This window comes from Mesorhizobium sp. M1423 (assembly GCF_040317575.1).
GTDB lineage: Bacteria > Pseudomonadota > Alphaproteobacteria > Rhizobiales > Rhizobiaceae > Mesorhizobium.
In genome coordinates this window covers 1-43,454 of the sequence record NZ_JAMYKU010000041.1, presented here as the reverse complement: position 1 = coordinate 43,454, position 43,454 = coordinate 1, and the positions used below count along the sequence as shown (strand labels likewise).

Below are 43,454 nucleotides of genomic sequence, written 5' to 3'. Positions count from 1 at the left end.
TCTTACTCCTCACCTTCTGGAAATTCCGCGGGGCGGCGGCGGCCCCCCCCCCGCCACGGCCCCCCCACCCTAGCTGCCCGCCGGCCGCGGCCGGCGGCGGGCCCGCCCCCCCCCCCCCCGCTACGGGTCACTCGGCGGCGACGTTGAAGGCGTCCTCGATCGCGTCAGGCTGAGCGGGTTTCGTGTCCAGCTCGGAAACGTCCGCCGATCTGGCATCTGCTGCCTCGTCCTGCCGCTCAACCAACATCGCAGGTTGCTCGGTGCGCAAGACCGCAGGCAGCCATCCGGTTCCGGCGAGCAACTGCTCGGCGGCTTCCGCCATTGGCTGCTTCTTCAGGTCCGACAGCCTGTCTGTTACTTTGTTCTTGGAGGCGGACTTGATTGCCCGCCTGGCCAGGCGCCTTTACCCCAAAGCCACCGCCCAATGGGTGCCGGCCATTACTCGTCTTCCAGATTACGCGGCGATCCCGTCTGATCTCGACCACGCGCTGGAAGCGGATGGCCTCCAGTTCCAGGCCGACCGAATGGAACAGTTCGGCGTTCATCGACTCCTTGCGTCGCATTTCTCACAGCGGACCTTCGCCCGAACCTGGTCAATGGTGACGTTGCCGATGACCTCCCGCAGTGCCCCTCAGACGCCGACCGCCGAACGTCCTGCATGAGTTACCGCGGCGTACGCATCCACTTGTGCGCCTGCTAACAACGTCCAAGGTGAGGCCTTCGGACAATTGTCGTATCTCAACGAACGAATCGGATCTGTTCCATTGCGAGCAGCGGTGCGAACGAACCGCCTGCCCACACGCTTTCCTCTTCGCCAGCCAAAGGATCCACGACTGCGAGCTTGCCGAAACTGATGCCGCTGCGCGCCTCGATGCTGCGGATGGAAACCTGTGTCGCGGTGCCGAGTTGTGGTGATGTGAAAGCTCCGAACACAAACTCCTCTTCCGGCTGCAGACTTTGCTGCTGGTCCATCTCGTAGCCGGTCGCACACAGTTTGCCGGTCTCATCGTGGATGAAGGCGATAACCTTCCAGAAGGCCAGCGGAATGCGGACGCCATACATCTCCGGATCGGCCTCTGCGAAATAGGCGCCGGTGAAGACGGAAATCTTCATCGCATCTTCACGGGCATGCTGTAGTGCATAGTCCTCAAGCGCCAGCCATATCGGGGCGTTGAAGGCCTGCATCTGCGGCGTCACGTTGGTGACGTGCATGGAATCCTCATTGCCGCGCTTGGCGACGTCTGGCGTGCCCCAACCCGGATCCTCCCGCCGCGTCATATGCCCTCGGCTGAACTTTGGCGGGTTGCCGTAGCATTCCTTCATGATCTGCTGGTCCATGGGAATTCGGGGGTCCCATTTCCAGGCGACGCGTACGCTTTTCTTCGACTGGTTGCCGTTGATGTTGCAGGCGCTGAGAAAGCACATGCGGCGGCTGCGGCTCATGATGACCGAGTAGTGTTCATACCGAAGCTCGGTCTTGGAAACACCACCCTCCTGGAAGTCGAGAATGTCGTCGGCGTCGCGTATCACTGCGGGCATGTCGACGCTGAATTCCTCGCCCAGGAAAGCAAGGTCGTAGCCGCCTCGATTGCGATAATCGGCAGCGACCGCCTCCGTGCCGTCGTCAATCATATCCGAGCCGTCGGCTCCGCTGTCCATCACCCTGCCTCGCGCCGACCCTGGCGCCATCGGACCGCCGCGATCGAGCTCCACCGATATGCGTAGCGTCAACGGGATCGTCAAGCTGTTGCCGCTGACGCCTTGACGGATGACGGTCGAGGGTCTGCTCTGCCGCGTCGAGGCCGGGCGCGGATCACGAGAAGGCGTTTCCGTTCGGCGCGGGACACGGCCAGCCCGCACGTCTTCGAGCAGTTTCTTCACCACATCGGCGCGCACGGCGTAGTTCGTGGCAAGGAAGCTGCCGCTGAAATGCAGTCCGACGGCATGTCCTTTATCGAGATCGAAGACCAGCGATCCGGAATTGCCGCCGAGTGTCGTGCAATTGTGCCAGATGCGCGTCGGCTCCACCCGGGTCACGCCACCAGGCGCAAGCCGCTTCTTGTTGTAGACCTTCCCGTAAATGCGCTCCATCAGCTCCGGCTCGGGTATGCGGCTGTCATAGGCAGGGTAGCCGATGGTCGCGACATTTTCGGTCTGCGTGATGTCCGTCGCCAGATCGATCGGGCTTGCAAGTTTAGCCCTTCCAGAGATGATCTCGATCTCGAAGAAGGCTACGTCGTGGCCCGACGCATCCTCGATGTGGAGCGGCTTGACGAGCTTGAAGAGCAGTTGGTCGGGATTGTCGATCTCCTCGAGAAAATCAGTGTTCGCTTCTATAGGTGCGCTCGCCCCCGGCTTGAAGGTGAAGCCGGCGCCCTTCCGCTCCGCGAACTCCCGGGCCACATGGCGATTGGTGACGAGCACATTCTCGGCGACCAGCCATCCGGTGCCCACCCAGTCGAGCTGTCCGCCCACGAGATTGACCCGCCCGACGGCGCGGATAGCCTTGTCGAGCAGCGGCTTGGCCTTCTTCAGCCGCGTCTCCCAGATCTCACTGTCGGCCTTGTCGATGAAAATGAGCTTGGTCGCGTTGTTCTGGATGGCCAGCACCGGCCTCTCACGCCGCATGACGATGCTCTCCAACTCGACGGCTTGGTCGAGGGCCTCGGGTGATTGCATCATCTCCAAAGCCTCATTCTCGACTCCGAGATCGGCACTCTCTACGCGAAGCTCCGAATCGCCCGCCCTCACTGACATGTTGAAGCGGCGCAACCGCGCCAACTGGTCTTGAAGCTTACCCACTGCATCCTCCCCTCTATGACGCGACGTCGTCTGGCGGCGCTATGTCGGCATGGCTGCCGTGCCTGCTGCTTTCCTGCTGGCCCAGAGGTCGGCGGGTTCACGGAAATTCAGGACGGGCCGGTCGAAATTCGCATTGCTCGCGGTTCGGTAGAGTCGATCGAGAACTGCGCCTATCTTTTCGCTTTCAGCCCGGTCGAAATGCCTTCCGGCAGCGGCGTTGCGGTATCCGCTCAGGCGATCGAGAGCAAAACGCAGCCCCGGCGTGAACATCGGCAGACCGCGCAGCGGTAATTCGTAGAGAAGGTCGAGCGCGCCACGATGGTCGCCCCGGCGCGCCAGCACCTCGGCCCTGATGCACAGCCCGTCCGCCAGCCAGGGCGTGTCGCGACACAGCGTTTCAGTCCAGCGGTCCAGCCAGTTGCCGCCGGACGTGCTCTCGCTCTCGCGCCCGTCAGGTGGTCCCACCAGCATCATGATGTAGGCGCCGACGGTAGCGGCGATGGGAAATTCATGCTTGTCGGAAAGCAAGTCTCTCGCTCTGCGCCAATAGTCGGAAATCAGCGAAAGCTGCTCGAGCTGGCGGCCTTCCAGATAGCGGATGAACAGATCGGCGTCCGGGTCCTGCAGCTTCACCGCAAAATTGCCCGGCGCCGCCGAAGAGAAGGAAATCTGCGCCATTTCGGAAGCCGAAACAGGGGCCGCCACATAAGAATAGCGGGCATCGTCATCGTTGACCCGCACGAAACCGGGTCCGAGGCTGCCGGGAATCGTGACCCATCCTGAGAGATCGGGAACGAGTTTCTGTCTCTCCGCTAAAGTCTGCCCGTCAAAGTCGATCGATATCAGCGATAGTTCCCCTGGCGCGGATTCCATCACGCTTTCAAGGCCCATGCTTCCCAGGACGTTGGCGTCAGCTTTGAAACGCGAGGAAACTGCTCGTGCTGAAACGCTGTCGTCCGCCTCGGTGACCCGCAGAGAGCCAACCCTGGCTTGCGAAAGCACGACTTCGGCATTTTCGCCCGACGCCGGCATCTGAAACACTGTCTCAAGGAACGTGCCATCGGGGAGCAGCGCCCTGGCGGCATAGACGCCCGGCGCGAGATCGATGCCCCCTGCAGGCTGGCTGAGCGTCGTCTCGCCGACGATTGCAAGATCCTGATCCAGGATCGAGACCCTGGCGTCGGAGATGCCTAGGCTCGCGGGCACGGACAGGGTCAGTTTGCCGCTCATCTCACCCTCGCGCCCCGTCGCCCGCTGGGGGGGCTGCCAGTGGGCTTGCAGCCATGCTTATCGACCAGTTCCGCCTCTCCTGGTTGATGACCTGCGTATCGGTGATCTCTGCAAACCCGGCCGCGGCCTTGGCCGTCAACTGGTATATTCCCGCTTGCGAGGTCACCGCATAGGGATGATCCGCCGCGGAGGGCGGAATATCCTTCCGGAAGCCGCCGCCCATCCGCTCCAGCGCGAGCCCGGTGACGCCGATCGCCGCATCGGGGCGAATGACCAGCCGGAATTCGACCTCCGGCGGCGATGTCAGCCAGCGCAGCGTCACCTTCTTGAAAATCGTCCCAGTCGCTGGCGCATATTGGCCGGTTTTCTTCTCCAGGAAATGGTTGTCGAGCGCCGTGTTGAGGGTGAAGCTGGTGACTGGCCAGCGCCGCTGCGGATCGTTCATATCCAGGTTCTCGGCCCCATTCTCCAGAGACTTGATCAGCGCCTCGCAGAAATCAGTCTTCTTGCCGGCGATCGCCATCGCGATGGAGCCGGGATAAGAAGCCATGAACATCGGCGTCGCCCGGTCGTCGACGCCCGGCAGTGGGTCCCACACCGTACCGGGCGGGCTCGCCAGGCCGGGGTAGTCCATGACGGTCTCGCGGCAGGCATCGACGAAATAGAACTGGGTCCTGGCGATGTTCGGCCGATTGGCGGACGGCGCCATGCCGAGCACGAAATTGGCGGCGACCTCGCATGAGCGCTGCAACACGCCGCCGGCTGCCGGATCGGTGAAATCGGCAAGCGTGATCAACGGCCTGCCGAGGCGCTCAAGACCATGCCCGGAATAATAGAAAAAGGTCATGCTTTTGGGGTCGGCAGCCGCCTCATCCCGCCAGGATTTCGCCTCCGTGACGAAATGCGCCCAGTCGGCCGCCTCGATCGTCGTGCGCGTCAGCTTCATGCCTGCGCCGAGATCGATTGGCGTAAGTTTCGGCTTTTCCTTCGCGGAAGGCGACATCACCAAGCGTATGGTTGCCAGTGGACGGGCCAGCGAATCTGCATTGGCGACCAGCCAGCGGCAAATCTCCCAGACGCTGAGCGCCGGTGAGGCCAACCGCTGCAGGTTGAATTTCTCGGGATCAGGCGGCTCGGTTGCCTTGGGCAGGTGCTTGTACTCGCTCACCCCCACAAGGAAGGCATGCGTCTGGGGTTGGCCTGCAAACTTGGCCCGGCGATCGAATACAAGGGTCATTTAGCCGTATATCTTCTTGATCGTCGCCCGGTCTCTAGGGCTCAATCCCTGGCGCTGGCCAACGGTACCGGCGTGGCCGGAGAGCAGCTCGATGGTTGGCTTGCCGTCCGTCGAGAAGGCGGTAAGCGGATAGTGCATGATGGAGTCGAGGTCGTAATCCTCGACATCGACGCCGTCGTTAATGTGCTGCGTGAAATTATGCTCCATGCCGGCCTGTATCCGGTCAAATCGGATGCGGATATGCGCGTCGCGATCGATACGGCTCTGTTCATGCCAGAGGCCGAGTGCATGACCAATCTCATGGATTGCGTTGCCGGTGCTGCATTCCGGCCCGAGCACCAATTCCTGGCGTCCTCCGAGCATCCCGACCGCCGAACGGCAGCCGGAGCCGAGAACGAAGGCCACAAAGTTCTTGTGCTTGGGGTTTCCCGCCTCCCGCTGCTGGAACTTGATCGAAGTTTTGGCAGACCAATGAGCCATCGCATCATGGACGCGCTCAGGCTTGGGAAGCGTTGCCGCGATCTCGAAGATCATGATGCCCCCAGGCCAGCGGAACTGCTTGCCTTTGATGGCCGATCCAAGCGCCCCGGCCTTCTGACGCAGCAGTCCTGGGGATTGCTGCACAGCCGCGAGATTGGCTGCCGCCTCTTCGGCGCTGCCCAAGACAATGCAGCCTTCGACCACAGCCTGGCCGTCGACTACAGTATATTGGACGGGCCGCACTTTCTTGCCGACCCACACAAATGTGGTCTCCACGGTTTTGCCGGCTCCGAGTTCACCGTCTTCCGCCATGATCCCCTCCTGTTAGTCCCGATCGAAATGATGAAGTCGCAGCCGTTGCGGCGTTTTTGACCCAAGTCGCCAAGGGTAACTCAGCACAGTGCCGAACGATGCGTGATCCGCGCCGGCCGGGAGGTACCCGGCGCGCGCCGACAGCGTGTATTGCCGCCGCGTTTCGACTGCCTCGGCGGGAACCGAGAGTAAAAACGCAACTGGCTGCGTCGAGCCGGGCTCCAGCCGGCAGTGCGTCTCGGCCATCACGATCGAGGGCGCGTCGAGCATGGTTGTGTCCTCAAGCCGGACACGAATATCCACGGGGCAATCGGGCGGCCCCTCGGCGAAATCGATTGTCCCATTGATTTCGGGGATGATACTCACCGGCTGCTCCGTTATCCCTGCAGCGGAATCCGTGCGGGGCACAACCCGCGAAAAATCCACTCCCGCACACCTGCAGCAAAATAGTTCGAGGTTGATTTGTTCGCGAGACAGTCTAACGCTCCAAATGCTGCGGTGGGGTCTATCGCAGCAAAGCTTTGAAGATAGCGACATACAGCGTAAAACGTCTCCCTATCCAAAGCGTAGTATTCGTCATAGCGAACGAGTCTCTGCTGCGCCCTATCGCGCCGCCCTCTCTGATAATAAGCTTCTATTAGAATAAATCAGATTATGCCTCGGATGTGCAAAGTTATCAAGTCAATAAAGCAGCCCCCTAGACTCAGATTATTCCGAGACTTTTTTCTGACAAAATATGTCCCAGGATATCCGCAGAAACAGCCTCCCATCGTGCACGCACCTCCGCCACCTGAACTGCTGCGATATAGCCAGCCCGTAGCTAGACTCCGTTGGCGATTCTTGATCGGTCCATCTGGCGATGTGACAATTGGTATTCGCCGGTCACTGTCGCGCAAAAACCGGTGAAGGCCTTTACGTTGTCTCGGGACTTCTCGGCTCTTGGACCGCTCCCGTTGTAGCGGCGGCTGGCGTCCCACAGGCCGCCGCCTGAGGCCACCAGCTTGTCGCTTCGGTGACGAAGCTGTCATCGTGATTGAGGTCCTGGTCTCTGGCGAGTTTCTCGATCGCGCTCTTCACCAGCGCGGCGTCCCTGTCCGAGAGAGACCTGCGCTCAGCAATGAATCGGCTTCCGATCCCCGCGCGATCGTCGATTCCAGCCCCTCTTCAACCCCAGCGCCGGACAGTGGCCGAATCTGCAACAGATAACGCTCTAATTTTCCCTTTGGTGCTGGGCCCATAGCCCCCCTCTTTGCCTGACGCGTCAATTGCCGCTGGCCAAGCCCATCTGCAAACCGGCCCCATCAGGCAAGGCCGGAGCGTTTCAATTATGCCTGACACAATTTCAGGCCTGCAGTACATTGCGGGTTGACGAAAGGCGTAAGCTTGCGAGATTTACGAGACAACATACAAACGATAAATCAGACATATGCGAATCGCAACGCGACGAGTAAAACTGAAAAGAGCCTCGTATTTACACAAAAGGCTTATGATTTCACGGCCTTAGTTCAGAAATCGACCGGTAAAACATTTTCCGATAACATCAGTTGCAAATTTCAATTGCCGGATGCAAAGTAGATGGGAATGGATGTATGCCCGTTGAAAGCGCCATTCTATGAGGGACAACTTCTTCGCATGAAAGCTTACCTGACAGCGCGAATGCTGTGGGGGTTTCATCGGTGCAGGTCGGATGTGCGCGGGTAGCGTGCGGCGGTCCTCTCGCTTCGATCGCGGAGCCACCGGCGTGCATACCATTGGGAACGTCCAGGTGCACCTCGGTCTGTTGCGGCTGACCAAGGAGTCTGCTGCACCCCTGCGCGGGATGAGCGCGCGAAAGATTGCGGACACCGGTCCGGCTGCGGAAAAGGTTCGCTTGGCGCCGGCCGAGCATAACAAGGCAACCAGGAGGAATGAACAGATGGCGCATTGTCCTTTTGCAACATGGAAACCGATAAGTGGCCCTTCCGGCACCAATCTCGGCGGGCCGTTCAAGATCGTTCATCACACCACCGAAGGAAGCACCGCACAGGGCGCTTTCGACGCCTTCCGAGCCCATGGTTCGGATCCGCATTTCACCGTCGATGCGACCAAGATCTATCAGCACATAGACACAAACGAAGCCGCACGGGCGCTGAAGAATCTCGCGGGAGGCGTACAGACCAATCGCGACTCCGCAGTGCAGATCGAGGTCGTTGGCTTCGCGCACAGGCCAAAGACACGCGCGACGCTCGAAAATGTCCGCAGGCTCTGCCGCTGGATCGAAAGCACGCATAGCATTCCCACAACCTGGCCGAATGGCCCGCCGAAGCCGGCGGTGAATGGCAAGGATCCGGGCGGCCACAACCGCAACGCGGCCAATTGGGACATGAAGGGCGGCCACTACGGCCACAGCAATGTTCCGGAAAACACGCATTGGGACCCTGGTTACACCAAGACGGAAGTCGACTTCCTGATGCTCGACAACACCGAGGGCCTGGAGAGCACCGAATTCAACGCGATCATCCTCGAGGATCCTGGCCTGAAGAACGACCATTCGCGCATGCCGGACCACGCCGACCCCGAAGGCGTCTCGCTGGAAATGCCAGGCAAGGCAAAATCGGCGGCGAAAAGGAAGCCGGCGCCGCACAAGAAGACCGCGGATACCGGCGGCAAAACCGTCGCGGCGAAGCCCGCGAAATCGGCAGCCGCGAGAGGGGGGAAGCTGGAGACGGTCTCCGCGAAGACACAAAAATCCGGCCCGAAAAAGAGTGCGCCACCTCGCGGCAAGAAGAAATAGGACCTGCTGTTCAGGGCGTGTCTCGGGAACTGGCACGGACAGAGGCACTATCCTTGCTGCGCCGCAGGCGTCGGACGCGGGCCAAGAATTGGTCGCCGCGCGAGGAAGTTCTCGCTTAAGCTTGCGAAGCGTTCGCAAATCGACATATTGCCGATCACTGTGCTGGTTTCTTCGCCCGCGCAAAGTTGCCGAACAAGAACGTTTCGTTTACAAATAACCAACACGACCTTGGGCTACAATAGCGGCAGGTGGCGAATGGGCCTGCTGTCTGGGCGGAGATGGGGAGGCACCGTGGCGGCGCTCGAATCTGCTGTCGGGCTCTCGGCGGCATTTGTGCCGCCGGGCAATCCAAACCGGACGCGCGCCGGGCACAAGCCCTGTGCAACCAAGTCCGCCAAGGACGATCCCGGCCTGCCTGTTTGCGTCGGGCCTGCCTGTATTACGCTTGTCGGGTTTCATGGCTAGGACCGACTTTTCATCCAACCCGGAAGCGACCGCCAAACTGGCTCGGCGGTTCGACGATCTCGAGAATTGGACCTGTGCGATAGACACCGGACTCGGCGCGCGTGGTACCGGCGTGCTTGTCGGCCCGGACTTGGTGCTGACCAACTGTCACGTCATTAAAAGCCTACTGACTGGGCCAAGTGGCATCATCGCCCGCTGCCGGTTCGATTTCCGGGAGAACCGGGACACAGGGACGATCAACGACGGCCGCTGGGTCGGCTTTGCCGACAAATGGTGCGTGGAGGAAAGCCCGCCGAGCGCTGCCGACATAGAAGGCTTGAAGACCGGCTTCAAGTTCGACGAGGTGGACTACGCCATTGTCAGGCTGGCGGAAAGGATCGGCGAGCAGCCGGTTGAAATTCCCGGATCGGCGACCGGCACGGCGCCGAGAGGCTGGCTGCCCCTGTCGGATACCGCCGAATTGCCGAAACCAGGTGCCACCATTCAAGTCTTCCAGCATCCGATGCAGACTCCCGATAAGGCGAACGGCAAGCAGGAGGTGATGCCACTACAATGGGCCGACGGCACAGTCATCGAATATCTAGACGAAGGCGTGCGCATGCGGCACACGGTCACCACCTACAAGGGGTCGTCGGGCGCGCCTGTTTTCGATTCCAAATTCCGGCTCGTCGCGCTGCACAACTCCGGCGACAGGATGCTGGACATTGCCGGTCGCGGCCAATGGAACCAGGCAATCCCTATCGCGGCGATCGTCAGTCATCTTCGCGGTCGCGGTCATTCGGGGCTGATTAGCGATGCGCCGCCACGATGGCAGGCCAAGGTAGGCGTCGACGCCAGGCCCGGTATCCAGGAGGCGAGCGAGAACGCGATCATCCAGCGGCTCTGGGCCGCCTCCATCCTGATGGACCGCGACAAGGTGGAAGACCGGATCATCGGGGTTCGCAAGAAGCAGGTCGACAACCGCGGCATGGTGCATGTGCTCGCGTGCCGCCAGGTGGACAGACACCAGAATTTTCTCAAGCGCCTGTCCGTCGTGACCGTGGACGACTACGAGGCGAAGTGGAAGCGCAGCCTCGCCTTGCTTGGGTCAGGCTCGAGCCAGCCGGCGGGCCGGCCGGCGTTTCTCGAGTGGCAGGCCGATCTCAAGGAGACGGTCGCTTTCGATTTCATTGCCGGCAACCTACGCGAGATCGCCCAGCAGCAACGACGCACCATCGTTACAGCCACCGTCGATGTCGGCCTTGTCAAGATCGACCGCGAACGGCGGATGGTGAAGGCGGTCGCAGCCCTTTGCAAGGAGATTTCCGATGCGGACAGTTTGCAGGTTTTTGTCGTCTACAATGATCCTTCCGACACGTTCACCGAAAGGCGAAAACAGCTCGGCTCACTTTGGAAGTTGGACGAACGCCCGCCGGGTTGTGGGGTCTGCGTCTCGCTCGAGGATGTCCGTTGCGATGAGCTTGGTGCCTGGTGCGAAGCGCTGCAGGATGCATGGAAGCTGCCGGGCGGCAGGATGACTTCACTCGTGGAGCGGGTTTTTGCGAATTCACTCAAGATGCCGATCCTCAACATCGAGAACGGCATCGCGCCGGAGCTGCGGAAAATGATCAGCGCACGAATCTGACTCGGAGAGCAAACGCCATGTGGTTCAACACCTTCTCTCAGGCAACCGGCAACGACAAGATCTACGAGAACGGCCGTGAGATTCCCGACAAGGGCCGCAACTACATTTTCACCGGTGATTTGCCCGCGGCCATTGATGTCGCAATCGGCCTCGGTCGGCCGCTGCTGGTATCCGGCGACCCCGGTTGCGGCAAGACGGAACTCGGCTACGCCATCGCCCGCAAGCTGTCGATCGGCCGGGTGCACTTCTTCTCGACCAAGTCGAATTCCGAGGCCCGCGACCTGTTCTACACCTATGACGCGATCGGACGTTTTCGTGAGGCGCAGGCCCAATCAGGCCCGGCCGCCAAGCCTGCGGACGCGGCCGACTACATCGAGTTCCAGGCGCTGGGACGCGCCATTCTCGACGCCCACCGGCCAGAGGAGGTCAGCCACCTCATGCGTGGCCGGCGCGCCTATTCCCATCCAGGTGCTCCGCAGCGTTCGGTGGTCATCATCGACGAGATCGACAAGGCCTCGCGCGATTTTCCGAACGATTTGTTGCGCGAGATCGAGGACCTTGCTTTCCGGGTGCCGGAAATGTCGCGCGACAATGCCGGGCAGACCAAGCCGGCGACGGCGCGTGGCGCCGGCAAATCGGCCGAACCGGAAACGCCCGGCCGCGTGCCGCCGGCGCTGCGCCCGATTATCGTGGTAACGTCCAACGAGGAGCGTCAATTGCCCGACGCCTTCCTGCGACGTTGCGTCTTCCACGAGATCGCATTCCCGTCCGACGACGAACTGCGCCTGATCATGGCCAGTGGCCTCGGCAAGCGGTTTCCAATTTCGGGAGGAGGCGAGTTCGATCTGCCCGTTGCCGAACGCAACATACTGGTATCCCTGCTCAGCGAATTTCGTGCCATACCACCCGACAAACGCCCCGGCGTCTCGGAAATGATCGATGCCGCGACGCTGCTCGCCTATCCCTTGGCGGAGCCGCCGCCGCGGCTCGCCGATCGACTGCGCGCCACGGTGGGGGCGCTGGCCAAGCTCAAGAATGATCGCACTGTGCTCGCCGACCTAGTTGAACAAACGGTGGCGCAGCCCCGCTGAGGCCCGCACGACGTGGATCCGCAACCTTATCGCTTCGTTCCCTCGGCCGACCGGCTGGAGAGGCTTTTCAGCCTCTACGAGCAGGCGCGCCGCGCGGAGGGCAGCGGCACCACACTGCATCGCGTTTCACCGGGTCAGCGCGTCGATGCGGTCGTGGTCATGCTCGGCCTCAACGCCTCATCCGGCTGGCGGCGGAACGGCGACGAGAACGCCGAAGACCTTTGGCTGCGCTATCTGACCCCGGTCCTGGCGGAAACGCGCGAGTCCGCAGCGGCGCTGGCGGCGGCTGTTGCCGAATGCCTGCCGGGCACGTTCGATCCGCCAATCAACCAAACAACAATTATTGAGGAGAAAACGACCGTCGTAACGACGACCGACGAGCTGGGGACGCAAATCACGTCGTCGCGATGGCGCCGGAGGATCGCGATCTGGCTCGAAGATGCGCGCAATGTCCTGCTCGACCGGCGCGTCATCGCAATGCTTGCGGTTGTCGTGGCTACTGCCGTGGCGGCGGCGGTGTATTTCTATTGGCCAACGCGTCCTGAACAGGTTGTTGCCACCACACTGCCGGCCATAACAGGTAACAACGGCCAGGGCACCGGCTCCGGAAACGGGTCGAATGCGGGCCCGGGTGCGGACAATTCCGACCAGGCTGGCGACGACTACCGGGCCGCGCTGGCGCTGACGCTCGGCGCCATCCAGCAGAATGACGGCGCAATCACACCGCGGCTACTCGCTCGGATCTATGCCGGCGAATCCGACATGCTGTCGGAGCCCGCGATCTTCCTGTCTGCCATGCTGAGGGAATGGCCATTGCCGCCCGATGCCGCAATCCCCCGCGACGGCGCCGGGCGCTGGGCGCTGCTGCGCTATGCCGCCACGTTTGTCGCCGTGGAGCGGAAGACGCGCCCCCTCTATCAAGCGCCACCACTGGATAGCGGGACGGTCGGCGGCACCCGTCTGCAGCAGGCGTTGGATTCGTTTGCGGTCGGCGAACAGGTCGCATTGTCTCAGCAGCCTGCGGCCGACCGCTGGCCGGACTGGCTGCGCTGGCTCGCCTTCTTGCCGCTCTTGCCCGCACTCGTCTGGTCGACCGCCACCTTTGTATCGGCGACCAAGGCAAGTCTCGTCAACGCAGGCAGGCAGAACCGTGGCGCTCCGGCGTTTCTGCCGGTCGACAGCATGGCCGAGCAGACGGCGTTGCCGCCCGAGCGGCGAGTGGCGCGGCAGATTTCGTGGAGGGAACCAGTCCCCGGCCGCCGCCTGGATTCGGAACGCAGCATCCGCGCCACCCTGGCGCACGGTGGCTATCTGACGCCGGTCGCCCGGCTCTGCCGGCAGAGCGCTGACTACGTCTTTCTCGTGCGGCGCCAGCACCGCAATGACCACGAACGCGACCGTGCCAGCCGGCTGATCGATGCGCTGGTGCGTGGCGGCGTGCCGCTCGACATCTATGACTACGATCCCGATCCGCGCTGGTTGTCCCCGCGCTCCGCGCGCCCGCACGCCACACGGGCCGCCCCCGCCGCCACGGAAAAACGCTCGGCAACGCCGACGCTGGACCTGCGCGGCCTGCGCGAACTGCACCCCGACGCGAGGCTGGTGCTCGTCACCGACGGCACGGAGCTTATCGATTATTTCACCCAGCGTCCGCTGCCCTTCGTCGCCGGAGAGCTTGCCACCTGGCCGAAGCGCATGCTGCTGACGCCGGTGCCCATGGGAGAGTGGGGCGAGCGCGAAATGAACCTTGCCGATGCCCTGGGCGCGGTAGTCGGTCGGGCGACGGTGGAAGGATTTCGCGATCTCGTTAAGGTATTTGGCGACCGGCCTCGCAGCATGCCGCTTCCCGAAAAGATCATGTGCGCGAGCGCCTACGTTGACACGACGGCGCGCCCCGCACGTTTGCTGGCGCCGTTTAACGAAGCCAGCCTGATGACGACTCCCGATTTGAATGCATTTTTTAAGCCATTTATGATCAGCGGTTATGCCGACGTGGTTGACGAGGCTGGCCTGGTGCCGCGTCCCGTGCCGGCCGTTTCCGGTCATGAAGATCTCATCAAGCGTCTTGTCGCGTGGCTTTCCGCCAGCACGAACCTGCTTGGCGGTTACGACAGCTTCGCGGGCCGGCCGCAACCGCTGCGCTTCGATGACCCTTCCCTGACCTCCGACGCGGAGCCTCCCGCCGAGCAACGCGACGCCGTAATTGCCGCGCTGCGCGCCTGGCTCGGGCCCAGGGGCTTCCAGTGGCTGGCAGCCTGTGCCTTCTACCCGCAACTGCGCTTTGCCATAACCCTGTATCTCGGGCTGAAAATCACCATTCAGCGCGGGCCGATCGCGCAGCCTCTCTATGACGAGACGCTGCTTGCCCAGCTGACATTGCTGCCCTGGTTCCGAACTGGACACATGCCGCCATGGCTTCGCAGATCCCTTGCCGCCGTCTTGCCGGAGGCTGCGAGCAACCGGGCGCGGGCCGCGGTCAGCACGATGCTTGGCGAACAGGCCACGGTCGAGCGGACCGACCTGACGATCTGGCGCCTCGACAATCGCGGCCTCGACATTCCGCCGGACGAGGTGATGGCCGACCTGATGATGCGTGACATCGACGATGCCATCACCCCGAGCGTGTCCGGCAAGGCGTTCAAGGAACTGTTCGGCAAACACATCAACAAGGCGCTGCTGCTGCGGGTTGGGTTGCTTGCCGGCACGGCGCTGTGGTGTGCCGGGGCAGCCTATTTCTGGCCGGCGCCGGGCGCGTCGCCGCATCCGAACGGCGCCTGGTTCGCTCTTTCGACCTACTGTGCCGCCACGACTGTTTTGCCGTTGCTGCGGCTTGTTCTTCGCGCTTTCCTGCAGCGGAAGGCACGAGTCTGATGGAACGCGGACAGGCTAGGTCGCGGCGGGACGAAATGAATGGCGATGTCCGCGAAGGTATAAAACATCCTCTATCGCATCGGAACGAAGGAAAGACGGGGAGCCACCATGGTATCTAGCGCCGATCCGTCATCCAACTTGGAACAAGCTCGAAAGTTGGTTTCGCGCGTTCTTCAGGACACGGGGGACTGGACCTGCTCTATAGATACAGGTCTTGGCGTGCTCGGTACTGGTTTGCTCGTCGGCCCTGACCTTGTGCTGACCAGCTATACGGTTGTCGAACGCTTGCTGATCTCGGCGGACAGCGTCAGCGCCCGCTGTCGGTTCGATTTCCACACTCACCCTGTTCTCAAGGTCAATCAGGGTCGGTGGGTCAGCTTCGCTGCTGACTGGTGCGTGGAAAAAAGCTCTCCCAGCGTTGCCGACAGGCAAGGCGCCGAGACTGGGTTCAAGGATTCGGAGGTGGATTATGCAATCATCAGACTGGCTGAAAGGGTAGGAGAACAGCCGGTTTATCTGGTGGAAAACTCCACCGCTAAATCGCCGCCGAGAGGCTGGCTGCCGATACCGAAAAGTGGTGTCCTGCCTAAAGTGGGAACGACGGTATGCATTACTCAATATACAGTTCAATCGCAAATCGAACCAATGAGCAACATACAGGAGGTAATGCCGCAGAGTTCCACAAGCGCGACTGTCATCGAATATCTGAATGGCGATCTTCGTATGCGGCACACGGGCACCGCGTCCGACGGATCGTTTGGGGCTCCAATCTTCGATTCCGAAATGCAACTCGTGGCGATACATAGTTCCAGCAGCAGGACTGTGGACATTGCCCGTCACGGCGAATGGAACCTGGCCATCCCTATCACGGCGATCGTTCGGCATCTTCGAGCCCGCGGTGAGGAAAGCCTAATCGACATTGAACCGCCACGGAATCCGACCGGTAAGCGACCGGCCACCAAGGATACGTTTTCGACCGTTGCTGCGATCAAGAGCACGGCAGCAATGCCGCTTCCCGAGAGGCTTTGGGAAGTAATTTCACACTGGGCTGCTGCCGCCAAGGCCGGCGGCCGGCTGGGGCGACAGGCGCGCTCGCTTTTGCCAACCCGTGATGACGGCCTTGCAACACCCGACGCGCTCAAACTTCTCGCCGCTTTGGCCTTCATCATCGTTCCCGGCGCGCTCGCCCATCTGGTCCATGAATACGTGGCCGGCGCCCACCGGGCTTTCGACGAGCAGATGGTGACCGCGGACGGCGCCGTCGATGCCGTCACCGCGCTGGTCTGGTCACATGACCGGGACGGTCCCCTTTTCGTCGGAACACAATCCGGCAGGTTCGTGCGCATTGGCAGGGGTGAAAATCTGGCCGAGGCGCTGGAACCCGACTTCGCGGGACAACCCGGTTCGGGTCCGGTCGTCGGCATCGAGGCTTCATCCGCCGGCCAGCCGCTGCCGCTCATGCGCGACGCGGGTTTTGCCGGAGAAACCAACGGACCGAGGCTTGTCCTGGGTGGCGTCCAGACATTCCGAGGCCTTTTTGCGGCGACGTCCGATCGCGGCGGCACGATCATTACTGCTGGCCCGAAGCTGGACGAGCCCAACGCAAGCTTCAACCTGCCGTCTAACTTGCCGTCCAACCTTCCGTCATCAGATCTGCCTGCATCAACGGTTGAGCAATGGCGATATCAGCCCGGCGGCAAGACGGCGACGAAGATCGGCGAGATTTCCGGCCTTGAAGACGTGCGTGCGTTCGCCGCACTGCCCGGTACGTCCTTCGTCGTCGCCGGCGACGGCGCCGGCAATGTCTTCGTCATCGACGCTTCGCAGCAGGTCTCAAGCGCCAGGCCGGATCAGTATCTCTTCAAGCTCGGCAACCATGAGGCCGCGGTTGCCCAGATCGCCGTCGCGGCGGGACCTACGGGCGTTGGCGCGGTGTTCGTCACCTATGCCGAGGACGGGACCGTCAAGGCCTGGTTCAGCGGCTCGACCATCGAACCGGCGCACGATGCAAAGCAGGCCGCTCAGGCCGTGAGCGCTTTTCAGTGCTGCACGCCCATCGACATTGTCTATCCGGGGGAGCTTTGGGCTGAAGCCGGAAGTTCCCCTGGTTGGAGCAAATTGCTCGCCATGGACGACGACGGGTTTCATGTCGCCGGGCTCGATATCGAAGGCCGGCTTGCCGTGCTCGACCGCCAGACAGACACTATGGTCCGATCGTCAAAGCCGGCGGGCGACCTGACCGCCACCTTTCGTCCCGGGCACGCCGAACTGCTCGTCATCGAGATTGGCGGGAGCTTGCCTGCGGCCCGGCTGTATTCGCTGAACGATCTCGACAGCCCAATCGATACGATCTCCACCGGCCAGAGCCCCGGCAACATGATCGCCTTCGATCGAACCGGAGAAACCGTGGCGATTGCCTACAACGACAACCAGTTGGCGAAATCACGTATTGGATCAAGCGACAATTTCTGGATAACGAACTCGCTCGAACCGATATCGGTGCTTGCCTTCAGCCCGGACGGTTCGCTCATAGCGGTGGGCTTTTCGTCGGGCAGGGTCGAACTGCGCAACGCTGCGAATGCCGATCTGCTTGCCTCCATCCAAATCTTGAGCGTTGATAATAGTAAAGTTCAAAAATTATTCTTTTCTGATGACGGCAAACGCCTTCTTGTTAAGTACTCAGGGGAAGTCTTTGCCGTATACTCGATTAGACATCAGCGTGAATTGGAAAATGTTGATTTAGGCAGATGGGGAGAAGTACCCATCGTTACTTCTCGCACTGGGGAGCGTATTTTCGCATGGATGGAGAACTCAGTGTTACTTGTAAACCGATGGACAGCTAGGGATGTCGATCAAATCATCAATATATCTTCAGAGAATATCACAGGGTTTGCGGTCAACGGGACTGGCGATATCGCGGTTGCCTTCATGGCCGACAATACTCTATCCTTTTGGCAGCGCCAGCTAAGTTCCGGGATCGAACTGAGATCTGTCCAGAACCTGACGATACCAACACCCACCGCCGACGGACTGAAGCTTTCCGCCGACGGCTCGACGCTGCTGTTGCGCGAGCCGGATGGCGCGCTGCACATCGCCTCGCTGGTGCATAACAAGGAGATTGCGGTCCTGCCCTTCATGCGTCCTTTCCCGACGGATCTGAAGGTCGCGGACGCCGAGCTTGGCAGCGACGGCGCGGCCGTCTTCGCCACGCTGCCGAACGGCGATCTGGAAGTGCTGGCCCTTGGCTGGAACCAGACGCCGGTCCCCGATCCGCCAGTCGGTGCCGACGACCAGCCGACGCTGCCGTTAAGCGTCAGCAGCGACGCCGAAGTGACCGGCACCACGATCCTCCCCGGTCATGGCGCCATGGTCGACCATCTGTCCGTTTCGCCCGACGGCGCCTATGTCGCCTCGGCCAGCAGCGACGGGCGGCTGAGGATCACCGATCTGGCGCGGGCGCATCGCATCGCAGCACTGCCGCTGGCAGCGCTCCGCGCCGGCCCGGCGCCGTCGGCGATGCAGCTGGAAACACTGTTCGACAGTCCCTACGCCTTTATCGAGGAAACGCTGATCGCCAGGATACAGCGCGGCCTTCGCGCCAGCGGCAACACTGATATTCAACCCGACGGTATTCTCGGCGTCCGCACGCAGGCCGCGATCCGCGAATTCCAGGCTTCGAACGGACTGACGCAGAGCGGCCAGCCCGATCGGGCGCTGTATTCCAAGATGAAGGAAATGAGCCTCTTTGCTGCTAGCTTGGTAGCATGCATCGGAGAACCCCCTGACAACTGTCCCGTGAAGCCCGACGCATTCTACAATTGCGGAACCCCATTGGACGCAGTTGTCGGCCAAACTGAATGCATAAAGCGAGGATACTCTGGGACACAGGAGCTCATAAAGCGAATGGACACAGTAGGAGGAAAATGTGGATTCCTTATTGCAGACGTTACATGCAAATAGCAGCTTGCAACGACTTGACGAAAGTCGTTGTCGCCTGAACATCGAATTCGAAACCCTCTCCCGTAACTAAGAAAGCGAGCCGGTCTCCGACTAGACACAAGTAGATTTACATTAAGGCTTTCCCGGCAGCGCGATGTTGCCGATCGCCATGCGTGTCGCAGCACCGGCCAGCAGTGCGCCGACCACATCCGCAACGCTGCCCCAGGTCTGGTTTTGCGTCCACAGAACCAGCACGCCGGTCGCCGCGATGCCCGCCAGAACCGCAAGATTGGTGAGCATGTTCCAGCTCTTGCGCACCGCGCGCAGTTCGTGGGCTGAGGCGCCGATCGCCGGCTGGAACACGTCCGGACCAAAGATGAACTTCAGCTCGGTTTCCTGCGGCAGCACGCTTTTCGGCGCCTGCGCGACCCCTTCCAGCTCGACGTCTGCGGCAGACTTGCGGGATGCCGGCGCAACCTGCTGCCATAGGCCAATGGCCTTCGCCAGTTGGTCGCCGCCTCCGGCGTTGCGCGCAGCCAGCAGCTGCTCGCCGAGCGCATCGAGACTTTGCCTGGCGGCGGCATTGCGGGCAGCGGGGCCGGCAAGCGCTGCCTTGAGCGCGGCGTCGGACTTGTCGAGCAAGGCGCCGACGAGGGCGCCGGCCTTGTCGGCGAGGGCGGCTGCTGCCGTGTCCAGCTTGGCAGCTCGCTGCGTGCATTCGGCGGTGGCGCCGCTCGCGCCGGTCAGGCGCTTGAATGCGCCCTCCCTTTCCGTCTGCGCCTTGCGCCATTCCACGGCGATAGCGGCATGGTCGGCGCCGAGGATGGCGACCGCGCCTTGGGTGCGCGCAATTTCGGCATCGAGCCGCCGCGCGGCCGCGACCAGTTGCGGAAACTGCGCCAATTCCGCGCGAAGCGCCGATAGCGACGCGTCGATCCCGGTCGCGCTCCAGTCGTCCGCATCCAGCGCACTGACCAGACGAGCAGTCAGCGTGCCGAAAACGTCGGAGGTCTCGCCCGCCTTGTCGGCCGCGATGAGCGCCTGCTCGCATGATGCCAGTTTTTCGAGCTGGCCTTCGATTTCGGTCAGTCTGGCGCTCGCATCATTGCCCTGAATGAGGTCGGGGTCGAGCGTCCGCAAAACACGGCCGAGTTCGATGGCCTGGCGCTGCACGGGCGGCTTGGTGACCGAGCCCGCCAGCCGCTGCGCCCGCGCCCGCATCTCCGCCGCCACGATGCGGCGGTCCGTGGCCGGCAGGCCGGTGGTGCGCCAGTCGGTGACGGCCGCGCCGAGAACGACACCGAGCGCGATCAGGATGCCGGCCAGCCACGCCGAGGAGCGGACCTCGAACTTCACCGACTTGAGCGACTGCCCCGCGCCAGCCCCCCGCAGCGCGACATCGATGCTGTATGCGCCGGGTCCGATGCCGCCGGGAAGCTGCAGCGTCAGGGTGCACATCTGCTTGGACTGGATGGCTCCGGTGCAGGTGTTTTGGCCGAATCCCGGTTCCTCGCTGGTGGCAATGGCCGTGTCGGGACTGCCGGCGCGCAGCACGGGTCCCGCCACTGGTGTGCCGAGCTCGATCGAACCGCCCGTCGCGTTCACACCCTCCAGCCGCACCAGGCGTTTCCCGTGCGGGTTGAGCCTTTCGAAGAAGCCGAGATCGATCTGCACCGGCTTGGGGTCGACAAGGAAATTGTCCGGAACCGCGGCCGACTGCGCCTGGCTGGCGCCGGTGTTCAGCGCCGCGGCAATGAGGAACAAAAAGAACAGGCAGGCCGATGCGTCCCGCCACATGCCGGTTGTGCGTCCCATGCTTTCCCCCTCCCTTTGCAGGTAGCCCCACTATTGCCAAGATCGCGATAGCGGGTATGCTATCATCAATATTATCGACGGCAAGTTTAGCGAAAAGGAAAAACGCCAAAGCACCGGGCGGGAGAAATATATTTGAAAGCTTTGCCTGCGGCGCGGCTTGCCAACAGCCGTCTCTGCTGCTGGGACTTTGCTGCGCATAAGTGAGACTTGGGGATGGGGAGCCTCGAATGGGGCGCGGAGGGGGAAATGGCTGACGTCGATGCGGTTCGCAATGCAGTCCTCAAGGCGGTAAGGTCGGATCCGGGCGGCGAAGCCCGCTTTGCCCTGGTTGCGGTCGATGGCCTTCGTGCCGAGGTGGTTGCCGCCAGCCTCACGATCGATCTGGCGCCCTTCGCCGCTCAAGTCGAGCAGCGTTCTCCCGAAGAGCTTCTGCTCATTCTCAAAGGCTTTCGGATCGCCGACGAGACGGCAGCGTTCCGCGCGGCCGATACCCTGGTCTTGAAATATCCGCTGGAGGCGGCCGAGCCCGAGATTTTCTTTACCGCAATGCCTGTCCAGCCGGGTGCTGGCCAGATTACCGAAGAGGGTGTCAGCGACTGGCTGGGCTGCTGGGTCGGAGAAGAGCCGGGGCTTGCCAGGCACTGGGCGATCGCCGCCATGCTTGTGCCGGAAGCCTGGGCTTTCGCCGAAAGCCGCGGCCGTCCCAGCCGTGGCGAAGGCATCGTGATTGCCCAACCCGACACCGGCATAACCAGGCATCCCGAACTCGCCGGCGTCACGGTCGTCGCGCAGCGCAATCTGATCGGCGCTTCGCCAAACGACGCCACCGATCCGCTCACCGAAGCCGGCAACCCCAGCCATGGCACGGCCACGTCCAGCGTGCTGCTCAGCCCCGAGTCGCTGGATATTTCGGGGACTGCTCCGCTTGCCAAGCTGATGCCGATCCGCGCCATCGACAGCGTTGTGCGCCTCTCGCAGATCAAAGTCGCCGAGGCAATCGACTACGCCGTCAACAACGGCGCGCAGATCATCACCATGTCGCTCGGCGGTATCGCCTCCTTCACGCTGTGGCGGGCGCTGTCGCGCGCCGTGGACGCCGGCGTCATCGTGCTCGCGGCCGCCGGGAATTGCGTGAATGTGGTGGTATGGCCGGCACGCTACGACAAATGCATCGCCGTGGCCGGCGTCAACTCCAGGAACCAGATGTGGCAGGGAAGTTGTAGGGGATCGACGGTCGACATATCGGCGCCGGCGCAAAACGTTTACCGGGCCTTCGCGCACAAGCCTGCCGCCCCCGGCCAACCCACGACCTACGACGTCGCCCAGGGCGAAGGCACGAGCTACGCCGTCGCCCTGACGGCGGGTGTCGCGGCCTGTTGGCTCGCCTTTCACGGCCGCGCCAACGTAATCGCCGCGGCCCGGCAGCGCGGCGAGAGTGCGCAGGACATGTTCCGCCGTCTGCTCAAGGCGACCGCCCACGTGCCGGCCGGCTGGGACGGCTTCAACCTCGGTGCCGGCGTCGTTGACGCCGTGGCACTGCTGAAGGCCGACCTTGATCTTGGCCGTGGCATGGAAGGGCCGACCGAAAGCGTCGTCAGCGACTCACCCGGCCGCTCCGTTCGCAGCCTCGCCTACGAAAAGCTTGGGTCCGTTGTCGTTGATGCGGAGCTCGATTGGCAAAAGCATGGCGCCGAGATCAGCCTTGCCTTGCTGCGCCGCCAGTCCTCCGCTCGGCCCGCCACGGCCAAAGAGGCGACAGCCGTCCTGGAAACGCTGGTTCCCACTGAAAAGCGCCCTCGAGCGACCGAACGTCCAGCTGACGAGCGTCGCCCTGACGCCCAGGAACTCGGCGAGCCGCTCGCCCCGGCACTGAGGCGTCCCCGCCCCGAAGCTCTGGTCTCGGAGCGGCTAAAGCAGCAAAGGCGCATCATTGCCGTGCGCGCCGCGATCGAAGAGGGCAGCTTTCTGGAATCGACATTGACGGAAGAGGCGGTTGCCAGCCAACCGCTGACACGGCACGGCGCCGATGCGACGCTTGACCGTGTTCTTAGCCTTGCCCAGAAAATGCCTGCCAACGAGGTTCGCGATAAGCAGGCCTTCGTCACTGCGCTCCAGCTTCTGAGCGACCACGGCGGCAATGCGCTCAAGACCCTGGTCGGTGAAGATCCCGCCGCCGAAACTCAGCTCAACGGTTCCGCTTCGGCCGTGCTGGAGGCGATTATCATCGCCGACGGGTCGCGACCCAGTTTCCTCATCGAGAACAGCCTGCCGCCGCCGTCCCACCCGTTCATGGGGACCTGGCAAGACAAGCTGGCGAACGCCTTGCCGGTGCTGAAGCCGATCTGCGATGCGATCGGCCGCATCCAGCCGCGTTATGGGCACGCTGGCAATTTCATTGGTACTGGCTGTCTGGTGGACGCCGCCAAGGGCATCGTGCTCACCAATTTTCATGTGCTTGACGATGCACGCAAAAAATTCGGGATCTTGATGGACGAGGCAGACGGCATCGTCCGCATCCATGGCTGGATGGAAATCGACTTCCTTGGCGAGGCGACGAGCTTTGCCACAAGGCGTTTCCGGGTTGTCGAAGCGAAGCTGCCGCCGCGCGCTGGGCGCGGCTTCGGCCATATGGACGCTGTTGCGCTACGGATCGAACAGTTCGACGACGCCGAGATGCCGCAAGCCATTGCGTTCGACGGCACGGCTATGGTGTTCAATCAAGTCGCGGCAAGGACCTTTTGCACGGTCGGATTTCCTGGCCCGCCGGAGCAAAATCAGGGGCCAAAGGGCGAGATAGACTGGAATTTCGTTATCCGTACCCTGTTTGGCGACCTGTTCGGCGTGAAACGGCTTGCGCCGGGCCGTATCGGCCAGATCAACGGCATCGAGCGGGACACGTTAGACGTCGTCTTCGGCCACGAGGCCACGACGTTCGGCGGTGCATCCGGATCAGCGCTCCTCGCATGGGAGAACCCGGCATCGCCAGCGTTCGGCCTGCATTTCAGCGGCGCGACCGGATTGTCGAATTTCGCCATAAGCAGCGCAAAAGCCGCCATCGAGCTTCGCGGTATTGGAGTTTCAGTATAGAGCCAGTCCTCGCACCGTTCGGTCGAGCATGACGCAGACGAATACGCATAGGCTGATGGCGTCAACACCAATACGGTCGAGAGCTTTTATTCGATCTTCAAGGGCGGCATGAGGGGCGTCTACCAGCATTGCGCCGAACATTACATTATCCTTGCCGCTATCTGGTCGCGAGGCATGTGAGTGACCCGAGACATAGGTGACGTTTTGTACCGGACACATGGGTAACACTTTTGGCTTTTGGCCGGAGGTGTTGATGCCGTGGAGAGAGTATTCGGTGATGGAGGAACGTCTTCGTTTTGTAGCTCGCCTTCTCGACGGGGAAGGCATGAGCGATGTGTGCCGGGAATTCGGCATCTCGCGCAAGACCGGCTACAAGATCTTCAATCGCTACCGGGAGGACGGGCTTGACGCTCTAAGCGACCGCTCGCGCCGCCCGGTGCGCTATGCCAACCAGCTGCCCGACCAGGTCGAACGCCTGATTGTTAGCCTCAAGCGGGACAAGCCGCATTGGGGCGCGCGCAAGATCTGGGAATTGCTGGTCAGGCGGCTGGCCGGCGACGTGCGCATACCAGCCAAAAGCACGGTGCATGCCGTGCTCGACCGTCACGGGCTTGTGAAGCGCGCCCGCCAGAGGCGGCGCTTCACAGCCGAAGGCACGGACTTGTCGCAGGCCGCGCAGCCCAACGATCTGTGGTGCACCGACTTCAAGGGCGAGTTCCGGCTCGGCAACGGGCGCTATTGTTACCCGCTGACGGTCTCCGACCAGGCCTCGCGCTACTTGCTCGTCTGCGAAGCGCTTGAATCGACCAAGGAAGCCCCCGTTATCGAAACCTTCGTCCGCCTGTTCAAGGAACGGGGCCTGCCGGCGGCGATCAGAAGCGACAACGGACTTCCCTTCGCCAGCCCCAACGGCCTCTACAACCTCTCGAGGTTATCGGTCTTCTGGCTGAGGCTCGGCATCGAGATCGAGCGCATCAGGCCTGGCCACCCGCAGCAGAATGGCCGCCATGAGCGCATGCATCTAACGCTCAAGAAGGAGGCGACTCGCCCGCCGGGCATGAACAGCCTTCAGCAGCAAGCCAAGTTCGACAGCTTCGTCAACGAATTCAACGCCGAAAGGCCCCACGAGGCACTCGCCATGCGCTGCCCGGCCGAGCTCTATACGCCCTGTTCAAGACCCTATGCCGGCCTGCCGAAGGTGGACTACCCCCTCCACGACAAGGATATCCTTGTCACCGCCTGCGGGCGCATCTGCATGCACAGAAAAAAGATCAACATCTCGACCGTGCTTGCCGGTCAGAGGCTCGGAATCAAGGAGGTCGACGATGGCATTTGGCTCGTAAGCTTCATGCACTATGATCTGGGATATATCGACCTGGAGCAGAAAACCTTGCAGACCATCGACAATCCGTTCGGCACGAGATCGTCACCCATGTCTTAGGTACGTCCTGTTACCCATGTCTCCGGGTCGGACAATGTGAGTGAGTGCCTAGCAGAGCCGACACGAACCCACGACCATGAGCCAAAGAAGGTGGTGCCACTCCAGAGCGCGATTTTACGACCGAGATTAGCCTGCACGTGCCCACAACGGGCTTTGTTTGAGCGCTGCCAGCACTCGGAGAAGGCACTTGGTGTCGGCGCTGTCGAGATGTACGTGCAAGGACCGTTCTCTCTCCAGAACTTTTTGCAGAACGTTCAGGACATTATCCCCATTTCGCCACCCACCGGCTTGACACAATCCTTCGGAGGGCATTGGCTCAACCTCTACCCCAAAATAGAATTCTTCAGCTAAGCCGCGTGCCGACAAGAGTAGAAGAATGCCTCTTCGAGAGTCGGGTGTCGCAATGTAGCGGTCTACCCACATTCGAAGCCGCTAATCCTTGCCGCTCATTAGATCAGAAAGTAGCCGCCTGCTTGGAAGTGCGTGCCACGCGGATGTGCGGCGCTTTGCTTCTTTCTGGCGCGACCGACCAGCCTCGAGCATCCGACGTGAGATGGCCTCTTGCTGCTGGCGCAGATGATCGCTGAGAAGCTTGTTACGCGTGATGTAGCCTGCATTAACACCCGGGATGGAATGGTTCATCAGAAGGTGAACGTCCAGCTCGGCAACGCCCGCGGCTTGGGCGATGGTGCGGAACGTCTGCCGCAGGTCATTCCCCCATTTCGACAGATCGCTGCGTTTCTCCTTGTGCTCGATGACGTGACCGCGTTCGCTCTCTGCTGGGAATAGCCAGTCACGCGATTGCTCGGCGTAGAGTGCCCTACCGATGCGCATCACTCGAACCAGACAGCGGATCATGGCGTTCGAAAGCGGTATGTCGAATGCCTTGATCTCACCACCCTTCGGCCTGGGTATGTGGAGAACGCGGGCGCGAAAATCGACATGCTCAACGCGCGCCTTCCTGATTGCTTCAGGACGATGGCCTGACAGCAACATCAACAGATGCAACTCGCGCCGAACAGGGTTCTTCAAAGCCGCGAGTTGGGTGAACCACTCCTGGAGATCCGAAAGTCCCAGCGCGGTATTGCGCCGATGTTCGGCATTCCAGTCTATGGCTGAGACCGGGTTGTCCGCCGGGAGCGTGCGGGCGGCTTTGCGAGCATGGTTGTACACGGCGCGCAGTGTTCGCATGCACCCATTGGCGATATAGGCGCCGTTCTCCTTAGTGAGCTTCTCGTGCCGCACGGTCACGAGCGAAGGATCGTTACCGAGCTTGGAAAGCGGCTCGTCAAGCCAGTCGGCCAACAGCCGCTCGACGTGATCGCGATAGTTGTTGATCGTTCCATGGCTGCGACCTTTGTTCTTCATATGGCCGTCGCGATAGCGTTCCCAAGCAATGCGCAGCGTGGGATTCGCAATCGATGGCAAATCAACCGCTACAGCATCGCCGTCAGGCTTGCGCGCCGGCTTTCGAGGGTCAACGCCATTGGCGATCTTCCCGAGAATATCCTTGGCCTTCGCCCGCGCCGCGCGCGTCGTGAGTTCTCCAACTTCGGCAACCTTCATTCGAACGGAAAGGCGCTTCCCTGCCTTCATTCGATCACCCTGGACAACGAACGTTTTTTTCCGTTTGCCCACGAGCACCATGAAGCCCGGCAGGTCGGTGTCCCGAGCAAAATATTGGCCCGAAGACGCCGGCTGGAGGCTTGCGACGTCGCGGTCTGTAAGGGCGATTCGAAGGTCTGTCATGAAATTAGTACGGGATTAGTACGGCAATTGCGCCCTGTTCGATCTGGCTGGATCTGTCGGTTTGTCTACGCTATCATAGCAGCGCAGTACGAAAATTACAACATCTTGAATAGGTTAGCGGCAGTGCAATCGTACAACGACTGGTATTGGGAAACAATGGGAAAGGCCGTCTGACAAATTCCTAATCTGTAGGTCACAGGTTCGATTCCTGTCGGGATCACCAATGAAATCAATGAGCTAAGCTTTGTTTGGCGCATTTACATGTGCCTGGGATGACCGCCGAATTCTCTAGAATTTCCGGCGATTCCCGACGATTGCGGATGCTCCGCGGCACACGGCCGGCACATGGTCACACGAAAAGCCCGCCGGAGCGGGGGCCGGTGCGCTGGTGGCTATTGGTCGGAGGTATATCTATCTGGCGCCTGACAACTTCGACGTTTCGCTTTGTCTAAAAAGGGTGTAACTTATGCTCTTCTAAATGCGGACCTCCGATATGAGACAGCTGTACTGTCGCATTCGAACTTTCGGTGCAAGTGCTCTGCTTGTTTTTTTGGCTGTGACCAATTCGATCGCACAGGATTCTGACGATGGCTTGGGAACATTCCTTGCGCAGCAGAATGCAGCGCAGGAGCCGGGAGGTAACGGCGGCGGCGAAAGAGCTGTTGTGAGGGGCGTTTTCCAGGATGTTCTCGATTACGCCTACCCGTCGATGGCGGCTCGGTGGCGGGTCAATCCGGTCGCGGTTTGCTGGGAAAATGGGGACGAACCAGCAATGATGGACTTGGTACGGAATGCGGTAGAGCAAACATGGTCACGCTACTCGAACCTAAAGTTCATATACTGGGGGCCGTGCGATCCAGCGAGCCGCGGAATCCGAATTGTTGTCGCTGACAGAAACCCACGAACTCTGGGCTTAGGTAATCGGTTGGATGGGGTGCCCGAGGGCATGCTTCTAAACTTTGCCTTCCAGAAGTGGAGTCCTATCTGCGCCGAATCGGAAGAAAGACGCTCAGAGTGTATCTACGTAATTGCTGTCCATGAATTCGGACATGCCGTCGGCTTTGCGCATGAACAGAACCGGCAGGACACGCCGGATGACGATTGTTTCGACAAACGTCAAGGAACCAACGGTGATCTGTTGCTGACGCCGTGGGATATCGATTCCGTCATGAATTACTGTAATCCGATTTATGGCAATAATGGCGAGTTGTCTGATTTAGACAAGTTCGCAGTAGAAAAAATATATGAAGATCTCCCTTAAATTGTGGGCTCTCACCGCGAAAGCGCGCGGGACAGCATCCAGCTTGTCTCTAACCGTATTCTGCTCCTTCTTTGCCACAATTTCCACGGCTCAGGAAAGGGACATCACACGAGTCATGTCCAAAATAAGGGATGGCTTAGTGTACATCGAGGCCGAGGCCGAAAATAACAAGGGGATTCCCGTTGCGACCACCTCAACCGGATTCTACATCGATCGAGAAGGGAACATACTAACGGTCTATCATGCACTAAGTGGCCTTGGGGATTTTCGGCCTGACACGCTCAAAATCAAAATTCATGGCTGGAGAAAAGATACTAAGCCGAGTAGCGCAGCTGTAATCGATTTTAGTGAGAGCCGCGATTTGCTCCTTCTTAAAGGCAGCAATCTCGCTGACAGCAAGCCGGTTTGCACGTCGGGCAGTCGGAACCCCTCTTCGTTGTTGAACGAGAAGGTTTACAGCGAGGGCTTTCCGACGAACCTGCCGTTCGTCACCGCAGTCGGAGACATTGTCTCTGCCGAAGGTCCTGGCGGCACTGTTATCACCGACATGGCCATTAACCCCGGACAAAGTGGAAGTCCTGTATTTCTGAAGGATGGAACCATAGTCGGTATTGCAAAAGGGCAGATGTTCAGTGGTAATAATAAACCGGTCGCCGGGCAGTATGTTTTCATACCTTTCACAGATGCGAAACGAATTACGCCAGAAATAGTAGGGCGCCCTGGTTGTCCTGACGAACAGCTGCCGGAAATTGATACGAATAGCATTCCCACCGGAACGGATAAGTCGATCGATATCATAGCTATTATAGATGATTCAGCTTCTATGGTTCAAGAACAGAAGAAATTTTTTGAAGGATTCAGTCATTTTCTAGGTGGAATCGGCCAAGACGGGGACATAAGAATATGCATGTTGACTACAGATGCCAAATACTACAATGGAAATTCTCTTATTTGGATTAAGAAGAACGGCGACAGTGATGAGTTCGTAACAGCGGCGCTAGATAAAAACACTCCTGAGTTTGATACGGTGCTCAACGATACCTTCAAGAGCATAGGATCTGAGTGGAGTAGCGATGAGCAAGGAATTAAGTCTCTCAATTTGCACATCCGCTATAAGGGGAACAAGGGTTGTCTTCGGCAAAAGGGTCTACTATTGGCCATTATGCTCACGGATGAGGACGAGCGCAGCACTGGCGGCCAATACAGTCTTAGCACGGAGCAGTACAAGCCGCTAGATCCCGAAGATTACCCTGAAAACCTGCTTGATACCGTCAAGCGAATCTTACCGCAGAAAGCCTTCCTTTGGAATTCAATTATTGTGGTGCCTGGAGACCGCAAATGCGAAGCAGTTCAGGACGCTCAGGACTATCCATCTTTTTTTGGCACTTTGTATGAAAAGTTATCAGAGAAAACGGGCGGGTATGTGGGCAGCGTGTGCGAACCCGACTACGATGTTCATTTTGAGGGAATTGCGTCAGCAGCCGAAAGCAAGATGACTCCGTGACGCGTAACAAAGGTCATATGGCATGAGATGCCTGTCGCAGGTGGCTCGGCGAGCCTACCGCGGAATCAACGCAGTCGAAATGCCCCGTGACTGTGCGTGTCCAGACGGATGGCCGTCACCGCCGCTGACGCGGCCCCTTCCTAGAACAAGGTCTTTCGAGCTTTGCCAGTCGCGTGGGATCGCCGTAGCGGTTCCGCAATTAATGCCAGTCGCTGTGGCAAGCTGCGCCTTTCTTACAGTAGGTTAGCCGGGCTGGCGGCTGCTGCTTGCGGCGCCAGGCAGGAGGTTGTCTCTAAAAGAACAGCGCGTCCTCCGACGCTGAGTCGTACATAGACCGGCCGTTGGCGCCCGCCACGGCCCGCCCGCACGCCATGATTGCCCGCCACTGCAGGATCGATTCGGTCGGCAGCCTTGGCTTTGTTTGGCCGCCTGTTGCCACTCTGATCCGACATCATCACGACGTTGCCAACCGACCAGCGCAAGAGCGGGTTGCCGCCGTGGCAAAGTTGCCTCGTCAGCATCAGGTTCTCAAAGTCGTCGACCGGTTTTGCGAAGTTCGCCAAGGTCTGCGGAAAGGCCGTCGGGCTCCCGCTCAGCGACTTGAAGATGAGCCGGATCCGGCTCGGTGGTGCGAATGGTTGCATTTGGCGCAACGTCGTCGTCGCCGACGCCGCTGGCCCTCGCGTCGGAAGCGCACCCGAACCGGCAGGCAAGAGCGATGCGGAAGGGACAGCTCCCGCGCCGCCTGATGACGCATCAGATGCTGCCGGGACTGTGCCAGTGCGGACCGCGATCGGTCTCCTGGAGGTTGCTCCTTTGCCGCTCGACACGAAGACGGCAGAAGTCGCGCAGAAGACGGCAGACGAAAAGAAGGACGAGATCGAGCGCCGTCTCTTCGACGCCGCGACAGCAGCGGCGATCGGAGATCGGTCGGGCGTTTCTGATCGGACCTTCTTTCTTCTGGCCGATAGCCCGGCGGCAAAAAACAAGAAGAGTAGCGTAGCGCAAGTCCGGCGGCTCTACGCCGACGTCGCGCTGATGAGCATCGACACGGCTTTGCCCGGAACGAGCGACAGCGCGCTTGCCTTTGCCGGAAGCCACTTTCGCCTCATCTATACAAATGGGGAAAGGATTCCCGAACTGGTGACCCAGGAAGCGGGCTGGAACACCCCAGACGGTTTTCTGTGGCTGGGCCAAGCCGCTCGGCAATCGGAAGCCGCCGCGATCGACCTCGGCGGCGCGACCCTTGTTGCGCGGCGTGATCAGGATCTCGTCGACCTTCGTTTCCGGTTCTCCGATTTCGTTCTCGCCTTTAGCGCCGGGGAGGACGAAATTGTGGGCGGCATGCCGCCAGTGCTACGACCGGCGCGCGAAGATTGCCGTATGTTCGTCGCGCAGGGGCATGTCACCGACAGCCGACCGATCCTCAGCGTCGAGTTCGCTCCGCAGCATGTGATGGAGGAGGCCTTCTTCCGACCGAAGCCCGAACCTCTTCCGGACACGGAGTGGCCGAAGCCAAAATCATACAGCGACTTCCCCGATCTTGGTTCTTTCCTCGCAGCGCTACAGGCAGAACCGGATCTCAAAAAACGCGCCGAGATGCGCCATAGAGGACGAAGTCCCCTCCCTTCCATTCTGGCATACCTCTTCAAATTCGGGCGTTGCGGGCCAATAGGTCTCGATTACGCTGACCAATTTCGCCACCTTGCAAATCAGGAATAGTACTCCATAATTGCGAGGATGATCAAGCGCCGCATCGAAACGCAACTCGCCGAACTGATAGACACTATCCCAGCCGTGGCACTGATTGGGCCACGCCAGGTCGGCAAGACTACACTCGCGCTCGAAATAGCCGAGATACGGCCGTCGATCTATCTCGATCTCGAGTCCGATGCCGACAGAGCCAAGCTCGTGGAACCGGAGCTCTACCTTGCCGAGCATGAGGGCGAGTTGGTGATCCTCGATGAGGTCCATCGGCTTCCAAACCTGTTCCAGAATCTTCGTGGCTTGATCGACCGCGGTCGCCGCAGCGGCAAGAAGACAGGGCGCTTTCTGCTGCTGGGGTCCGCTTCCATCGATCTCCTCAGGCAGACTGGCGAGACGCTCGCCGGCCGCATCGCCTATCTTGAGATGCATCCGATTGACGGACTGGAGGTGCCGGCCGAACAGTTGAACCCCTTGTGGGTGCGCGGCGGCTTTCCCGACAGCCTTCTGGCGGCGAGCGACCGCGCCAGTCAGCGGTGGCGGCAGGACTTCATCCGCACCTACCTCGAGCGCGATATCCCGCTGCTCGGGCCTCGCATTCCGGCCGAAACGCTGCGCCGCTTCTGGACCATGCTGGCACATCATCAATCTGGCCTCCTCAACGCTGCCGACTTTGCCCGGGCCCTCGGAGTCGATGGCAAGACAATTGCCTCGTACCTCGACCTGCTAGTCGATCTCCTGCTGGTGCGAAGGCTCGAGCCGTGGCATGCAAATGTCGGAAAACGTCTGGTCAAGTCGCCGCGGGTTTACGTGCGCGACAGCGGCATTGCACATACGCTGCTTGGACTGACAACCCTCGAGGACGTTCTCGCTCATCCCGTGGCCGGCGCCAGCTGGGAAGGTTTTGTCATTGAGACGTTGATTGCGGTCGCACCGTCCGGCACAGAAGCCAACTTCTATCGCACATCCGCCGGCGCCGAGATCGACCTCCTCTTGACCCCTCCAGGCAGCCGCCCTTGGGCGATCGAAATTAAGCGCAGCCTCACGCCAAAAGTCGAGAAGGGCTTTCATCTGGCATGCGAAGATGTAGATCCTATCCGTCGCCTCGTTGTCTATCCGGGAGCAGAGCGCTTTCCGTTAAAACATGACGTCGAGGCAGTACCACTTCATATCCTTGCGAAAACGCTGGTCCAACTTGGCTGATAGGCTCTTCGCCCGACTCTCTGTCCCCTACGGCCCGAGCCGCGCGCTTGTCGCTGGATCGTTCGGCCCGAGACCTTTTCTCAAGTTTGGGCAAAGTGTGGCGCCCTTGCCTGGCATTGACGTCGCGAACATAGGCGCGCATCAGCCGGGCGCGAGAGGCTTGCGGGTCATTCATAGGAATGGCTCGACACGCCTTGCAATGATGTCACGCAGGGCGGCCTCGGCCGTCTCTGCCGCCCTCCCCCGCGGTTGTTCGGGCAACACCACGCCCGGTGCTGCCTCACGGAGGCACACGGCCATCTCCGCCAGCACCGCCTCGGCTCTGGTAACAGGCAGATCGATGGTTCGAGCAAGTGCGAGAAAGTCGCGACGTGTCAGACGATCATCCTTGCCATTGAGCTTTAGCGCCATGCGATCGCCAGCGAGGCCAGGAAACACCCGGGTCGTGACGGCATCATAGAGCGGTGCAAATCGTACCGTCTCAAACTGACGCCACCCGGGACTGGCTATTTTGAGCAGAGCAAGGTTCTTCAGATGCATGTCGCCGTCGGCGATGAACCAGGCGAACAAGGCACGTCGAAACAGGATTTCGAGGTCAGCCAACGGGTCCGTCGAGAGCGGCCGAAGCCCCCGTGCCATGCGCTCGATCGTACCGTCATATTTGGCGGAGGCCGGAAGGTCCAGGATCGAGCAAAAGTCCTCCATCGCCAGCATCCTGTCATCGTCCAGGCTGCGTCGGATGTCGAAGCGCTCGACCACAAGCGCCGGCGGCATGCCATCGGGCATGTCGATCAGCGCGGCAGCAGGTACCTCGAAGCCAGCGACCCTGCCGAGCTCAAGGCAAAGCCACTCGACGATGGGTAGCGTTTCGAAGCCAGCCGTGCCGGCAGGTTTTAGAATATGAGTGAACGGCTGCTCTACCGCCGGCAGCAGCAGACCTTCCAGCGTCAAACACATAGGAGCTTTGATCTGGGCCCCCGACAAGCGTGGCGTCTCCGCGTTGGCAAACAGCCTTGCGAGGTTCTGCTCGAACGTTTCCTCGATCTCGCTCCTCGCCGGCCCCGCGTAGCGACCGGTGAAGCGGCCGGCCTCCGAGAAGGCCACGAGCTGGCCCTGCAAAATGTCGGCGGGAAGCCTGGCAAGCTCCGCACGGGTCTTGACGATGGCGATGTTCGACATATAGCGCTTGCCCGATTTGAGCACGTCGCGCTCATCGCGCTGATGCAGAACCTGAGCGAGCCACCCCTCCGGCAAGAGTGACTCGATGAATGGCGGCAGTTTGCCTGGCATCGTCTCGCGAATGAGCGGGGGGCTGCCTGTTCGGCCAGCAGGCTTCCATCGCCATTCGAAGCCGTCGTGGGTCAGTTGTCCGAGCGGGATTCTGTGCCAGGCAACGAGAAACTCCAATGCCGCCTTGTTGCCGGCGATTTTGTCGGCGTCGGCTCGCGCCAGAAGATAGCGTTCTGCCCCCTCCCCTTCCCGATACCAGCTGTTCTCGCGAGCGAGCGCCCAAACCGCGTCCGCAGCGGCTTGCGGCGATCCAAACTCCACGATGATACGCGCAGCCATCTGCGCTCGCATCGGCCCGGTTATCGCACTCGCGTGCTCGCTACGCAGCCGGAAGGCTTCCAGAAAGCGCTGTCGTGGAGACGAAGCATCGGTGCGCAGCTCCCCCATGTTATCTCCGACCACGACGCTCACGGTCGAAGGGTGCGCCGGCGCCTCATTTTGAATAATCTCCAGTGTTCGCAGGCGGGTGCGCTGGTTGCGTCGCCCGCTGATAAACAGCCGCCCGTCCGGCGTAGGCCCGAGCAGAATCGCACTTGCCGATGACAGGTAGGCCGTTGGATAGAGGTAGCGTGCGATCCGAACCGCGTGGTCCAGGATCGTCGCCTCGACGTCATCCGCAGCATCGACATAGATACCGCGGACGAGTTGAACCAATTCGCCTACTTGCGCACGCAGATGGGCGCGCTTGGCGTCTAGTGTCTCTCCAACTAGATGAAGCAAGGAATTATCTCGCATCTCAGATGCGGATAATTCGGCCAAGACGCAAACGATGTCAAGGATTATCGCGCATCTGAGATGCGAGATAATTCCGTGACCTCCAAAGTTGTGAACGTACGGCTGGCTGGCCCCATACTCGAATTCGACAGCAAGCGCTGTGGGCGCTTGAGAATGCCGAGAAGCCGGCGCAATGAGGCCGAGGCCAACCTTTGGGCCGGCTGTCGACCGGCGGGAGATCATTCGCCTTAATCAGCTCATCGAGGCCGTTGAAGAGGCCGTGCAGTGGATCAGATCGTCCCTCTTTCTGCGGAGTGCGGCCAGCGCTCGTTCACTTTATCATTGCAGGAGGGCGATCCGTGGTGGCCTCGACCCTACCAGCAGGCTCGGCATGCGTAATAGCACGTCCATTGGATGATGCTGTTCTCATTCGCGCAGATCCGCGCTACGGCCACCATGATCAAAGCGCGCCGCGCCTGGCTTGGCGCGCTCCATCCGCGGCGAATTTTAGAGAGAACTTCCGAACTGATTCTCCCATTGCGCCAGTTTCGCGCAGGCTTTCTGAAATGTGCATTCGTCTTTGACGTATTGCAGGGGACTCATTCGGCCGCAATCGTCCTCGCGTGCCTTCAGAAACGCACCGGCGTCCTCGGGGGAAGGCGCTCTTTTGCCAGTTCGGCGATCTTATCCTGATATTCGGCTTTCTCAGCATCCCGCCGGCGCTGCCACAGGAAAGCCGATAGCGCTTCGCGCGCGCTGGCCAATCCAACCTCGCTGTCCTCTGCCAATTCGAGAGGCGTCATGTCTTGCATGTCGGCACGTTTGGTGTACAGGAATGTGCTCAGATCGAAGCCGTTCAGCTCCTTTTCCGCGTCAACGCAAAACCGGTCGTGTCGCGATTGACGATTGCGGTCCGCCTCTTCAAGCTGCTTCTCGCGACGCCCTTGTGCCTGCATGGCCATCTGGGCTTTGCGGCGGACAATGGCAGCTCGACTGGTAATCCCAATGTCGCAAGCGGAAGCGGCCCCTGCCCCTCTAGCATCGCCGCAATGTTCTTGACCTGTCCCGCGATCATCGGTGCCTCGATGTCCGACAGGAGCGCTTTGCGATACATCAAGCCGGACGACGCTTTTCCACATGGTTGGCGATGGGCACGGATTTGCACAGGGCGTTGCCGAGGCAGCGATCATGAAAAACCTCAGCTAGGATGATCGCTTGCCACACGGCAGGGCGTTCGGAAAAACAGGCGAAGCCTTCGACCTCGCGGCCGACAGACTCGGCAAGACCGATTGCCTGAAGTTCGGCTTGACGCGGGATGGTGGCGTCTCGGCCAGCAGGTCTCGCCAATGCCTGCCTGTAAGCTGAGGCGGTTTCCTCGACGCGGTCTCGATGCTTTGCCGCGGTGGCGGCATGAATCCTGTCGCGTTCCTTTTGCCATGCGATGTCGTCGGCATCCTGTTGCGCGCGCGCGGGCATGTGATGCGCCACCCCAGCAGCTGGCTCCGCAGGATTGGCATCAGCTGTGAATCAGCACCGAAGGTCGACCCCTTCTCAAATAGTAATAAGTGCCTGAGTTTGCGTCCAAATTCGCGACGCGTGGGGGTCGCCGTCGGCGCCGATCCTGACCCCGCCCAATCTCCATTTCATGTCAGCAAATCAACACGTTACCGAATCTTTGCACGGGGTCAACCTTCGACGCCGATTCACACCCAGCTCCTGCCCTACAGGCGGGCACCTCTCCCATGCCCTCTGAACGGATCAAACCGAAGCGCCATAACATCTGAACATGGACCGATTGGGGAGATCCCAGGGAGCGGTATGCTGAGATCGTGGCGGGGTCGAGCGGGCCATAGCTGGGAACCTTACCTGGATTGCGATATTTGCCTGTTCTTAGCGTCGAAGAGCCGTCCGGTTTACCAAATGCCAGGAAGATGCTGAAGCGTTCCTGCGCGGTCGTCTGCCCTGTGGAAAGGCCTTGCATGGGAGAACCCGAGAATCAATGGAAGGTGCGCCGCGCAGCTGATGGCGCATGGCGATATGCCTGCGGAGCCAGGCGCGGCCGCGAGACAACATGGCGAGCGCGTTGACGCTCGCCTTCTTGCGGAGCGTGGCGGCAGACTTCGCCTGAGGCCTCAATACCGATTTCTGGCGATGGAAATCTCAGGGGCGGATAGGTAAGCTGGCAGTGAGGAGTTGCCTGCCATGAGCGCACTGACCTACCGACTTGCGGGGGACCACAGCGGAAGGTGGATGATTGTCTTTGAACCAGACGAATTGCATCTTTACATTGAATGTGTGGCACCGGGGACGAGCACCGACGCGACCAACTGGATCAGCGTTGATGATTTTTTCGCCCGGCGGCCGACCGGCTCTGCTCACAGGCAAGCGATCGAACGCCTGGTCGAATTGCTGCGCCGCGCGCTCGACGGGGATTAGCTTCAATCCGCAATGATGCATTCCGCAACGTTGGGCCGGAACTCGATATGTTTTTTCGGGAAAAAACAGTAACTGCAATGTTTTTCGATGAAGGCGCCGAAATTCAAGACGGATCAGCGCAGCGGAATCGCCTTAAATTGAAACGCGCACTGCTCTATTCTGAATGCGGCCGAATTCTTATTGGCCCACGTGAGCTCCGGGCATTCTTGATACTCTTTGACAGAACCGCACTGCCCGTGTAGGTGTCCGTGGTCCTCGGACAGCGGACAGCGGATCGGAATCAAATGAAAAGCCAGGACATCGTCGTCCTGCTCAAGCTCGTCAGCCTTCAGGAGCAGGAGAAAGAAAAAGGTGTCGAAACTCTGCGCCGAGAAGCGCAGGGCGAGGATCCGTACTCGGTGCGCAATCTGGAGTCTTCTCTTGGCATAAGCAAGACGGAGGTCAATGCATCTATCAATCGAAGTCTTGCATCCGGTATCGCGGCCAGGGACAAAGACACGGGCCGAGCGAAGCCGAGCCGCAGGAGCCTGCAGAATTTCATCGTGCACGGGTTGAAGTTCGTTTTTCCAGCGAAGCCCGGAGCAATGCAGCGCGGAATCCCGACCGCTTTTGCGGCGCCCATCCTCAAGAACGCGCTAATAAGCGCTGGCAGCTACATCTATGTGTGGCCCTGTGCCAGCGGCCGCGACATGGGACAATCGGTGACGCCGTTGTTCAAAAGCGTACCTGAAGCCGTTCAAAAGGATGATCGGCTGTACGAGTATCTTGCCCTTGCGGACGCGGTAAGACTCGGAAACCAGCGCGAGGCTGGCCTCGCGGCGGAGCGTCTTGCGGAAAGGCTCGCGCAGAAATGACCAGCATCCAAGGCCAGCTACTAGCAATGCTCAGGGCTGTCGCGGAAGCTCTAGGCGATGACCTGCGCAAACGTCCGTGTTCGTACGACCGCTCTTTTCATAACCGATGCCATCACGCTCGAGGATGTCAGGGCGACTGACGACGTCGACCTGATTGTCGATCTGGCCGGCTTTTCGGAATGGGCGCAGCTCTTGGAACGGCTTCGAGAGCGGGGTTTCTCGGAGTCACCTAACGACAGTGTCATTTGCCGAATGCATCTTGGCCAGATCAAAGTCGACTTCATGCCGGACGATCCCAAAATCCTCGGATTCAGCAATCGTTGGTATGAAGCGGGTATTGAGACGGCGGTCGATTGTCCGTTGGACGATAAGCTCATCATCCGCCTCTTAACACCGGCACTCTTCGTCGCGACGAAGCTGGAGGCATATCTTGGCAGAGGTGGGAACGATCGGCTTTTTAGCCGAGATGCCGAGGACATACTTTTGATCGTCGATGGCCGAGAAGAGTTGGTCGCTGAGCTGGAAGGCGCCGAAGAGGAGGTCCGTACCTATATCGGCGACCAGTTCAAAGACATGCTTGCAGCCCCAGATTTCGACGACTTTCTGGAAGGCAATATCAGAGGGCCCCAAGGCCGGGTCGAGATTGTGCGCCAGCGATTCATTGCGATAAGCCAATATGCCAACGGTGGCTGACCTGGTCTTTCAAAGTCGACTGGACACCAAGCAGGACACAAGAACTCCGGACAACCGCGACCATGATCCGAGGCCGCTGCCGCCATGCTGACGCAGGTGCTCGACGTCTAGTGCGCCACGGTGTTGAGAGCGAGCTTCGCCATTATGGACCGGGGAGCGTTCTCCCATGAACTCGAGGCTGTCTCGTTCCGGAAAGTATGCTTCCCGGTGTTGATCAGGCTTAACCTCGGCCTTGAGGAGGGCTTCACCCACTCCTTCAACGGTCTCCCCTCACGGTCTTCATTGTACTCGGCTATTCCGATATCGGCCTCGCCCCCAGCCGGTCCGCTCCTCGAGCTGAAAGAGTCAGTCTGGCGTTGGGCAGCTTACCCTAACCGGCAACGAACCCAACCGGCCACGTGCCATCGGATCCGGTGTCCTGCCCTGCCCTGCCCGCCGGCACTTGCATCCCGCCTCTGAGCGTGCCTGATTTACTGCCGTAAAATATGATCCTTATGACAGAGAAAACATGCCGTTAGCTTGGATAGCAAGACAATACCGTACTCAAAAAACCGAGCAGCTGCCTTCGTGATGGCAAGAGCAGCTGGCAGCAAGAAAATCCGGTCAGTGCCTTTAACCTTTTGTTAACCCAAAACTTCTTGCCGGAGCCGGCCGAATCGGAGCTTAATGGCGCTTGTTGAGTGAATTGCTCACAAAAAGCGCCAATTCAGGTTTCGACAGAAATGAATATCTCCATGCGGCTGCCACGCTTCGAGTTCGATGACAAGATCCTCGAGCAGGGCGCAGAGATATCGCGGCGGCTTAACCAGCTCCGCATGGAGAAGTTTCCGCCAAACGCAACAAAGACGCTTCGTCCCTTTTCGCTGGCGGAAGTGGCCCACTACCTCGGGGTCTCGCAGAACAATCTCAAGCGCCTCCATCTGGAGGGCAAGGGCCCCCTGCCCGAGCAGATACCTTCCGGACGCCGTTCCTATACCGCCGAACAGATGCTTGAACTGCGCCATTTTCTGGATCGGCATGGCAGGACCGAGGTAAAAAAATACGTCCCGCACCGCAAGCCTGGAGACAAGCTCCAGGTGGTTGCTGTCGTCAATTTCAAGGGCGGCAGCGGCAAGACGACGACTGCGGCCCACCTCGCCCAGCACCTTGCGCTGACCGGGCACCGCGTGCTTGCCATCGATCTCGACCCGCAGGCGTCACTTTCGGCTCTCCATGGCTTCCAGCCGGAACTCGATCGCAATCTCTCTTTGTATGAGGCGATCCGGTACGACGACGAGCGCAAGCCGATATCCGACGTCATCGTGCCTACCAATTTTCCGGGCCTGGATATCATCCCGGCCAACCTCGAGCTTCAGGAGTATGAGTACGACACGCCGCTTGCCATGCAGGACAAATCGTCCAGCGTTGGCCGCCAGTTCTTCACCAGGATTGCAAAGGCCTTGGCCGAGGTCGACGAGCGCTATGATGTGGTCGTGGTCGATTGCCCGCCGCAACTTGGCTACCTCACCTTGACCGCCATGTCGGCGGCGACGTCGGTTCTCATCACCGTCCACCCCCAGATGCTCGACCTGATGTCGATGAGCCAGTTCCTGCTGATGCTCGGCGGCATATTGAAGACCATCAAGGCCGCCGGTGCTGCGATCGAGCTGGATTGGTTCCGCTATCTGATCACGCGCTACGAACCCACCGACATTCCCCAGGCACAGATGGTCGGGTTCATGCAATCGATGCTTGCCGGCCAGATCCTCGAGAATCCCATGCTCAAGTCGACGGCAATCTCGGATGCAGGACTGACGAAACAGACGCTCTACGAGGTGGAAAAGTCGTCTTTTACCCGTTCGACCTACGAACGGGCGCTCGAATCGCTGGATGCGGTGAACTCCGAGATTGTCGCGCTCATCCATCGCGCATGGGGGCGGTCATGACGGCGCATTTTACGGCAGTAAAAAGTGGAAATTTTGCTCGTGAAATCAGCCGACTAGCTGCGAATCGGAGTGATTGAATGGCGCGCAAGGATGTATTCGGCAGTGTGATGGGCCCTGCGACGTCGGTCGCCGACAGCGGGGATGTCTCGGGCTATGCGGTTCGCGGGGCATCCCGGTCGATCATGCAGTCATTCGAGGAGCTCTCTAAGAGTTCGGTCGTCGATCTCGATCCGGGGTTGGTCGACACCTCATTCGTCTCGGATCGCATGGACGATGACGATGAAGCATTTCATGAGCTGCTGGCGGCGATTCGCGAGCGAGGGCAGGATTCTCCGATTCTGGTCAGGCCCCACCCGGATAGTTCCGGCCGGTTTCAGACCGTCTTCGGCCACAGGCGCGTCAAGGTCGCACGCCAGCTGGGCAGGCCCGTTCGTGCAGTCGTCAAGAAGATCGGCGATGAGGACCATGTCATCGCGCAGGGCCAGGAGAATGCTGCCAGGGCCAACCTGTCCTTCATCGAAAGGACGCTTTTTGCCGATCGCATTCTCAAGCGGGGCCATTCGCCGGAGACGGTGAAGTCGGCCCTTGCGCTCGACGATACGACCTTCTCGAAAATGCGCTCCGTGACCAACAATATTCCCGAGCAGGTCATTGTGGCCGTCGGCGCCGCCAAGAGCATAGGCCGGGACCGCTGGTGGCAGCTTGCCAAGCTCATGGAGCATCCCCGGACCGCCGCACGGGCGGCAGAGTACGTGACAAGTGCCGATTTCGCCGAACCGGGCAGTGACGCTCGTTTTGCTCGTCTGTTCGACTTTTTGAATGCGCCGGTGAAGCAGCCGCGAGCCGCATCGAAGCCTCAGGAAAAGGCCTGGGTGCCCCAGGACAAGTCGGTCCGAGCCAAGATCACCGACACGGGAAAGGTGTTTACGCTTGCCTTGAAGTCAAAGGATGCATCGCCCTTCGGCGCATTCATCGCCGACAAGCTCGACGAGCTTTTCGAGGCTTTCAGGGCATCGGAAACGGCAAAGAAAACAGGAGACTGAAACCGCAAAAGAAAAAGGCCCCCGAACGTCACCGTCGCGGAAGCCCTTCTCAGGTCTGTAGCAAGCTGAGAATCGCATTTCCCCGAATCACTGTCAAGAGTCGTTGGCGTCGTTTCGACGAGCAGTTTTCTTTTGCCTGATTGAAAGGCGAGGGAAATGGAGAGTGGTTATGCGACGACGCCCTTTGGGCGGCGGCCGATGACGCTTGCCTTGGTGCAAGCGAACACGGCATCACGAAAGATTCCTGAAGGGGCCGCCGTCGAGAAATGGCAGGTGTATCGCTGGCTGTGCGAGGGCAAGACGATCATAGGCGTGGGAGATCGCGCCCTGGCCGTCCTCAGCGGACTGCTATCGTTCTATCCGGACGATCAGATCAGCGAAGAGAACGGGCTGATGGTCTATCCTTCGAACGCGCAGCTGTCACTGCGGGCGCACGGCATGGCCGATTCCACGCTGCGCAGGAACCTGGCCGAACTGGTGAATAGCGGACTGATCATCCGCCGAGACAGTCCAAACGGCAAACGGTTCGCTCGCAAGGCAAAGGGCGGCGCAGTCGAGGAGGCGTTCGGGTTCTCGCTGGCGCCACTGCTTGCACGGGCCGCGGAGTTTCAGGACGCTGCCGAGCAGGTCCGCGCCGACAGCCGGGCGCTCAAATTAACGCGGGAGCGGATCACCCTCCATCGGCGCGACATTCACAAGCTGGTCGAAGCCGCGATCGACGAGGGCGCTCCTGGCGACTGGGGAACCATTTGGAGGCGGTTCAGAGCAATCGTGGATGCTATTCCTCGGCGGGCAGGGCCGTCGGAGCTGGAAGCGATTGTTACGGAGCTCTCCTTGCTTCACGACGAAGTGGATATGATGCTGGAAAGCTTCATGAATTCCACGAATCCTAGCGGCAATGAGTCCCAAAATGAGCGGCAGCAATCTGATTCAAACACAGACTCCACTTTTGTATCTGAACCAGCTTTAGAACAAAGCAGGGCGACGGTCGAACCAAGAACGGCCTACGCCGAGAAGCCGAAAGGCTTTCCGATAGGACTTGTGCTGAAGGCCTGCCCCGAACTTGCCGACTATGCCGCCCACGGAATCGCAAGCTGGCGCGATTTGATGATCACCGCCGCCCAGGTGCGTGGCTACCTTGGCGTGTCGCCCTCGGCGTATGAGGAGGCTTGCCATGTGATGGGCCAGGAGGTCGCCGCGATCGTGATTGCCTGTATCCTGCAAAGGGCGCAGCATATCAACTCGGCCGGGGGCTATCTGCGCGTGCTGACCGAAAAGGCGAGGGCAGGACAGTTCTCGGTCGGACCCATGCTGATGGCAGCGCTTAAGGCCAATGGCACGACGGCAAGAATGACCGGCTAGGGGCTGGAAATTCTTGTGCGTAATGCTGCCGTTGCTGGTGGTCCGGGCGCGGTCGAGGAGACGAATGGCAAGGTGGTGTTCTGAGATCGACGTGCCAAGCAGCTCGCAAGCTGGTCTACGCAATCAGAGCCACCAAGCAACGTCATGCGCCTGCGGGCTTGAAACCAGTCGGTAAGTGCCATATGTTTTGCACAGTGAACACGGCTACTAATATGACAAGGAAGTCCATGGGGCAGGCCCTCAAGATATCCGCGCAGAATGAACCTCTGGTTTTGTCCTATATGGACCGGGCCGGGAAAATTGCCGTTGACCAGGTGGCCGACAGCTTTGGAATGTCCAAGGGTCAGTTGGCTCAGACAGCCGGGCTTGCCCGTGAAACCCTCTATCGGCTGGAGCGCAGCCGCACGGCCAAGACGCAGAGCCGTCTGCGCGAGATGCTCGAGATCATCAGCCGCGTGACGGAATGGGCGGGAGGCAAGGAACAGGCCATGGCCTGGTACCGAGCCCAGCCGCTGCCGGCATTCGGTGGACGCACCGCCGAAGCCCTCG

At 60.4% G+C, this 43,454-nt stretch carries 31 protein-coding genes and 1 pseudogene; 20 read left to right on the top strand and 12 right to left on the bottom strand.

Going from position 1 to position 43,454, the window contains the following annotated elements; genetic code table 11:
• Positions 1–127: 127 nt before the first annotated feature.
• Positions 128–322, bottom strand: a complete 195-nt coding sequence (locus NKG95_RS31720; RefSeq protein ID WP_353043510.1) for a hypothetical protein — start codon at positions 320–322, stop codon at positions 128–130.
• A 55-nt stretch (positions 323–377) separates the two neighbouring features.
• Between NKG95_RS31720 and NKG95_RS31715 the strand changes: the two genes are divergently transcribed.
• A complete protein-coding gene (locus NKG95_RS31715; RefSeq protein WP_353043509.1) occupies positions 378–662 on the top strand; it encodes a hypothetical protein in 285 nt (94 codons plus the stop codon).
• Positions 663–738: 76 nt separating this feature from the next.
• On the opposite strand, the gene NKG95_RS31710 is transcribed toward NKG95_RS31715, so the two are convergent.
• From NKG95_RS31710 to NKG95_RS31690, 5 genes are all read right to left on the bottom strand, one after another.
• Positions 739–2,802, bottom strand: a complete 2,064-nt coding sequence (locus NKG95_RS31710; protein WP_353043507.1) for a DNA/RNA non-specific endonuclease — start codon at positions 2,800–2,802, stop codon at positions 739–741.
• Positions 2,803–2,841: 39 nt separating this feature from the next.
• On the bottom strand, positions 2,842–4,032 hold the full coding sequence (locus NKG95_RS31705) for a hypothetical protein (protein ID WP_353043506.1): 1,191 nt from the start codon (positions 4,030–4,032) through the stop codon (positions 2,842–2,844).
• A gap of 1 nt (position 4,033) precedes the next feature.
• Positions 4,034–5,269: a caspase family protein gene (locus NKG95_RS31700; RefSeq protein WP_353043505.1), complete on the bottom strand. Its 1,236-nt coding sequence runs from the start codon at positions 5,267–5,269 to the stop codon at positions 4,034–4,036.
• Complete coding sequence (locus NKG95_RS31695) at positions 5,270–5,932, bottom strand: M12 family metallopeptidase (RefSeq protein WP_353043503.1); 663 nt, start codon at positions 5,930–5,932, stop codon at positions 5,270–5,272. It lies immediately after the preceding gene.
• A gap of 141 nt (positions 5,933–6,073) precedes the next feature.
• Positions 6,074–6,487 (bottom strand): YbaY family lipoprotein, encoded by a 414-nt coding sequence (locus NKG95_RS31690; protein ID WP_353043502.1) that lies wholly within the window; start codon positions 6,485–6,487, stop codon positions 6,074–6,076.
• A gap of 1,489 nt (positions 6,488–7,976) precedes the next feature.
• Here NKG95_RS31690 and NKG95_RS31685 point away from each other — a divergent pair.
• From NKG95_RS31685 to NKG95_RS31665, 5 genes are all read left to right on the top strand, one after another.
• Positions 7,977–8,834 carry a peptidoglycan recognition protein family protein gene (locus NKG95_RS31685; protein ID WP_353043501.1) on the top strand — a complete coding sequence of 286 codons (858 nt, stop codon included), beginning with the start codon at positions 7,977–7,979 and terminating at the stop codon, positions 8,832–8,834.
• Between the two features lie 457 nt (positions 8,835–9,291).
• Complete coding sequence (locus NKG95_RS31680) at positions 9,292–10,923, top strand: trypsin-like serine peptidase (RefSeq protein ID WP_353043499.1); 1,632 nt, start codon at positions 9,292–9,294, stop codon at positions 10,921–10,923.
• Positions 10,924–10,940: 17 nt separating this feature from the next.
• Entirely contained in the window at positions 10,941–12,014 is a 1,074-nt protein-coding gene (locus tag NKG95_RS31675) for an AAA family ATPase (protein ID WP_353043498.1), read from the top strand.
• A 12-nt stretch (positions 12,015–12,026) separates the two neighbouring features.
• The gene (locus NKG95_RS31670; RefSeq protein WP_353043497.1) at positions 12,027–14,885 is read left to right on the top strand and encodes a hypothetical protein; all 2,859 of its coding nucleotides are present in this window, start codon (positions 12,027–12,029) and stop codon (positions 14,883–14,885) included.
• Between the two features lie 108 nt (positions 14,886–14,993).
• A complete protein-coding gene (locus NKG95_RS31665) occupies positions 14,994–18,845 on the top strand; it encodes a WD40 domain-containing protein (protein WP_353043496.1) in 3,852 nt (1,283 codons plus the stop codon).
• Positions 18,846–18,956: 111 nt separating this feature from the next.
• Here NKG95_RS31665 and NKG95_RS31660 read toward each other — a convergent pair whose 3' ends face one another.
• Entirely contained in the window at positions 18,957–20,639 is a 1,683-nt protein-coding gene (locus NKG95_RS31660; RefSeq protein WP_353043495.1) for a hypothetical protein, read from the bottom strand.
• A gap of 246 nt (positions 20,640–20,885) precedes the next feature.
• On the opposite strand from NKG95_RS31660, the gene NKG95_RS31655 reads away from it, so the two are divergent.
• From NKG95_RS31655 to NKG95_RS31645, 3 genes and pseudogenes are all read left to right on the top strand, one after another.
• Positions 20,886–23,726, top strand: coding sequence for a S8 family peptidase (locus NKG95_RS31655; protein ID WP_353043494.1), 2,841 nt, complete (start codon positions 20,886–20,888; stop codon positions 23,724–23,726).
• A 6-nt stretch (positions 23,727–23,732) separates the two neighbouring features.
• A pseudogene (locus tag NKG95_RS31650) lies at positions 23,733–23,873 on the top strand (transposase); the annotation flags it as partial.
• 106 nt (positions 23,874–23,979) lie between these two features.
• A complete protein-coding gene (locus tag NKG95_RS31645; RefSeq protein WP_353043492.1) occupies positions 23,980–25,167 on the top strand; it encodes an IS481 family transposase in 1,188 nt (395 codons plus the stop codon).
• Between the two features lie 432 nt (positions 25,168–25,599).
• Here the strand turns inward: NKG95_RS31645 and NKG95_RS31640 are convergent, their stop codons facing one another.
• The gene (locus NKG95_RS31640; protein WP_353043491.1) at positions 25,600–26,916 is read right to left on the bottom strand and encodes a tyrosine-type recombinase/integrase; all 1,317 of its coding nucleotides are present in this window, start codon (positions 26,914–26,916) and stop codon (positions 25,600–25,602) included.
• A 493-nt stretch (positions 26,917–27,409) separates the two neighbouring features.
• Between NKG95_RS31640 and NKG95_RS31635 the strand changes: the two genes are divergently transcribed.
• Both NKG95_RS31635 and NKG95_RS31630 read left to right on the top strand, forming a co-directional pair.
• Positions 27,410–28,177: a M12 family metallopeptidase gene (locus NKG95_RS31635; RefSeq protein ID WP_353043489.1), complete on the top strand. Its 768-nt coding sequence runs from the start codon at positions 27,410–27,412 to the stop codon at positions 28,175–28,177.
• Between the two features lie 139 nt (positions 28,178–28,316).
• Positions 28,317–29,681: a S1 family peptidase gene (locus NKG95_RS31630; RefSeq protein WP_353043487.1), complete on the top strand. Its 1,365-nt coding sequence runs from the start codon at positions 28,317–28,319 to the stop codon at positions 29,679–29,681.
• A gap of 233 nt (positions 29,682–29,914) precedes the next feature.
• On the opposite strand, the gene NKG95_RS31625 is transcribed toward NKG95_RS31630, so the two are convergent.
• On the bottom strand, positions 29,915–30,202 hold the full coding sequence (locus NKG95_RS31625) for a terminase TerL endonuclease subunit (protein WP_353043512.1): 288 nt from the start codon (positions 30,200–30,202) through the stop codon (positions 29,915–29,917).
• Between NKG95_RS31625 and NKG95_RS31620 the strand changes: the two genes are divergently transcribed.
• Positions 30,144–31,403 (top strand): hypothetical protein, encoded by a 1,260-nt coding sequence (locus NKG95_RS31620; protein ID WP_353043513.1) that lies wholly within the window; start codon positions 30,144–30,146, stop codon positions 31,401–31,403. The two genes, NKG95_RS31625 and NKG95_RS31620, sit on opposite strands and share 59 nt — an antisense overlap.
• Positions 31,404–31,421: 18 nt before the next feature.
• Complete coding sequence (locus tag NKG95_RS31615) at positions 31,422–32,588, top strand: ATP-binding protein (protein WP_353043486.1); 1,167 nt, start codon at positions 31,422–31,424, stop codon at positions 32,586–32,588.
• A gap of 171 nt (positions 32,589–32,759) precedes the next feature.
• Here NKG95_RS31615 and NKG95_RS31610 read toward each other — a convergent pair whose 3' ends face one another.
• The 3 genes from NKG95_RS31610 to NKG95_RS31600 form a co-directional block, all read right to left on the bottom strand.
• A complete protein-coding gene (locus NKG95_RS31610) occupies positions 32,760–34,613 on the bottom strand; it encodes a HipA domain-containing protein (protein WP_353043511.1) in 1,854 nt (617 codons plus the stop codon).
• Positions 34,614–35,221: 608 nt separating this feature from the next.
• Positions 35,222–35,554, bottom strand: a complete 333-nt coding sequence (locus NKG95_RS31605) for a hypothetical protein (RefSeq protein ID WP_353043485.1) — start codon at positions 35,552–35,554, stop codon at positions 35,222–35,224.
• 151 nt (positions 35,555–35,705) lie between these two features.
• The gene (locus NKG95_RS31600; RefSeq protein ID WP_353043483.1) at positions 35,706–36,068 is read right to left on the bottom strand and encodes a hypothetical protein; all 363 of its coding nucleotides are present in this window, start codon (positions 36,066–36,068) and stop codon (positions 35,706–35,708) included.
• 726 nt (positions 36,069–36,794) lie between these two features.
• On the opposite strand from NKG95_RS31600, the gene NKG95_RS31595 reads away from it, so the two are divergent.
• The 7 genes from NKG95_RS31595 to NKG95_RS31565 all read left to right on the top strand — a co-directional run.
• Positions 36,795–37,028: a hypothetical protein gene (locus NKG95_RS31595; RefSeq protein ID WP_353043482.1), complete on the top strand. Its 234-nt coding sequence runs from the start codon at positions 36,795–36,797 to the stop codon at positions 37,026–37,028.
• A 284-nt stretch (positions 37,029–37,312) separates the two neighbouring features.
• Positions 37,313–37,882, top strand: coding sequence for a hypothetical protein (locus NKG95_RS31590; RefSeq protein WP_353043481.1), 570 nt, complete (start codon positions 37,313–37,315; stop codon positions 37,880–37,882).
• Between the two features lie 57 nt (positions 37,883–37,939).
• Positions 37,940–38,575, top strand: coding sequence for a hypothetical protein (locus NKG95_RS31585; protein WP_353043480.1), 636 nt, complete (start codon positions 37,940–37,942; stop codon positions 38,573–38,575).
• Positions 38,576–39,297: 722 nt separating this feature from the next.
• Positions 39,298–40,500 carry a plasmid partitioning protein RepA gene (gene repA, locus NKG95_RS31580; protein ID WP_023723090.1) on the top strand — a complete coding sequence of 401 codons (1,203 nt, stop codon included), beginning with the start codon at positions 39,298–39,300 and terminating at the stop codon, positions 40,498–40,500.
• Between the two features lie 77 nt (positions 40,501–40,577).
• Positions 40,578–41,543 carry a plasmid partitioning protein RepB gene (repB, locus tag NKG95_RS31575; RefSeq protein ID WP_353043479.1) on the top strand — a complete coding sequence of 322 codons (966 nt, stop codon included), beginning with the start codon at positions 40,578–40,580 and terminating at the stop codon, positions 41,541–41,543.
• A gap of 156 nt (positions 41,544–41,699) precedes the next feature.
• Positions 41,700–42,905: a plasmid replication protein RepC gene (gene repC / locus NKG95_RS31570; RefSeq protein ID WP_353043478.1), complete on the top strand. Its 1,206-nt coding sequence runs from the start codon at positions 41,700–41,702 to the stop codon at positions 42,903–42,905.
• A 227-nt stretch (positions 42,906–43,132) separates the two neighbouring features.
• On the top strand, positions 43,133–43,454 hold a 322-nt coding region (locus NKG95_RS31565; protein ID WP_353043476.1), incomplete at its 3' end, for a helix-turn-helix domain-containing protein.

What these genes read in the sequence shown, in the direction of transcription:
- NKG95_RS31720 (WP_353043510.1), bottom strand. Translation starts at nt 322, where the DNA reads ATGGCGGAAGCCGCCGAGCAGTTGCTCGCCGGAACCGGATGGCTGCCT.
- NKG95_RS31705 (WP_353043506.1), bottom strand. Translation starts at nt 4,032, where the DNA reads ATGAGCGGCAAACTGACCCTGTCCGTGCCCGCGAGCCTAGGCATCTCC.
- NKG95_RS31700 (WP_353043505.1), bottom strand. Translation starts at nt 5,269, where the DNA reads ATGACCCTTGTATTCGATCGCCGGGCCAAGTTTGCAGGCCAACCCCAG.
- NKG95_RS31685 (WP_353043501.1), top strand. Translation starts at nt 7,977, where the DNA reads ATGGCGCATTGTCCTTTTGCAACATGGAAACCGATAAGTGGCCCTTCC.
- NKG95_RS31680 (WP_353043499.1), top strand. Translation starts at nt 9,292, where the DNA reads ATGGCTAGGACCGACTTTTCATCCAACCCGGAAGCGACCGCCAAACTG.
- NKG95_RS31675 (WP_353043498.1), top strand. Translation starts at nt 10,941, where the DNA reads ATGTGGTTCAACACCTTCTCTCAGGCAACCGGCAACGACAAGATCTAC.
- NKG95_RS31665 (WP_353043496.1), top strand. Translation starts at nt 14,994, where the DNA reads ATGGTATCTAGCGCCGATCCGTCATCCAACTTGGAACAAGCTCGAAAG.
- NKG95_RS31660 (WP_353043495.1), bottom strand. Translation starts at nt 20,639, where the DNA reads ATGGGACGCACAACCGGCATGTGGCGGGACGCATCGGCCTGCCTGTTC.
- NKG95_RS31655 (WP_353043494.1), top strand. Translation starts at nt 20,886, where the DNA reads ATGGCTGACGTCGATGCGGTTCGCAATGCAGTCCTCAAGGCGGTAAGG.
- NKG95_RS31645 (WP_353043492.1), top strand. Translation starts at nt 23,980, where the DNA reads ATGCCGTGGAGAGAGTATTCGGTGATGGAGGAACGTCTTCGTTTTGTA.
- NKG95_RS31640 (WP_353043491.1), bottom strand. Translation starts at nt 26,916, where the DNA reads ATGACAGACCTTCGAATCGCCCTTACAGACCGCGACGTCGCAAGCCTC.
- NKG95_RS31635 (WP_353043489.1), top strand. Translation starts at nt 27,410, where the DNA reads ATGAGACAGCTGTACTGTCGCATTCGAACTTTCGGTGCAAGTGCTCTG.
- NKG95_RS31625 (WP_353043512.1), bottom strand. Translation starts at nt 30,202, where the DNA reads ATGCTGACGAGGCAACTTTGCCACGGCGGCAACCCGCTCTTGCGCTGG.
- NKG95_RS31615 (WP_353043486.1), top strand. Translation starts at nt 31,422, where the DNA reads ATGATCAAGCGCCGCATCGAAACGCAACTCGCCGAACTGATAGACACT.
- NKG95_RS31610 (WP_353043511.1), bottom strand. Translation starts at nt 34,613, where the DNA reads ATGCGAGATAATTCCTTGCTTCATCTAGTTGGAGAGACACTAGACGCC.
- NKG95_RS31605 (WP_353043485.1), bottom strand. Translation starts at nt 35,554, where the DNA reads ATGGCCATGCAGGCACAAGGGCGTCGCGAGAAGCAGCTTGAAGAGGCG.
- NKG95_RS31600 (WP_353043483.1), bottom strand. Translation starts at nt 36,068, where the DNA reads ATGCCCGCGCGCGCGCAACAGGATGCCGACGACATCGCATGGCAAAAG.
- NKG95_RS31595 (WP_353043482.1), top strand. Translation starts at nt 36,795, where the DNA reads ATGAGCGCACTGACCTACCGACTTGCGGGGGACCACAGCGGAAGGTGG.
- NKG95_RS31590 (WP_353043481.1), top strand. Translation starts at nt 37,313, where the DNA reads ATGAAAAGCCAGGACATCGTCGTCCTGCTCAAGCTCGTCAGCCTTCAG.
- NKG95_RS31585 (WP_353043480.1), top strand. Translation starts at nt 37,940, where the DNA reads ATGACCTGCGCAAACGTCCGTGTTCGTACGACCGCTCTTTTCATAACC.
- repA (WP_023723090.1), top strand. Translation starts at nt 39,298, where the DNA reads ATGAATATCTCCATGCGGCTGCCACGCTTCGAGTTCGATGACAAGATC.
- repB (WP_353043479.1), top strand. Translation starts at nt 40,578, where the DNA reads ATGGCGCGCAAGGATGTATTCGGCAGTGTGATGGGCCCTGCGACGTCG.
- repC (WP_353043478.1), top strand. Translation starts at nt 41,700, where the DNA reads ATGGAGAGTGGTTATGCGACGACGCCCTTTGGGCGGCGGCCGATGACG.